The organism is Nonomuraea recticatena (genome assembly GCF_039533245.1).
GTDB lineage: Bacteria > Actinomycetota > Actinomycetes > Streptosporangiales > Streptosporangiaceae > Nonomuraea > Nonomuraea roseola.
On the sequence record NZ_BAAATE010000017.1, the window covers coordinates 1 to 55,832 of the forward strand.

At 71.2% G+C, this 55,832-nt stretch carries 54 protein-coding genes and 1 riboswitch (1 of these 55 running past the window's edge); of the genes, 26 read left to right on the top strand and 28 right to left on the bottom strand.

Translation table 11 applies throughout. The features are described 5' to 3' along the window. Together ABFX50_RS28525 and ABFX50_RS28530 are read left to right on the top strand one after the other, a co-directional pair. Positions 1–1,570 (top strand): multicopper oxidase family protein (locus ABFX50_RS28525; protein WP_346150468.1); only part of this gene is annotated, 1,570 nt, incomplete at its 5' end. Positions 1,571–1,739: 169 nt separating this feature from the next. Further along, positions 1,740–2,405, top strand: a complete 666-nt coding sequence (locus ABFX50_RS28530) for a B3/B4 domain-containing protein (RefSeq protein ID WP_346150470.1) — start codon at positions 1,740–1,742, stop codon at positions 2,403–2,405. Positions 2,406–2,435: 30 nt separating this feature from the next. Here the strand turns inward: ABFX50_RS28530 and ABFX50_RS28535 are convergent, their stop codons facing one another. Beyond that, positions 2,436–3,137, bottom strand: coding sequence for an SRPBCC family protein (locus ABFX50_RS28535; protein WP_346150472.1), 702 nt, complete (start codon positions 3,135–3,137; stop codon positions 2,436–2,438). A gap of 85 nt (positions 3,138–3,222) precedes the next feature. On the opposite strand from ABFX50_RS28535, the gene ABFX50_RS28540 reads away from it, so the two are divergent. From ABFX50_RS28540 to cydB, 3 genes are all read left to right on the top strand, one after another. Beyond that, positions 3,223–4,092 carry a polysaccharide deacetylase family protein gene (locus ABFX50_RS28540; protein WP_346150474.1) on the top strand — a complete coding sequence of 290 codons (870 nt, stop codon included), beginning with the start codon at positions 3,223–3,225 and terminating at the stop codon, positions 4,090–4,092. Between the two features lie 252 nt (positions 4,093–4,344). After that, entirely contained in the window at positions 4,345–5,685 is a 1,341-nt protein-coding gene (locus ABFX50_RS28545) for a cytochrome ubiquinol oxidase subunit I (protein WP_346150476.1), read from the top strand. Between the two features lie 10 nt (positions 5,686–5,695). After that, positions 5,696–6,646, top strand: coding sequence for a cytochrome d ubiquinol oxidase subunit II (gene cydB, locus ABFX50_RS28550; protein WP_346150478.1), 951 nt, complete (start codon positions 5,696–5,698; stop codon positions 6,644–6,646). Here cydB and ABFX50_RS28555 read toward each other — a convergent pair. Genes ABFX50_RS28555 through ABFX50_RS28575 form a run of 5 tightly spaced genes read right to left on the bottom strand, consistent with a single transcriptional unit; the run spans position 6,590 to position 11,089 of the window. After that, a complete protein-coding gene (locus ABFX50_RS28555) occupies positions 6,590–7,321 on the bottom strand; it encodes an ABC transporter ATP-binding protein (protein ID WP_346150480.1) in 732 nt (243 codons plus the stop codon). The genes cydB and ABFX50_RS28555 overlap by 57 nt on opposite strands. Then, positions 7,314–8,045 carry an ABC transporter ATP-binding protein gene (locus ABFX50_RS28560; RefSeq protein ID WP_346150482.1) on the bottom strand — a complete coding sequence of 244 codons (732 nt, stop codon included), beginning with the start codon at positions 8,043–8,045 and terminating at the stop codon, positions 7,314–7,316. The genes ABFX50_RS28555 and ABFX50_RS28560 overlap by 8 nt, the downstream gene beginning before the upstream one ends. Further along, positions 8,042–9,019, bottom strand: a complete 978-nt coding sequence (locus tag ABFX50_RS28565) for a branched-chain amino acid ABC transporter permease (protein ID WP_346150484.1) — start codon at positions 9,017–9,019, stop codon at positions 8,042–8,044. The genes ABFX50_RS28560 and ABFX50_RS28565 overlap by 4 nt, the downstream gene beginning before the upstream one ends. After that, complete coding sequence (locus ABFX50_RS28570; RefSeq protein ID WP_346150486.1) at positions 9,003–9,884, bottom strand: branched-chain amino acid ABC transporter permease; 882 nt, start codon at positions 9,882–9,884, stop codon at positions 9,003–9,005. Before ABFX50_RS28570 ends, ABFX50_RS28565 begins: the two co-directional genes overlap by 17 nt. Then, positions 9,878–11,089 carry an amino acid ABC transporter substrate-binding protein gene (locus ABFX50_RS28575; protein WP_346150488.1) on the bottom strand — a complete coding sequence of 404 codons (1,212 nt, stop codon included), beginning with the start codon at positions 11,087–11,089 and terminating at the stop codon, positions 9,878–9,880. The genes ABFX50_RS28570 and ABFX50_RS28575 overlap by 7 nt, the downstream gene beginning before the upstream one ends. A gap of 247 nt (positions 11,090–11,336) precedes the next feature. On the opposite strand from ABFX50_RS28575, the gene ABFX50_RS28580 reads away from it, so the two are divergent. Beyond that, positions 11,337–12,389, top strand: coding sequence for a LacI family DNA-binding transcriptional regulator (locus ABFX50_RS28580; protein ID WP_346150490.1), 1,053 nt, complete (start codon positions 11,337–11,339; stop codon positions 12,387–12,389). A gap of 144 nt (positions 12,390–12,533) precedes the next feature. On the opposite strand, the gene ABFX50_RS28585 is transcribed toward ABFX50_RS28580, so the two are convergent. After that, positions 12,534–14,246 (bottom strand): M4 family metallopeptidase, encoded by a 1,713-nt coding sequence (locus tag ABFX50_RS28585; protein WP_346150492.1) that lies wholly within the window; start codon positions 14,244–14,246, stop codon positions 12,534–12,536. 121 nt (positions 14,247–14,367) lie between these two features. Here ABFX50_RS28585 and ABFX50_RS28590 point away from each other — a divergent pair, with 121 nt between their 5' ends. Then, the gene (locus ABFX50_RS28590) at positions 14,368–15,597 is read left to right on the top strand and encodes an MFS transporter (RefSeq protein ID WP_346150494.1); all 1,230 of its coding nucleotides are present in this window, start codon (positions 14,368–14,370) and stop codon (positions 15,595–15,597) included. Here ABFX50_RS28590 and ABFX50_RS28595 read toward each other — a convergent pair. The 9 genes from ABFX50_RS28595 to ABFX50_RS28635 form a co-directional block, all read right to left on the bottom strand. After that, a complete protein-coding gene (locus tag ABFX50_RS28595) occupies positions 15,587–15,967 on the bottom strand; it encodes a hypothetical protein (RefSeq protein ID WP_346150497.1) in 381 nt (126 codons plus the stop codon). The genes ABFX50_RS28590 and ABFX50_RS28595 overlap by 11 nt on opposite strands. 99 nt (positions 15,968–16,066) lie before the next feature. Continuing rightward, positions 16,067–17,080, bottom strand: coding sequence for a leucine-rich repeat domain-containing protein (locus tag ABFX50_RS28600; RefSeq protein ID WP_346150499.1), 1,014 nt, complete (start codon positions 17,078–17,080; stop codon positions 16,067–16,069). After that, positions 17,077–19,431: an aerobic carbon-monoxide dehydrogenase large subunit gene (gene cutA / locus ABFX50_RS28605; RefSeq protein WP_346150501.1), complete on the bottom strand. Its 2,355-nt coding sequence runs from the start codon at positions 19,429–19,431 to the stop codon at positions 17,077–17,079. Before cutA ends, ABFX50_RS28600 begins: the two co-directional genes overlap by 4 nt. Further along, positions 19,428–19,910, bottom strand: coding sequence for a (2Fe-2S)-binding protein (locus tag ABFX50_RS28610; protein WP_346150503.1), 483 nt, complete (start codon positions 19,908–19,910; stop codon positions 19,428–19,430). Before ABFX50_RS28610 ends, cutA begins: the two co-directional genes overlap by 4 nt. Continuing rightward, positions 19,900–20,763: an FAD binding domain-containing protein gene (locus ABFX50_RS28615; protein WP_346150505.1), complete on the bottom strand. Its 864-nt coding sequence runs from the start codon at positions 20,761–20,763 to the stop codon at positions 19,900–19,902. Before ABFX50_RS28615 ends, ABFX50_RS28610 begins: the two co-directional genes overlap by 11 nt. Continuing rightward, positions 20,760–22,112, bottom strand: coding sequence for a uracil-xanthine permease family protein (locus ABFX50_RS28620; protein ID WP_183646154.1), 1,353 nt, complete (start codon positions 22,110–22,112; stop codon positions 20,760–20,762). The genes ABFX50_RS28615 and ABFX50_RS28620 overlap by 4 nt, the downstream gene beginning before the upstream one ends. 359 nt (positions 22,113–22,471) lie before the next feature. After that, a complete protein-coding gene (locus tag ABFX50_RS28625; RefSeq protein WP_346150508.1) occupies positions 22,472–23,782 on the bottom strand; it encodes a uracil-xanthine permease family protein in 1,311 nt (436 codons plus the stop codon). Positions 23,783–23,863: 81 nt separating this feature from the next. Beyond that, positions 23,864–24,073 carry an RNA-binding S4 domain-containing protein gene (locus ABFX50_RS28630; protein WP_183646163.1) on the bottom strand — a complete coding sequence of 70 codons (210 nt, stop codon included), beginning with the start codon at positions 24,071–24,073 and terminating at the stop codon, positions 23,864–23,866. Between the two features lie 10 nt (positions 24,074–24,083). Continuing rightward, positions 24,084–25,664 carry a PucR family transcriptional regulator ligand-binding domain-containing protein gene (locus ABFX50_RS28635; RefSeq protein WP_346150511.1) on the bottom strand — a complete coding sequence of 527 codons (1,581 nt, stop codon included), beginning with the start codon at positions 25,662–25,664 and terminating at the stop codon, positions 24,084–24,086. A 110-nt stretch (positions 25,665–25,774) separates the two neighbouring features. On the opposite strand from ABFX50_RS28635, the gene ABFX50_RS28640 reads away from it, so the two are divergent. The 6 genes from ABFX50_RS28640 (at position 25,775) to ABFX50_RS28665 (ending at position 34,143) form a co-directional block, all read left to right on the top strand. After that, entirely contained in the window at positions 25,775–26,638 is an 864-nt protein-coding gene (locus ABFX50_RS28640; RefSeq protein ID WP_346150513.1) for an oxamate carbamoyltransferase subunit AllH family protein, read from the top strand. Then, the gene (locus ABFX50_RS28645) at positions 26,635–27,984 is read left to right on the top strand and encodes an AllF/FdrA family protein (protein WP_346150515.1); all 1,350 of its coding nucleotides are present in this window, start codon (positions 26,635–26,637) and stop codon (positions 27,982–27,984) included. Before ABFX50_RS28640 ends, ABFX50_RS28645 begins: the two co-directional genes overlap by 4 nt. Next, positions 27,981–29,360, top strand: a complete 1,380-nt coding sequence (locus tag ABFX50_RS28650; protein ID WP_183646168.1) for a YlbE family protein — start codon at positions 27,981–27,983, stop codon at positions 29,358–29,360. Before ABFX50_RS28645 ends, ABFX50_RS28650 begins: the two co-directional genes overlap by 4 nt. Before the next feature lie 148 nt (positions 29,361–29,508). Beyond that, positions 29,509–31,785 carry a serine/threonine-protein kinase gene (locus tag ABFX50_RS28655; RefSeq protein ID WP_346150518.1) on the top strand — a complete coding sequence of 759 codons (2,277 nt, stop codon included), beginning with the start codon at positions 29,509–29,511 and terminating at the stop codon, positions 31,783–31,785. 31 nt (positions 31,786–31,816) lie between these two features. Beyond that, complete coding sequence (locus ABFX50_RS28660; RefSeq protein ID WP_346150520.1) at positions 31,817–32,632, top strand: MOSC domain-containing protein; 816 nt, start codon at positions 31,817–31,819, stop codon at positions 32,630–32,632. Between the two features lie 245 nt (positions 32,633–32,877). Further along, entirely contained in the window at positions 32,878–34,143 is a 1,266-nt protein-coding gene (locus tag ABFX50_RS28665) for an MFS transporter (protein ID WP_346150522.1), read from the top strand. A 194-nt stretch (positions 34,144–34,337) separates the two neighbouring features. On the opposite strand, the gene ABFX50_RS28670 is transcribed toward ABFX50_RS28665, so the two are convergent. Together ABFX50_RS28670 and ABFX50_RS28675 are read right to left on the bottom strand one after the other, a co-directional pair. After that, positions 34,338–35,936: a bifunctional 3'-5' exonuclease/DNA polymerase gene (locus ABFX50_RS28670; RefSeq protein WP_346150524.1), complete on the bottom strand. Its 1,599-nt coding sequence runs from the start codon at positions 35,934–35,936 to the stop codon at positions 34,338–34,340. A gap of 167 nt (positions 35,937–36,103) precedes the next feature. After that, the gene (locus ABFX50_RS28675; protein ID WP_346150526.1) at positions 36,104–37,591 is read right to left on the bottom strand and encodes a metallophosphoesterase family protein; all 1,488 of its coding nucleotides are present in this window, start codon (positions 37,589–37,591) and stop codon (positions 36,104–36,106) included. Positions 37,592–37,691: 100 nt separating this feature from the next. Between ABFX50_RS28675 and ABFX50_RS28680 the strand changes: the two genes are divergently transcribed. Then, positions 37,692–38,075: a hypothetical protein gene (locus tag ABFX50_RS28680; RefSeq protein WP_346150528.1), complete on the top strand. Its 384-nt coding sequence runs from the start codon at positions 37,692–37,694 to the stop codon at positions 38,073–38,075. Here ABFX50_RS28680 and ABFX50_RS28685 read toward each other — a convergent pair. After that, positions 38,044–39,582, bottom strand: coding sequence for an FAD-binding oxidoreductase (locus ABFX50_RS28685; protein WP_346150743.1), 1,539 nt, complete (start codon positions 39,580–39,582; stop codon positions 38,044–38,046). The two genes, ABFX50_RS28680 and ABFX50_RS28685, sit on opposite strands and share 32 nt — an antisense overlap. A 59-nt stretch (positions 39,583–39,641) precedes the next feature. Between ABFX50_RS28685 and ABFX50_RS28690 the strand changes: the two genes are divergently transcribed. From ABFX50_RS28690 to ABFX50_RS28705, 4 genes are all read left to right on the top strand, one after another. Continuing rightward, a complete protein-coding gene (locus ABFX50_RS28690) occupies positions 39,642–40,112 on the top strand; it encodes a TetR/AcrR family transcriptional regulator (protein ID WP_346150530.1) in 471 nt (156 codons plus the stop codon). After that, positions 40,109–41,590, top strand: coding sequence for a glycerol-3-phosphate dehydrogenase/oxidase (locus ABFX50_RS28695; RefSeq protein ID WP_346150532.1), 1,482 nt, complete (start codon positions 40,109–40,111; stop codon positions 41,588–41,590). The genes ABFX50_RS28690 and ABFX50_RS28695 overlap by 4 nt, the downstream gene beginning before the upstream one ends. Positions 41,591–41,750: 160 nt before the next feature. After that, positions 41,751–42,584, top strand: a complete 834-nt coding sequence (locus ABFX50_RS28700) for a sucrase ferredoxin (protein ID WP_346150534.1) — start codon at positions 41,751–41,753, stop codon at positions 42,582–42,584. A 100-nt stretch (positions 42,585–42,684) separates the two neighbouring features. Further along, positions 42,685–42,996, top strand: coding sequence for a WhiB family transcriptional regulator (locus ABFX50_RS28705; protein WP_183646185.1), 312 nt, complete (start codon positions 42,685–42,687; stop codon positions 42,994–42,996). A 235-nt stretch (positions 42,997–43,231) separates the two neighbouring features. Here ABFX50_RS28705 and ABFX50_RS28710 read toward each other — a convergent pair whose 3' ends face one another. Both ABFX50_RS28710 and ABFX50_RS28715 read right to left on the bottom strand, forming a co-directional pair. Beyond that, positions 43,232–43,465, bottom strand: a complete 234-nt coding sequence (locus ABFX50_RS28710) for a DUF397 domain-containing protein (RefSeq protein ID WP_183646187.1) — start codon at positions 43,463–43,465, stop codon at positions 43,232–43,234. 64 nt (positions 43,466–43,529) lie between these two features. Further along, positions 43,530–44,420: a helix-turn-helix domain-containing protein gene (locus tag ABFX50_RS28715; protein ID WP_346150537.1), complete on the bottom strand. Its 891-nt coding sequence runs from the start codon at positions 44,418–44,420 to the stop codon at positions 43,530–43,532. 178 nt (positions 44,421–44,598) lie between these two features. Here ABFX50_RS28715 and ABFX50_RS28720 point away from each other — a divergent pair, with 178 nt between their 5' ends. Then, positions 44,599–45,063, top strand: coding sequence for an ATP-binding protein (locus ABFX50_RS28720; RefSeq protein WP_346150539.1), 465 nt, complete (start codon positions 44,599–44,601; stop codon positions 45,061–45,063). Between the two features lie 3 nt (positions 45,064–45,066). Here ABFX50_RS28720 and ABFX50_RS28725 read toward each other — a convergent pair whose 3' ends face one another. From ABFX50_RS28725 to ABFX50_RS28750, 6 genes are all read right to left on the bottom strand, one after another. Continuing rightward, the gene (locus ABFX50_RS28725) at positions 45,067–45,696 is read right to left on the bottom strand and encodes a phosphoribosyltransferase (RefSeq protein ID WP_183646192.1); all 630 of its coding nucleotides are present in this window, start codon (positions 45,694–45,696) and stop codon (positions 45,067–45,069) included. A gap of 100 nt (positions 45,697–45,796) precedes the next feature. Continuing rightward, positions 45,797–46,897 (bottom strand): ribosome small subunit-dependent GTPase A, encoded by a 1,101-nt coding sequence (rsgA, locus tag ABFX50_RS28730; protein ID WP_346150541.1) that lies wholly within the window; start codon positions 46,895–46,897, stop codon positions 45,797–45,799. Between the two features lie 304 nt (positions 46,898–47,201). Next, positions 47,202–48,479: a serine hydroxymethyltransferase gene (gene glyA, locus ABFX50_RS28735; RefSeq protein ID WP_428834710.1), complete on the bottom strand. Its 1,278-nt coding sequence runs from the start codon at positions 48,477–48,479 to the stop codon at positions 47,202–47,204. A 1-nt stretch (position 48,480) separates the two neighbouring features. After that, a riboswitch (ZMP/ZTP riboswitch) is annotated at positions 48,481–48,564 on the bottom strand. Between the two features lie 12 nt (positions 48,565–48,576). Next, positions 48,577–49,539 carry a YihY/virulence factor BrkB family protein gene (locus tag ABFX50_RS28740; protein ID WP_346150545.1) on the bottom strand — a complete coding sequence of 321 codons (963 nt, stop codon included), beginning with the start codon at positions 49,537–49,539 and terminating at the stop codon, positions 48,577–48,579. Between the two features lie 65 nt (positions 49,540–49,604). Continuing rightward, the gene (locus tag ABFX50_RS28745) at positions 49,605–49,976 is read right to left on the bottom strand and encodes a YccF domain-containing protein (RefSeq protein WP_183646197.1); all 372 of its coding nucleotides are present in this window, start codon (positions 49,974–49,976) and stop codon (positions 49,605–49,607) included. Positions 49,977–50,008: 32 nt separating this feature from the next. Then, a complete protein-coding gene (locus ABFX50_RS28750) occupies positions 50,009–50,779 on the bottom strand; it encodes a TIGR03084 family metal-binding protein (RefSeq protein WP_346150547.1) in 771 nt (256 codons plus the stop codon). A 1-nt stretch (position 50,780) separates the two neighbouring features. Here ABFX50_RS28750 and ABFX50_RS28755 point away from each other — a divergent pair, with 1 nt between their 5' ends. The 6 genes from ABFX50_RS28755 (at position 50,781) to ABFX50_RS28775 (ending at position 54,573) form a co-directional block, all read left to right on the top strand. Then, a complete protein-coding gene (locus ABFX50_RS28755) occupies positions 50,781–50,921 on the top strand; it encodes a hypothetical protein (protein ID WP_183646201.1) in 141 nt (46 codons plus the stop codon). A gap of 62 nt (positions 50,922–50,983) precedes the next feature. Beyond that, positions 50,984–51,067 carry a putative leader peptide gene (locus ABFX50_RS51415; protein ID WP_350655632.1) on the top strand — a complete coding sequence of 28 codons (84 nt, stop codon included), beginning with the start codon at positions 50,984–50,986 and terminating at the stop codon, positions 51,065–51,067. 116 nt (positions 51,068–51,183) lie between these two features. After that, positions 51,184–52,857, top strand: coding sequence for a nitrite/sulfite reductase (locus ABFX50_RS28760; protein WP_346150550.1), 1,674 nt, complete (start codon positions 51,184–51,186; stop codon positions 52,855–52,857). Next, positions 52,854–52,997, top strand: coding sequence for an Insertion element protein (locus tag ABFX50_RS28765; RefSeq protein ID WP_183646205.1), 144 nt, complete (start codon positions 52,854–52,856; stop codon positions 52,995–52,997). Before ABFX50_RS28760 ends, ABFX50_RS28765 begins: the two co-directional genes overlap by 4 nt. After that, positions 52,994–53,722 carry a phosphoadenylyl-sulfate reductase gene (locus tag ABFX50_RS28770; RefSeq protein ID WP_183646207.1) on the top strand — a complete coding sequence of 243 codons (729 nt, stop codon included), beginning with the start codon at positions 52,994–52,996 and terminating at the stop codon, positions 53,720–53,722. Before ABFX50_RS28765 ends, ABFX50_RS28770 begins: the two co-directional genes overlap by 4 nt. Then, positions 53,719–54,573 (top strand): sirohydrochlorin chelatase, encoded by an 855-nt coding sequence (locus tag ABFX50_RS28775; protein ID WP_428834708.1) that lies wholly within the window; start codon positions 53,719–53,721, stop codon positions 54,571–54,573. The genes ABFX50_RS28770 and ABFX50_RS28775 overlap by 4 nt, the downstream gene beginning before the upstream one ends. Positions 54,574–54,700: 127 nt before the next feature. Here ABFX50_RS28775 and ABFX50_RS28780 read toward each other — a convergent pair whose 3' ends face one another. Further along, positions 54,701–55,360, bottom strand: a complete 660-nt coding sequence (locus ABFX50_RS28780; RefSeq protein WP_346150552.1) for a DUF1707 SHOCT-like domain-containing protein — start codon at positions 55,358–55,360, stop codon at positions 54,701–54,703. 169 nt (positions 55,361–55,529) lie between these two features. Between ABFX50_RS28780 and ABFX50_RS28785 the strand changes: the two genes are divergently transcribed. After that, a protein-coding gene (locus ABFX50_RS28785; RefSeq protein ID WP_346150554.1) for an ankyrin repeat domain-containing protein crosses the window boundary here: on the top strand, positions 55,530–55,832 show its start. The gene runs 1,065 nt beyond the window's last position; the window shows 303 of its 1,368 coding nt (coding positions 1–303); its start codon is at positions 55,530–55,532; the stop codon falls past the right edge of the window.

The following is a 55,832-nucleotide window of genomic DNA, read 5'->3' on the forward strand; positions in this document are numbered from 1 at the left end:
GCTGGGCATCGGTGGGGCGCTCGGGCTGATGGCGGCCACCGGGCTGTCGGCCTCGGCCGCGCTGGCCCGCCGCCCCTCGGTCACCGGTGCCGAACTGCGCAGCGCCGTGCCGCTGCCGCCGCCCTTCCAGCTGCCGCTGCCGATCCCCGCCGTGCTGAAGCCGGTCAGCACCTCAGGCGGCGTCGACCGTTACGAGATCACCCAGCGCGAGGCGAGCGCGGAGATCCTGCCCGGCGTCAGGACGCCGCTGTGGACGTACGAGGGCGCCTTCCCAGGTCCGACGATCGAGTCGCGCCGCGGCCGGCCCGTCACCGTGACGCACCGCAACGAACTGCCCGTGCCGACCGTCGTGCACCTGCACGGCGGACGCACCCCTGCGGCCTCCGACGGCTACCCGACCGACCTGGTCCTGCCCGAAGGCTGGCCCGACGCCGCCCCGCACACCGGGCACGGCTCCGCGCACGGCGCGCACGGCATGCACGATCCGCGGGCCGTGGTGACCAGGCTGACGCGGGACTACACCTTCCCGCTGGAGCAGCGGCCGACGCTGCTGTGGTACCACGACCACCGGATGGACTTCACCGCCCCCGCGATCTGGCGGGGCCTGGCCGGGCTGCAGATCGTCCGCGACGACGCCGAGGACTCACTCGGCCTGCCCGCGGGGCCGCGCGAACTGCCGCTGATGATCGCCGACCGGGCGTTCGCCGCCGACGGCAGCCTCGACTACCCCTCCCTCGACCCCACCCTGCGCGAGCGGCCGGGCGTTCGCGAGCCCTATCTGGCCGGAGTCCTCGGCGACGTGATCCTGGTCAACGGCGCGCCATGGCCGGTGCACGAGGTCGACGCGGCCCGCTACCGGCTGCGCATCCTGAACGCCTCCAACGCCCGGCACTACGAACTCGAAGCGGTCAGCAACGAAGGACGCCGCCTGGATCTCGTCCAGATCGGCGCCGACCAGGGACTGCTCGCCGCACCGGTCACCCACCGGCTGCTGCCGATCGCGCCCGCCGAACGCTACGACGTGATCATCGACTTCTCGGGCGTCCCGGTCGGCGGGCTGGTCAGGATGGTCAACCGGCTGGGCTCCGGCCGCACCCGCGAGGTGATGGCCTTCCGCATCGCGCGCAAGGCCACCGACGACAGCCGCATCCCCCGCGTCCTGTCCACCGACCTGCCGACCTGGCGCCGGTCGGACGCCGTCAGGGTGCGCGAGTTCTCCTTCGGCGTCGGCCGGATGCACGGCGGCCACGGCTGGCTGATCGGCGGGCAGCCGTTCGACCCCGCCCGCGCCGACGTCACCACACGTTTCGGTGATGTCGAAATATGGCGGCTGGTCGCCGACGTCCACCATCCCATCCACCTGCACCTGGTCGGCTTCCGGGTGCTCTCGCGCGGCGGCCGCCCGCCGCTGCCCCACGACGCGGGCCTGAAGGACACCGTCTCCCTGCGGCCGGGCGAGGGGGTGGAGATCATCACCCGCTTCGACGGCTACCGCGGCCGCTACCTGTTCCACTGCCACAACGCCGAACACGAGGACATGGCCATGATGGCCAACCTCGAGATCATCTAACGGCATCGCCCGACCCGCAGCATTGGACCTCTCAAAAGGCTCCGCTTTGGACCTGTTCATCAGGCCATTGTAGCGAGAGGGTGGTTTCGACGCCGAGAGTGAAGGCCCGCATGGACGCCTGTCGCCCTCGGCGTCCGACTCGCCTTCACCGATCTTCAGGAGCCGCCTCATGGACTTCCACCACTCGCCGCAGATCAGGTCCGCCTTCCCCGAGCTGGCGGCCGGAGTGGTCTTCGCGCAGGGCATCACCCCCGACGCCGCTCCGGACCTGGAGCGTTTCACCGCCGTGGCGAAGGAGCGGCTGGCGGCCGGCACGGAGGCGGACCTGCCCGAGATCCAGGCCTGGCGGCGCGCCTTCTCGAAGATGGGGCTGAAGCCGACCCAGTACAGGTGCGCGTCGGAGTCGCTGCTGCGGCGCTTCAGGAAGGAGGGGTCGCTGCCGCGCATCCACCCGCTGATCGACCTGTGCAACGCGGTCTCGCTGGCCTACGCCGTCCCCGTGGCGGTCTTCGACCTCGCCCATGTCGCCCGCGGCCTGGAGGTGCGCCACGCCGTCGGCGAGGAGACCTACCTGACCTTCGGCGGCGAGGTGGAGCAGCCCGACCCCGGCGAGGTGATCTTCGCCGACGCCGAGGGGCGGGCGCACGCGCGCCGCTGGACCAACAGGCAGAGCGGCTACTCGGCCGTCAGGGACACGACGAGCTCGGTCCTGATCGTGGCCGAGGCGATGCACGCGACGGCCGCCGCCGACGTCGCCGAGCTCACCACGGTGCTGGCCAGGGAGCTCGAGCGCGCCTGGCCCACCGCGCGTGAGGTGACGATCGAGAGCCGCTAACTCGCCGCGTCCCGCCCGGGTCCGAAGGCGCTAGCGGCGGCCCGCCCTGCCGAGCACCCAGCCGATCGCGGCGCTGCCGAGGGCGATGCCCGCGCCCATGCCGAAGGCGGCGAGCATGACCCACGGGCGGGTCTGGGTGTGCTGCCTGTCCTGGGACGGCCGCTCGAAGACCTGCCCGCCCCCCGGCCCTGGCGCCGTCGCCGGCGCGGCGAGAGCGGGCACGGGCGTACCGGACGGCAGCCCGGCGCCCGGCGGGGCGGCCGAGCCGCTCCCTGCCGCGGTCGCCTCCGCGGGCGGGGAGATCAGGTGGCTCTCCACGGCGGAGAAGAAGTCGCCCGCCGTGCGCTTGGCGACCGAGCCGAGCATCCGCTGCCCCACCCCGCCGATCATGCCGCCGACCACCGCCTCCGCGTCGTAGTCGATCCTGGTGCCGCCGTCCACGTCGGCCAGCCGTACCTCCACGGTCGCCTCGACCGTGCCGGGCGCGCCCTGTCCTCGCGCCCTCAGCACGAAGCGCTCGGGCGGCAGCGGCTCGGAGAGGGCTACCTCTCCCTGGTAGACGCCCTTGATGGAGGCGACGCCCGCGCTGACCGTCATCCGGTAGGTGCCGGGCCCGGTCTCCTCCAGGCGCTCGCAGCCCGGGATGGTGCGCACCAGCACCGCCGGGTCCTGGAGCGCGTCCCACACACGATCTCTGTCGATGCCGAGCACCGCACTGCCTGCGACCTTCACATGGCCACTCTAGGCAGCGACCCTCCCCTTCCTCATGTCAACTCACGCCGAGAATGCGACCTTGGTCATGGCAGGATGGGCTTTCATGGTCACGGGGCGATTCGGGGGAACGCGCCTGGCGCGCGCGGGCGCGGGCGTCACGGCGGCGGCATTACTGGCCGCCTGCGCGACGGAGCAGGCCAAGGAGCCGGGCTCGGCCTCGTCACCGGCCGCCTCGCAGCGGCCGCAGCCCTCCGCCCAGGAGCTGGGCCCGCCCGGCGCGACGCCGAGAGCCGGCGAGGTGGGCAGGATCCCGCCGAGCGGCTCGCTGCCGCCGGTGATCAGCTCCATTCCCACCCAGCGCAAAGTGGTGTTCCTGACCATCGACGACGGCTGGGAGCAGGACCCCGGCTTCGTCCGCCAGGTGCGCGAGCAGCGCATCCCGATCACCGCCTTCGTCATGCGCGACGCCGTCGAGGCGCTCGGCGCGCCCGACCCCGCGGGCGGTCAGGGCCGCTTCGTCGGCAGGGGCAAGTGGGGCTACGTCCGCCGGCTGCGCGACGCGGGCGTGCCGATCGAGAACCACACGCTGACCCATCCCAACCTGCGCACGCTCGGCTACCAGGCGCAGAAGGCGGAGCTGTGCGGCACCTCCAGGCTGATCGCCAAGCAGGTCGGGGTGCGGCCCACGCTGTTCAGGCCGCCCTTCGGCAACTACAACGCCGACACCCGGCGCGCCGCCAAGGCCTGCGGCCTTGACGCGCTGCTGCTGTGGACGGCGACGGTCCAGCCGGGCGGCAAGATCGCCTACCAGGTGCCCGACAAGAGGCTGCGCCCCGGCGACATCCTGCTGCTGCACTTCAGGCCCAACCTCGCCAGGGACTTCAGGATCCTGGTCGACAAGATCAAGCGCCGCGGCTACGAGCTCGGCAACCTCGACGCCTATCTGAAGGCGGCCCTCCGCCGGGCGAAGTAGCGAGGAATCCGCCGCGCGGGTGACGCGCGCGAAGCCCCCTGCCCGCCATCGTTGTCCCCGGGGGGACGACCGGGCCGGGAGCCCGGGGGGGTGACCGGGGGACCCTCAAGGGGTGCGAGGTGTGCGGCCTCGCACCCCTTGAGCTTGCCTGTGACGAAGATCGCAGCCCCTCCTCGTCGCATTGCTCTACGAGTCGTAGTACTACTTTTAGTAGAACTACAAGCTGTAGAGCTCCAAGCCCGTGAGGGGATCATGGAAGCACTAGACCTTGCACGGTGGCAGTTCGGCGTGACCACCGTGTACCACTTCCTCTTCGTACCGCTGACGATCGGCCTCGGCGTCTTCGTGGCCGGGCTGCAGACCGCCTGGCACCGCACGGGCAAGGAGCACTACCTGCGGCTGACGAAGTTCTTCGGGAAGCTCTTCCTGATCAACTTCGCGATGGGCGTGGTGACGGGCATCGTGCAGGAGTTCCAGTTCGGCATGAACTGGAGTGAGTACTCCGTGTTCGTGGGCGACGTCTTCGGCGCCCCGCTGGCGCTGGAGGCGCTGCTCGCTTTCTTCATGGAGTCGACGTTCCTGGGTCTGTGGATCTTCGGCTGGGACAAGCTGCCGAAGAGGGTCCACCTGGCCACCATCTGGGCGGCGGTGATCGGCTCGAACCTGTCGGCCTACTTCATCCTGGCCGCCAACGCCTGGATGAAGCACCCGGTGGGCTACGAGGTCGTGGACGGCAGGGCCAGGATGACCGACCTCTGGGCGGTGCTGACCAACTCCACCGCGCTGGCCCAGGTGCCGCACGTGATCGCGGCCAGCTTCATCGTGGCGGGCGGGTTCGTGCTGGCGGTCAGCGGCCACCGGCTGCTCAAGGGCGACACCACCTTCAGGAGCCCGCTGCGCGGCGCCCTGGTCATGACGGCGATCGCGGGGGCCGTCGTCGCGGGCAGCGGAGACATGTCGGCCAAGCTGATGTACGAGCAGCAGCCGATGAAGCTGGCCGCCGCCGAGGGCCTCACCCACGACACCAAGGGCGCGCCGTTCCACGTGCTGCCCGGCATCGAGATCCCCAAGCTGCTGAGCTTCCTGTCCACCAACGACTTCGAGGCCACCGTCCAGGGCAGCGAGGACATCCAGCGCAGGCTGGAGGAGAAGTTCGGTCCCGGCGACTACCGGCCGAACCAGGAGGTCGTCTTCTGGTCCTACCGGGTGATGCTCGGCTTCGGCCTGTCGACGGTGGGCCTGTCGGTGCTGGGCCTCTGGCTGACCCGCAGGCGCAGGCAGGTGCCCCCCTGGTACGCCAAGGCGCTCGTGCTGGCCCTTCCGCTGCCGCTGCTCGCGGTGATCGGCGGCTGGCTGCTCAGCGAGATCGGCCGCCAGCCGTGGACGGTGGCGGGCGAGTTGCTGACCGCCTCCAGCGTCTCGCCGGGGGTGTCGCTGGCCGAGGTGGCCACCTCGCTGACCCTGTTCACCCTCCTGTACGGCGTGCTCGCCATGGCCGAGGTCGTCCTGCTGGTCAGGAGCGTCAGGAAGGGCCCCGAGCTGCCCCCTGCGCCGGCCGTCGAGCCGGTGCGCGAACCGTCGCTGATGTACTGAGGAGAACGCAGTGATCGATCTGTGGTTCGTCATCATCGCCTTTCTCTGGACCGGCTACTTCGTCCTTGAGGGCTTCGACTTCGGGGTCGGCATGCTGTCGCCCTTCCTCGGCAGGAACGAGGGCCAGCGCAAGCAGGTCCTGCAGACCATCGGCCCGGTGTGGGACGGCAACGAGGTCTGGCTGATCACCGCGGTGGGCGCGATGTTCGCCGCCTTCCCCGCCTGGTACGCAGGCTTCCTCAGCTCCTTCTACCTGCCGCTCACGCTGGTGCTGGCCGGGCTGATCGTGCGCGGCGTGGCCCTCGAGTGGCGCGGCAAGCTGGAGCACTCCTCCGACAGGGCATGGGCCGACGTCGGCATCGCGGCGGGCAGCGCGCTTCCCGCCTTCCTGTGGGGGGCCGTCTTCGCCGACGTGCTGCTCGACAGCGGGGTGGCGGCCCTGGTGGGCGGCGCGTTCTCGCTGGCGGTCTGCCTCCTGCACGGCGCGGTCTTCCTCGCGCTCAGGACCGAGGGCGTGGTACGGCGGCGCGCCCGCGCGGCCGCCATGGGCACGCTCGTCGCGGTCATCCCCCTGGGGATCGTGGCGCTGTCGTCCATTCCGCGCGAGGGCTCCGGCGCCGTGTGGATCGCGGCGGGCACGGCGATGGCGCTGCTGGCGGCGGGCGGCTCGCTGATCTGGCGGCGCAGGGAGGGCTGGGCCTTCGCCGCCACCGCGGGGGCGATCGCGCTGGCCTCGGCCGCGCTGTTCGGGACGCTGGCGGGCGCGCCGATGCCGGGCCTGACCCTGGAGCAGGCCGCGTCGGGCCCCTACACGCTGAACGTCCTGACCTGGATCGGCCTGGCCATCCTGCCGTTCGTGCTGGGCTACCAGGGCTGGACGTACTGGGTGTTCAGGAAGCGGATCTCAGCCCCTGGCGGCGCCGCCCAGGTACAGCGCGCCCAGACGGGGATCGGCCAGTAGGTCGCGAGCGGGCCCTGAGATGTGGACGGTGCCGAGGTCGAGCACGCAGCCGACGTCGGCCGTCTCCAGGGCCCTGCGCGCGTTCTGCTCCACGAGCAGGACGGCGACGCCGGTGCGGCGCATGAGGTCGATCTGGTCGAAGACGGTCTGGGTGGTCCTGGGGTCGAGCCCCATGGACGGCTCGTCGAGCAGCACCACCCTCGGCTCCAGCATCAGCGCGCGGGCGAACTCGACCTGCTTCTGCTGGCCGCCCGACAGCAGCCCCGCGATGCTCCCCCACCGCTCGCCGACGACGGGGAACAGCTCCTTGACCCGCTCGGCGCGCCTGGCCAGCAGCGCGCCGTCGCGCACGGTGAAGCCGCCGAGCAGGACGTTCTCGGCGACGGTCATCTCGGGGAAGACGCTGTGGCCCTGCAGCACGTGGGCCAGGCCCCTGGTCAGCAGGTCCTGGGGGGCCAGGCCGGTGACGTCCTCGCCCGACAGCACCACGGTGCCCGAGCGTGGGGCCAGCAGGCCGCTGGCGACCCTGAGCACGGTGGACTTGCCCGCGCCGTTGGGCCCGACCAGGCAGACGACCTGCCCCGCCTCGACGGTGACCGACAGTCCCCGCAGGACGAGGGCGGCTCTGCCGTATCCCGCCTCGAGGTCGTTCAGAGCCAGCACGATCTCAGACACCGAGGTAGGCCTCCAGCACGCGAGGGTCGGCGCGCACCGCCGAGGGCGGGCCCTCGGCGATCGGCGCTCCCCTGTCGAAGACGATCACGTGGTCGCACATGCCCATCACCATGTCCATGTTGTGCTCGACGACCAGGAAGGTGCGGCCCTCGGCGTTGAGGTCGCGCACCAGGGTGACGATCCGCTCGATCAGCGCGGGGTTCACGCCGCCCGCGGGCTCGTCCAGCAGGACCAGATCGGGGTCGCCCATGAAGACGGCGGCCAGTTCGAGCAGCTTCTGCTGGCCGTAGGAGAGGTTGCGGGCCTCGGCGCGTTCGAGGTGCTCGATGCCCATGCGGGTCAGCCAGTGGCGGGCCCGCTCGACCTCGCCCGTGGCGTGGGTGCCCGCCAGCAGCTCGCGCAGGCGCGTACGGCGCACCGCCACCAGCATGTTCTCCATCACCGTCATGCGGGGGAAGACCCTGCACAGCTGGAAGGTACGGCCCAGCCCCACGTGCGCGATGCGGTGCGGCGCGTAGCGGGTGATGTCGCGGTCGCGGTAGAGCACCCTGCCCTCGTCCGGCCTGATCAGGCCGGTGACGAGGTTGAAGAAGGTGGTCTTGCCCGAGCCGTTGGGCCCGATCAGGCCGTTGATCCTGCCTTCGGCGATCTCCACGGTGACGTCGTCGACGGCCCTGACGCCGCCGAACGACTTGGTCAGCCCCGCGGTCCTGAGCGAGCTCATCCGGCCGCCTCCTCCCTGATCGAGGCCTGCTGGGGTCTGCGGACGAGCCTGGCGGCGGCGGGGATGATGCCCTCGGGCATGAAGAGCACGACCAGCACCAGCAGCAGCCCCGCCGCCGCCAGGTGGACCTGCGTCTCGCCGAGTGCGACCAGGAAGTACTCCCCCGCAGGCGCGACGATGAGCGCGCCGAGCAGCGGGCCGAACAGGTGGCGCACCCCGCCGAGCAGGCTCATCAGCACCATGTAGGAGCCGATGAGGATCGAGAACACGAAGATCGGGTCGAGGCTGCGGAACCACAGCGCGTAGAGGCCTCCGGCCAGCGCCACGAACAGCGCCGACAGCGCGTAGGCCGTGACCTTGAAGGCGGCGGTGGGCACGCCGAGCGACTCGGCCTTGTCCTCGTCCTCCCTGATCGCGCGCAGGCCCGCGCCGTAGCGGGACCTGGAGATGAACCACCAGGTCAGCATCACCAGCGCGAGCAGGGCCAGGAACAGGTAGAAGAAGGCGAAGTGGCTCTGCCCCCTGTTGAGGTCGGGGAAGGGCGAGGGGACGCGCAGGCCCGTCGAGCCGCCGGTGAGCGAGCGCCAGCCCTGCACCAGCAGGTTCGTCATCGACACCAGCGCGATCGACACGATCACGAACGAGGCGCCGCGCACCCTGACGGCCGCCACGCCGACCAGCGCGGCGAACAGCGCGACGACGAGCGCCGAGCCGATCAGCGAGGGGATCCACGACCAGCCCGCGCGGGTCATGAGCAGGCCGGTGCCGTACGCGCCGAGGCCGAAGAAGGCCGAGTGGCCGAGCGAGACGTAGCCGGTGAAGCCGCCGAGGATGTTCCACGAGGTGGCGGTCGCGGCGTACATCAGCGTCAGCACGCCCGCGTACAGCAGGTAGAGGTTGGGCACGATCCACGGGTAGGCCAGCGCGAGGGCCACCCCTGCCGCCAGAAGCGCGTACCTAGAAGCGTTGTGCAAGCCGTCCTCCGAAGAACCCCTGCGGGCGGGCGATGAGGGTCAGGAAGAGGAAGACGTAGAACATCATCGTCGCCCACGTGGCGTCGACGGTGACCAGCACCAGGCTCTCGATCACGCCCAGCATCACCGCGGCCAGCGCCGCGCCGAGCACGCTGCCCAGGCCGCCGACCACGATGATCGCCATGAGCTTGCCGATCCACGCCCAGTGGGCGGCGGGGAAGAAGGGCGTGATCAGCGCCAGCACCGACCCGCCCACCGCCGCCGTGGCCAGGCCGACGCCGAAGCCGTACCCCGTGACCCGCTCGGTCCTGATGCCGACCAGCCGCGCGGCCTCCCTGTGCTGGATGGTGGCGCGCAGCGCGCGCCCGAACCTGCTCTTCAGCAGGATCGCGAACAGCGCCGCCAGCGTCAGCGCGGCCACCGCGAAGGCCACGATCCTGTCGTACGGCAGCCGCACCGCGCCCAGCGTCAGCGACCTGGTGGCGTAGTCCATGCTCACCGACTTGTAGGAGCCCGTGTAGACCGTCCCGAGCAGCCCCTCGATGACCAGCGCGAGCCCGAAGGTGAGCAGCACCGACATCATCGGCAGGTTCTCCGGCGCCAGCCTGGCCACGAGCAGGCGCTGCACGGCCACCCCGAGCGCGAAGAACAGCGGCACCGTCACCGGCAGCGCCAGCAGCGGGTCGAGGCCGAAGGCGGTGTGCAGGGTGTAGGTCAGGTAGGCGGCCAGGAACAGGAACGCCGGGTGGGCCACCATGACCACCCGCATCACCCCGAAGTACAGCGACAGTCCCGAGGCGAGCAGCGCGTACAGGCCGCCCGTCAGCACGCCCAGGGCCAGCCCCTGCAGGAGGAGGGTCACCATTCCTTCTTCGGGTAGACGAGCTTGGCGGTCTGCGCCTTCGACCCCTCGGGCAGGACGATCTCGACCTTGCCGTCGACGTACTGCTGGATCATGTGCGCCTGCTCGGGCCTGCCCTTGTCGTCGAAGGAGAGCGGGCCGACGATGGTCTCGAAGCTGCCCTGGCGGATGTGGTCGGCCAGCTTGGTCTGGCACTCCTTCGTCTGCTCGACGCACTTGACCGCGTTGACCGCCGCCTCCACGATCTGGCCGACGGTGAAGCCGTTGGCCGCGTCCTCGTTGGCGTCGGTCTTGAACATCTCCTTGTAGCGCTTGACGAAGGCGTCGTTGCCGGGGAAGCCGGAGGAGACCGCCCAGCCCACGGGAGAGACGATGTGCTCGGCCGCGCCCTTCACCGCCGCGGGGAACTCCGCCAGCGTCGGCCCCGTGGAGAAGGCCGCCATCCTGGGCTGCGAGCCGAGCTCCTGCAGGGCGCGCACCAGGCCGACGGAGTCCTCGAACTGGGTGCCGCCGACGACGAGGTCGGGTTTCGCCGCCGCGATCTTGGCGGCGATGGGGGCGAAGTCGGTCGTCTCCGGCGGGTAGACCTCGTCGACCACGGTCTTGATCCCGCCCGCGGCGAGCTTGTCGCGCAGCCCGTAGGCGGTGCCCATGGCGAACGGGTCGTCCAGGCTGGCGTAGGCGGCGGTCCTCGGCCTCTTGTCGGCGGGCAGCGCGAGCAGGTACTCGGCCAGGTAGTTGTAGTGGTCGCTCGCGATGGCGGGGGCGGCGTAGAACAGTCGCTCGAAGCCCTGCTCGAAGACCTCCTTGGCGGCGCCCGCCGGTTCGACGAAGAGCATGTCGTACGACTCGGCCACCTGCGCGGCGGGGATGACCAGGCGCGAGGAGAACGGACCGAAGACCAGGTTCACCTTGTCCTGGGAGATGAGCGACTCGTAGTCGGAGCTGACCTTGTTCGGGTCGGAGGCGTCGTCGCGGAAGATCAGCTCGACCTTCCTGCCGAGCAGCCCGCCCTTGGCGTTGACCATGTCGGCCCAGACCTGGTAGCCCTCCTGGATGCCCTTGCCCGGCTCGGAGAAGTCACCTGTCAGGGGCAGGGAGATGCCTATCTTCACGGGGCCCGCGGCGGTGGCGGAGGGCGCGGCCGCCTCCTGGGCGGCGCCGCCGCAGGCCGAGATCGCCAAGCTGGTGAGTGCCAGCGCTGCCACACCGTTCCGGAAACTGACCATTGTTCGCGACCTCCAGGGACCTCGAGGGACCTCCGGGGACTTCCTGTCACCTTGCTGGTGGAGCGCGTCCCGGCCCTTCGCCGGCAGTGGCGCTCTCCGAGACTTCGGCTGCGGACTTCTTGCGTTCGGCGGTCTTCGGGTGCTTGGTGGAGAGGGAGCGCTTTCGGAAGCGCTTTCGCGTCACGATTGCACCGTTTCAGCGGTGCGACAAGGGGGTTGCGCTCGCATGTCCGACCGTCCTTCCCCACCGCGCCTCATCGACGTCGCCGAGGCCGCCGGTGTCTCCCTCGCCACCGCCTCCAGGGCGCTGAACGACAGCACGGGGGTCAGCGCCACCCTCGCCGCCCATGTCAAGGCGGTCGCCGCCCAGGTCGGCTACGTGCCCAACAGCCACGCCCGCGCTCTGGCGGGCGGGCAGGCGGCCATCGTCGGCCTGATCGTCCACGACGTCGGCGACCCGTACTTCGGCGAGATCGCCAGGGGCGTGCTGCGCGAGACGGAGAAGCGCGGCTACATGGCGCTGATCAGCCAGACCCAGCGCGACCCGCACGCCGAGCTGTCGCGCATCCGCAGCCTGCGCGCCCACCGCGTCAACGCCATCGTGCTGGCGGGCTCGGGCTACATCGGCACGGCGGCCGAGGCCGACATCGCCGCGGAGGTGCGCTCCTTCACCGCCGCGGGAGGGCGGGTGGCGGTCATCGGCCGCCACCGTCTGCCCGTCGACGCCGTGCTGCCCGACAACGTCAACGGCGGTGTGACGATCATGAAGCACCTGCTCGGCCTGGGGCACCGGCGCATCGGCGTCGTCGCGGGCCCCGCCAACCTCACCACGGTCGAGGACCGCCTGTCGGGGCTGAGGGCCGCCGCCTCCTCCGTCCTGGACTGGTCGGCCGTTCCCGTCATCCACGGCGACTTCACCCGCGAGGGCGGCGCCTCCTCGGCCGCCCGCCTGCTGCGGCGCGACCCGGGGCTCACCGCCGTGGTGGCGCTGAACGACCCCATGGCCGTCGGGGCGCTGTCCTGGCTGCTGAACTCGGGCCGCAGGGTCCCCTCGGACGTCTCGGTCGCGGGCTTCGACGACATCCCCGTCGCCGCCGACGTCCATCCGGGGCTGACCACCGTGCGCCTGCCGATGGTGGCGATGGGCGCCCAGGCCCTCGAGCTGGTGCTCAGACCGCCCGCCTCACGGCCTCGGCGCCGCCGTACCGGCCATGAGCTCGTCCCTCGCGCCTCGACCGCCCCTCCCCGCAGGCCGGCTGCCGGCGCCCGTACGCCCTGACGATCTCGACCGCCGGACGGACAGCCCGATGTTCCCCGGCAGGGCCGTCTGACCGCCGAAGATCCGGGGCCCGAACCACGTTCAGGATCCGCCGGGCGCGGGGACTCGTCCAGGGAGGGCGCGCTCTCCCTGGACGAGGCGGGGCTACTCGATGCCGACGGCCGAGTAGGCCGACTCGATCGCCGCCAGCACCGGGTCGAGCTGCTTCGGGCTGCCCGCGAGGTAGACCTTGGCCACGTCCCTCAACGCGACGGGCACGTCGGTGAAGAGCGCGAGCCTGCTCAGGCGCACCATCGCCAGGTAGAGCAGGACGACCCAGTCCCTGGCGTCCAGGACCGGTGTCCCCTGCGCGGTGGTGGCGGTGAACAGCAGGTGCGCCGCCTTGTTGGGGATGCCGCTGTTGATGTGGACGCCGCCGTTGTCGGCGGTGGTGTGCACGAAGTCGCGCATGTGCGCGGGCTGGCCGAAGGCCACGGGGTCGCTGAGCGAGCGCAGCCCCGCGCCGGTGGGCCGCCAGCCCCTGCCCAGCTCCCAGTTCCAGCCCGCGACGTTCTCCGGCGTCTCGGCCTCGTACCAGTTGCTGATCGTGATGCCGAGGATGTCGGCGAAGGACTCGTTCAGCGCCCCCGGCTGGTTCCTGTAGACCAGGCCGCTGGAGGTGTCGATGACGCCGTGCGTGAGCTCGTGCCCGATGACGTCGAGGAAGCGGGCGGTGCTGACCAGCACGCCCGCGGGGTTGCGCATCTGGCCGTACCACATGCGGTTGTCGAACCAGGCGGCGTTCTTCCACTCGGGCCCTGGCCCGTGCGGGCTGAAGATGCAGTTGATGACGGAGGTCAGCGCCATGCCCTGGTCGTCGACGCTGTCGCGGCTGAGCACGCCGCGGTAGAAGTCGAAGACCTTCGTGGCGTTGGCGTGGGCCGAGACGGCGGCTTTGAACTTCTCGCCCAGGTCGGGGTCGTTGACCTGGACCGGGTCGGTCAGCTGAGGGTTCTCCGCCAGGTCGCCGAGGGCCAGGTCGAAGGTGACGATGTTCCTGAGCCTGTCGCGCAGCGCGAAGCCCGAGCCCAGCTTGTCGCCCCAGATCCGGTCGACGTGCACGCCGTTCTCGTCGACGCCGCGCAGCTTCGTGGGCACGTCCACGGTCGGCGTGACCCCGAAGTAGAACAGGATCGCTCCGTCCTGCGCGTCCACCAGGTAGTCGACGCGGGGGTACAGCTCGCGGGGCGAGGGGTCCTCCATGCCGTGGCCCGTGTGACCTGGCCCCGGCCTGGCCTCGGGCAGGACGGCCGGCAGCCCGTGCAGGTGCCAGGCCAGGTGCCACGTCCCGGCGTCGTCGAGGTAGTAGGTGAGAGCGGGCGGCATCGAACCGGCGCCCTCGATCGCGGTGCCGGTGGCCGCGGCGACGGCGGCCACGGCGGCGGGCGCGTCGAGCGTGGGAACGTCGGGCGCGCCGCTGACCTCGGCCAGCCTGGCGTCCATGGCCACCAGCTCGCGCGACTGGTCGAGCTCGACGAGCACGTCGCTGCCGAAGATCGGGATCTGCGCGTGCGTCTGGTCGAAGCGGACCAGCGTGGTGCCGGAGGCGGGGGTCTGGCGGGAGGATCGGAGCGTGAGGTCGGGCACCCTGGCGGGTGACTCGGTGGCCAGCGCGGCCCTGAAGCCCGCGGTCTCGGGCTCCTCCGCGAGCTTGTGGTCGAGGTAGAACCTCGCGGCGGCCTCGTTGGAGGTGAAGCGCGGCGCGACGGACTCCAGTCCAGGTGCGATGCCGGTGAACGCACCAGGCGGCCGGGGCCTGCCTCCCGCCTCAGGGTCGTCGGCGATGTGGTAGCGCATGCGGTCGAAGTGTCGACTCATGGCGCGCCCCCTCCTGTTGGTCGGCTTGTGGCGTCATCGTGAACCCACACCCCGGCTTTGTCATGAGTAGGGCATGACTATTCGAGTTGATCGCGCTCCGGTCGTTGGGCACCATGCGCAGGTGACTCTCTTCCGGCACCGCGCCTTCATGCTCCTTTTCGGCGCCGACACGATCAGCCAGGTGGGCACGCAGGTGAGCATGGTGGCCCTGCCCCTGGTCGCGGTGGTGGCCCTGCGCGCGACGCCGTTCGAGATGGGCCTGCTGGTGGCCGCGGAGACGGCGGCCTTCCTGCTCATCGGGTTGCCGGCGGGCGTGTGGGTGGACCGGATGGCCCGCCGCCGGATCCTGATCACCGCCGACCTGGCGCGGGCCGTCCTGCTGTTCTCCGTGCCGGTGACCTGGTGGCTCGGCGTGCTGTCGATGCCGCAGCTCTACGCGGTGGGCCTGGGCGCCGGCGTGGCCACCGTCTTCTTCGACGTGGCCTACCAGAGCTACCTGCCTTCGCTGGTCGAGCGGCACCAGATCCTCGAAGGCAACGCCAAGCTGGAGATCGTCCGCTCGGGCGCCCAGGTGGCGGGCCCCGGCGTCGCCGGATGGCTGGTCCAGCTCGTCACCGCGCCCGTGGCGATCCTGGTCGACGCGATCAGCTTCACGCTGTCGGGGGCGCTGCTGGCCGGCATCAGGTCCGATCGCGACGTGCCGAGCGCCCAGGAGCGGCGCGGGCTGGTCAAGGAGATCGGCGAGGGCCTGCGCTTCGTGCTGGGCCACCCGATCCTGCGCATGATCGCCGCCTGTACGGCCAGCGCCAACTTCGCCAACTCCATGAACAACGCGCTCGCCGTGCTCTTCCTCGTCAACGTCGTCGGGGTGACGCCAGGCGTGATGGGCCTGCTGTTCGCGGCGGCGGGCGTGGGAGGGCTGGTCGGCGCGGCGCTGGTCGGGCCGTTCTCCCGGTGGGTGGGCTCGGCCAGGGCGATCTGGCTGTCGAACCTGCTGACCACGCCGTTCGTGCTGCTGGTGCCGTTGACCGAGCGTGACTGGAGGCTGGGTCTCTACGCGTTCGCCTGGTTCGTGGTGAGCGTGGGCATCGTGGTCTACAACGTCGGGCAGCTCAGCTTCCGCCAGGCGATCACCCCCGACCATCTGCTGGGCAGGATGAACGCGACGATGCGTTTCGTGGTGTGGGGCGTGCTGCCGCTGGGCGCGCTGGCCGGCGGACTGCTCGGCCAGCACCTCGGGATCGTGCCGGCGATGTGGATCGCCTGCGCGCTGGTGCCGCTGTCGGTGATCCCGCTGCTGCTGTCGCCGCTGCGCACCATGCGCGACCTGCCCGAGCCTGTCAGCCCTTGACCCTGTGGTCCTTCAGGTGGAGGTCGCCGCCGAGCCTGCGCTGCACCCGCTCCAGCACCGGCCTGCTCGACAGGGCCGTCCACAGCGGTCCGACGAGGTGCGGGTTGTACTCGGGCGCGGTGTCCATCCAGGCGTCCTTGCCCTGCTGGGTGGTGAACGTCGTGAGGAAGAACTCCCCGTCGGCCGTCTCGCAGTGGCCCTGCCTGAGCTCGCTGGCGTCGATCTGGATGTGCGGGGTGCAGCCGGCCTTGGCGGCCAGTTGCTCGACCGTCGCCGGTTGGACGGCCGCGCCGTAGGAGCCACTGCCGCCGTCGCCTGGCGAACAGGCCGCGACCATGAGCGCGAATGCCGCTATGCGGAGATATGTCATCACGCCCGGAGGTACGCGCGCCCACCCGGCGGAGTTCAATCAGCACGATTCGATCAGCAGGGCTCGATCGGCGGCGTTCGATCGTTCGATCGGCAGGGTTCAGCGCAGGACGACGCAGCCCCTGGCCTCGAGGGCGCGCAGCTCGGCCGGGTCGCCGTCGAGCTTGTTCCAGCGCAGGTCCAGCTTCTCCAGCGCGGTCATCCCCAGCAGCCCTGCCGGGAGCTCCCTGAGCCGGTTGTTGCGCAGGTCGAGGTGGACCAGCCTGGTCAGCCCTCCGATCGTCTCCGGCAGCCGCGACAGGTGGTTGTCGCGCAGGTCGAGCACGCGCAGCGAGGGGGGAAGCGCGGGCAGCGAGGTGAGATGGTTGCCCTGCAGGTGCAGCTCGCGCAGCTCGGCCAGGCGCCCGATGGAGGGCGGCAGACCGGTGAGCGCGTTGTTGTACAGGCGCAGCTCCTTCAGCGCGGCCATGTCGCCGATGGACGGGGGCAGCGCGGTGAGCCTGTTGTCGGTCAGGTTGAGATAGGTGAGCCTGCGCAGGCCGCCGATGGAGGCCGGCACGCGGGTGAATCCGTTGTCGCTGAGGTAGAGGTAGCCGGTGAGGTCGAGCTTCCCGATCTCCGAGGGGATCTCCTTGATCGCGTTGTGCCCGAGGTCGAGCATCCGCAGCCCGCTCAGCCCGCCGATGGCGCCGGGCACGTGGGTGAGCCGGTTCTCCGCCAGGTTGAGCGACCGGAGGCCGGTCAGCCGCCACACCTGGTCGGGGACCTCCTCCAGGCCGTTGCCTCCGGCAGCCAGGTGCCGCAGCGGGCCCAGGCGCGCGGGCAGGCGCTCCAGCGCGTTGCCGTACACGAACAGGCTCTCCAGGGACGGCGGGAGCGGGGGCAGCGAGGTGAGCCTGTTGCCGTCGGCGTGCAGCTCCCGCAGCGAAGGAGGCAGCATCGGTAGTGAGGTGAGCAGGTTGCCGTCGAGCCGCAGCTCTTCCAGCGCGGACAGCTCACCCACCCGGGCGGGCAGCTCGGTGAGCCGGTTCCACGCCAGGTCGATCAGGCGGACGTCGTCGGGCACGGCGGGCATGGCGGTCAGGCCCGCTCCCTGGGCGCGCAGCTCGGTCATCCACCGGATCTTAGGTGGAACAGCTCCGAGGGTGAGATCGGCATCCTGTCGATCGGCAGCCCCTCGGCGTCCTCGACGGCGCCGGCGATCACCGCGGCCACCGGGATCACCCCCGCCTCCCCCGCCCCCTTGATGCCGAGGGGGTTCAGCGGGGAAGGCGTCTCCAGGTGGTCGGTCTCGATGTGCGGGATCTCCGTGGCGTAGGGCATGAGGAAGTCCATGAACGAGGCGTTCAGCAGCTGCCCGTGGGAGTCGTAGGCCATCCGCTCGTACAGCGCGCCGCCCACGCCCTGCGCCACGCCGCCGTGGATCTGCCCCTCGACGATCATGGGGTTGATCAGCCTGCCGCAGTCGTGCACGACCGCGTAACGCAGGACGCGGATCTCGGCGGTGTCGGGATCGGTCTCGACGATCGCCGCGTGCATGCCCGCCGCGAAGGTGGAGCGCAGGGGCGAGTAGTAGTCGCGCCCCTCCAGACCGGGCTCCTCCCCCTCCGCGACGGGCGGCCTGTCGAAGGAGGCGCCGCCGGCGAACTGCCCCGCGCGCGCGGTCTCGGCGTCGAAGGAGTAGCGCAGCGGGTTCGACAGCACCGCGACCGTGGACAGCGGGATCGAGGCGCCGGGCGCGCCGGCGACGTGCACGAGACCGTCGCTGATCTCCAGGTCGGCGGGGTCGGCCTCCAGCGCCTCCGCGGCGATCCTCAGCGCCTTGTCCCGCACCTTCCTGCAGGCCAGGGCGATGGCGTTGCCGCTGACGACGGCCGCCCTCGAGGCGAACGTGCCCACGGCGTAGCCGAACCTGCGGGTGTCGCCCGTCACGACGGAGATCCGCTCGATCGGCACGCCCAGCTCGGTGGCCGCGATCTGCGCGAACACCGTCTCGTGGCCCTGGCCCTGCGAGGTGAGGCCCGTGGACACGTGCACCCGCCCGTCTGAGGTGACCTGCACGTGTCCGCCCTCGTACGGCCCCACCCCTGTGCCCTCGACGTAGCAGCCGATGCCGATGCCGAGACCCTTTCTCGGCACGAAGGAGTCCCAGCCGATCAGCTCCTTCAGCTTGGCCAGCATCGCCGGGTAGTCGCCGCTGTCGTAGATGAGAGGACGGCCGTCCTGGAAGATCATGCCCTGGTCGTAGGGGAACTCCGACGGCTGGATGAAGTTGGCCGCTCTCACCTCGGTGCGGTCCTTGCCGAGATGGGCCGCGATCTTGTCCATCGTCCTTTCCATGCAGAAGACGCCCTGCGGGCGCCCCGCCCCCCTGTACGGCGTGACCTGCACGGTGTTGGTGTAGATCGAGGAGAACTCGACCCGGTAGGAGCCGATCTTGTAGGGGCCGAGCAGCTGCGTCGAGGTGATGATCGGCACGATGATCCCGTACGGCGTGTACGCGCCGTGATCGTGCAGGATCGTCACCTCGAGGCCGAGCACGTGACCGTCGTCGTCGAAGCCGACCCGCACGAACTGCACCTGGCCCCGCTCGTGGGCCGAGGAGATGAAGTGCTCGCGCCTGTCCTCCGTCCACTTCAGCTCGCGGTCGAGCAGCATGGCCGCCCACGGCACCAGGATCTCCTCCGGCCACGGGTGCACGATCTTGACCCCGAACCCGCCGCCGACGTCGGGCGCGATCACCTCGACGTGCGGCAGGGGCAGGCCGAGCTTGGCGGCGATCGCCATCCTGACGCTGGTGGAGGTCTGGGTGGAGGAGTGGACGCGCAGGTCGGTGCCGTCCCAGCGGGCGTGCACGCCGCGCCCCTCCAGCGGCGAGCTCGCGCTGCGCTCGATGTCGAGCCTGAAGGCGAGCGTGTGCGGCGCGCTCTCGATGACCTCGCGGGCGCTCTGCCCCGACCTGGAGGGGACCTCCTGCACCAGGCGCGCGCCCACGTTGCCCGGCACGTCCTCGTGCACCAGCGCCGCGCTGTGGACCGCCGCCTCGATGCCGACGACCGGCTTGAGCAGCTCGTAGTCGACGCGGATCAGCGCGCAGGCGTCCTCGGCGAGGTAGCGGTCCTCGGCGACCACCATGACGACGGGCTCGCCGACGTGCCTGACGACCTCCCTGGCCAGCGGGTAGGCGGTGCGGCCGTGGGTGAGCGCGGGGTGCGGGATGAGCAGCGGCAGCGGCTCGGCCACGAGGCCCGGCAGGTCCTCCCAGGTGTAGACGGCGACCAGGCCCTCCACGTCGAGGGCGGCCGAGACGTCGATGTCGAGGATGCGGGCGTGCGCGTGAGGGGAGCGGACGAAGGCGACGGCCAGCGCGTCGGGGCCCAGGTCGTCGAGGAAGCGGCCCTGCCCGGTGAGCAGACGAGGGTCCTCCTTGCGCTGGACGCGCTCGCCGAACAGCCGCGTCGTCATCGCCCCTCCTCCTCGGCCATCAGCTCGGCGGCCCTGTGGACCGACTTGACGATGTTCTGGTAGCCGGTGCACCTGCACAGGTTGCCGGAGATCCCCTCGAGGACCTCCTCGTCGGTCGGCGTCGGGTTCTGTCTCAGCAGCGCCGTCACCGTGCACAGGAAGCCCGGCGTGCAGAAGCCGCACTGCAGCCCGTGGCACTCGGCGAAGGCCCGCTGCACGGGCGACATGCCCTCGGGCCCGGCCAGGCCCTCCACCGTGGTGATCTGCCGGCCGTCCACGGTCACCGCGAACGTCAGGCAGGAGCGCACCGGCTCGCCGTCGAGCAGCACGGTGCAGCACCCGCAGACGCCGTGCTCGCAGCCGACGTGCGTGCCGGTCAGGCCGAGGTCGTGGCGCAGGCAGTCCGACAGCAGCCGCCTGGCCGGCACGCCGACCCTGCGCACGATGCCGTTGACCACCAGCGTGATGTCATAGCGCATGTCTCGCCGCCTCCGTCAGTGCCCGCACGGCCAGCACCCCGACCAGGTGCCTGCGGTACTCGGCCGTCGCGTGGATGTCGGCCTCAGGTTCCGTCCGATCCTGTACGGCCCGCGCCACCGCCGCCCAGTCGACGGTCGAGGCGGGGCGCCGCTCGCACCACTCGCTCACGTCGGCCGTCAGAGGGACGGGCCCGACCCCGACGCACACCACCCTCGCCTCGCTCACCCGCAGGTCGTCGTCCACCGTGACCACGGCGGCCACTCCTGCCAGCGCGTAGTCGCCGTGTCTCCTGGCCACCTCGACGAACGAGCTGCCCGTCCGCTCGGGCAGCCGGGGGAAGTGGGCGGAGACGGCGAGCTCCCCCGGTTCGAGCGCCGACTCCAGCGGCCCGGTGAAGAACTCGCCCGCGGGCACGTCGCGGACGCCTCCCGCGCGGGCCAGCCGTACCGACCCTCGCAGCAGCGCCAGCACGGCCGGGAGTTCGGCGGCGGGGTCGGCGTGCACCAGGCTGCCGACGACGGTGCCGCGGTTGCGGATCACCGGGTGCGCCACGAGCCTGAGCGCCTGGCGCAGCAGCGGCTGGACCGCGGCGATCCCCTCCGAGCGCTCCACCTGGGAGTGCCTGGCCAGCGCGCCGATCCGCACGCCGTCGGGGGTGACCTCGAAGGGTTCGAGCGAGGCGATCCTGTTGATGTCGACCAGCCGCTCGGGGGCGGCCAGGCGCATGTTGAGCAGCGGGATCAGGCTCTGACCTCCGGCCAGCACCTTGCCGTGCTCCCCCGCCTCGGCGAGCACGTCGAGGGCCTCGCCGAGGTCGCGGGGGGCGTAGTAGTCGAACGGAGCGGGTTTCAACCGGTGCGCTCCCTCACATGCGTTCGTCCCGCGATGGCGCGCAGCAGGTGGTAGCCGGCCACCACCACGACGGTGCCGAGCGCGATGCCGTCCAGGATGAAGTCACTGCTGATCACGTGCTTGACCGGTCCGATCGCCAGGATGATGCCCGCGCCGATCGGGACCATGTTGACGGGGTCGGAGAAGTCCACCCTGTTCTCGATCCAGATCTTCGCGCCGAGTAGACCGATCATCCCGTAGAGGATGACCGTGACGCCGCCCAACACACCGCCGGGCGTGGCGGCCACCAGCGCGCCAAACTTCGGGCACAGGCCGAACAGGATGGCGATGATCCCCGCGATGTAGTACGCCGCCGTCGAGTAGACGCGGGTGGCGGCCATGACGCCGATGTTCTCGGCGTAGGTGGTGGTGGGCGAGCCGCCGACCGCACTGGTGATCATGGTGCCGACGCCGTCGGCGGCGACCGCGCGGCCCATGTACGGGTCGACGTCGGTGCGCGTCATCTCGCCGACCGCCTTGACGTGGCCGATGTTCTCGGCGATCAGCGCGATCACCGCGGGCAGCACCAGCAGCACGGCCGAGGTCCTGAAGTCGGGCAGGTGCATGGGTGGCAGCCCGATCCACGGCGCGTCGGCCACCGCGCCGAGGTTGACCCTCGGATGGGTGTCGATCTTGCTGGTGGCGGCGTTGAAGGCGGTGATGTTCCCGAAGATCCTGTCCGCCACCCAGGAGAGCGCGAACCCCGCCACCAGCCCGATGAGGATGCCGATCCGGCCGGTGAAGCCCTTGAACGCCACGACCACCACGAAGGTGATCACCATCGTGACCAGCGCCATCCACTGGTCCTGCGGCCAGTAGACGTCGGCGACCACGAAGGCGAGGCCGAACCCGATCAGCATGACCACCGCACCGGTCACCACCGGCGGGAAGATCTTGTGGATGATCTGCACACCCAGCACGTGGATCGCCAGGCCCGCCAGCGCGAGCACGAGTCCCGCGACCAGGATCGCCCCTGTGACGATCGCGTCCACGCCCGCCGTGTCACCCCCGAACATCGCCCTGACCGCCAGCACCCCGCCGACGAAGGAGGCGCTGGTGCCGAGGTAGCTGGGCACCTTCCCCTTGACGATCAGCAGGAAGAGGATGGTCGCGATGCCGGACATCATGATCGCGGTGTTCGGGTCGAGACCCATGACCAGCGGGAACACGAACGTCGCGCCGAACATCGCGATCACGTGCTGCGCGCCGAACCCCACCATGCGGGGCCAGGTCAGCCGCTCGTCGGGCCTGACGACCTCTCCGGGGGCCAGATGCTTGCCGTCTCCGTGTTTCGTCCAACCCAAAACCATGAGACCGCCTCCGCTCTGTCGCTTCGGTGGCTTCCCCGCAGGCCATTGCGGGCACAGTATGTTGGCTCGCGCGGCCGTTCACCGGCATGATCTGCCAGATTTCGCCACCTGGTACGGCGCTTCTTTCTCCCATCCTGACCACCGCCCCTCGCGGGGGAGACACCCGCCCCCGTCCCATCACGCGCGGGCGCGTCATTCGCCGCCGTACGCCGGCCTTCCTTCTCCGCTCCGAACGGGCAGTTCGTGCGGAACACCCGCCGCCGCCCCGCCCCTCCCCTTCAGCAGAACGCCCGCCGTCCTCCCGGCCGTACGCGAAGGTGACGGAGCGGGGAGACGGCGGGCGTTCCGCGGAAGGACCGTCAGTCCCGGTGAAGGGCGCGCAGCCCGTGGTAGCCGGCCAGCAGCACGATGGTCCCCAGCGCGATCCCGCTCAGCGCGAACGTCCCCGTCATGGGAAAGGCCACGGGCCCGATCGCGCAGATGATCCCCGCGCCCACCGGCACCAGGTTGACCGGGTCGTTCAGGTCGACCCTGTTCTCGATCCAGATCTTCGCCCCCAGCAGGCCGATCATGCCGTAGAGGATCGTGGTCACCCCGCCCAGCACCCCGCCCGGCGTCGCCGCCACCAGCGCGCCGAACTTCGGGCACAGCCCGAACAGGATCGCGATCACCGCCGCCACGTAGTACGCCGCCGTGGAGTAGACGCGCGTCGCCGCCATGACGCCGATGTTCTCCGCGTAGGTGGTCGTCGCGGGCCCGCCCACCGCCGTCGACACCACGGTGCCCACGCCGTCGGCCATGACCGCCCGCCCCATGTAGGCGTCGACGTCCGCGCCCGTCATCTCACCGACCGCCTTGACGTGCCCCACGTTCTCGGCGATCAGCGCGATCACCACGGGCAGCACCAGCACGATCGCCGACACCTCGAAGACGGGCCCGTGCAGGGTCGGCAGGCCGATCCAGTCGGCCTGGGCCACCGCGTCGAAGTTCACCCTGAAGTGCTCGGTGACCTTTCCGTCACCGCCGGGCGCGGTGATCATCCCGCCCGTCCTGTCCCACAGCCACGACAGCGCGAACCCGAAGACCAGACCGAGCAGCACGCCGATCCTGCCGAGGAAGCCGCGGAAGACGCCGATGAAGACGAAGGTCGCCACCATCGTGATGAGCGCCACCCACGGGTCCTGCGGCCAGTAGACGTCGGCCGCCACGTAGGCCATGCCGAAGCCGATCAGCATGACGACCCCGCCGGTGACGATCGGCGGGAAGACCCTGTGGATGATCTGCACGCCCAGCAGGTGGATCGCCAGTCCCGCGAGGCCGAGCACCACCCCGACCGCCAGCAGGGCGCCCGTGACGGTGCCGTCGCCGCCGCCCGCCGCCCTGATCGCGACCACAGCGCCCACGAACGAGGCGCTCGAGCCGACGTAGCTGGGGATCCTCCCCTTGACGATCAGCAGGAAGATGATCGTCGCCACGCCCGACATCATCACCGCCAGGTTGGCGTCCAGCCCCATCACCAGAGGGAAGACGAACGTCGCGCCGAACATCGCGATCACGTGCTGGGCGCCGAAGCCCACCATGCGCGGCCACGACAGCCGCTCGTCGGGCTTGACCACCTCGCCCGGCGAGAGCTTCCTCCCGTCGCCGTGCACCTTCCAGCCCAGCGCCATCACACCACTTCCCAACCTGCGGTTACGTCTCCTGATTGATGTCGGAGAGAACCTTAGAGGTCAGGAGGACACGCCCGGTCGTCAGGTCACGTGAATGGTGAAGCCGTCGCCGCTGACCACGGCGCCAGACCTGATCTTGCAGGTCTTGCGGAGCTCGACCTCGCCGTCCACCAGCACCATGCCCTCGGCGATGAGGTGTTTGGCCATCCCGCCCGTCTCGGTGACGCCGCAGTACTTCAGCAGGTCGCACAGCGGGATGAAGTCAGAGTTGAGTTCGAAGTCCAGGTCCACGCACCACAGCCTAGATGCCGCGCATGCGCAGCACGTGCAGGGCCAGGGTCAGGTTGAGCCGCAGGTGGGGGTCGTCGGTGAAGTTGCCGAGCAGCCGCTCCAGCTTGCCGATCCTGTAGCGCAGGGTGTTGTAGTGGAAGTGCAGCCTGCGCGCCGTCTCGGCGACGTTCAGGTTGGTCTCCAGCAGCACCTGCAGCGTCCTGCGCAGGTCGGCGTTCTCGGTGTCGTCGTCCGCGGCGAGCGGTCCCAGCGTCTCGCGGACGAAGGCGTGTAACTCGGCGGTGTCGTTGACCAGCGACAGCAGCCGGTAGACGCCGAGCTGGTCGAAGTGGGCGACGGCGCCGGGCCCGTGCAGCTGGCGGCCCACGCGCGCCGCCTTCAGCGCCTGGCCGTAGGCCTCGGGCAGGGAATCGGCGCCGGGGCAGGTACGGCTGGTCCCGGTGGAGAAGGTGCCGGAGGTGATCGCGTCGGCGAAGGCGGAGGCGGCGTCACGGGCCACCTTGGCGCTGTCGGCCGAGGCGTCGACGACGGCGACGACCTCGTGGGAGAAGCCGGCGACCGCGCCGCGCTGGTCGTGGCGGCGCACGGCCGCCGTCCACGAGGTGACGAGCCTGTCCTGGGCGGTCCGCTCGTCGCCCTCGGGGTCGAGCTCGGCCACCAGGACGGTGACCGGGCGCTCCAGGTCCCAGCCGAAGGCCCTCGACCTGTTGGCGACGCGCTCGCCCGTGCCCGCCCTGCCGGTCAGGACGTCGCGCAGGAAGTCGGCGCGGTACTTGCTCTCGACCGCGTTGACCGCGTCCTGCCTGGTGATGACGAGGGCGGCGACGGTCGCCGCGCGCTCCAGGATGCCGACGTCGCTGTCGTGGATGACCCCCGAGGGGCTGTGCGCGACGATCCTGCCGTGATGGTGTCCCCCCGCCACGATGGGGACCGAGGCGAAGTCGCCGGTGCGGCCTGCCGTACCGGCCAGCTGGCGCAGGGCGGCGACGTGCTCGGGCGGGCCCGCGGCGGCCAGTGTCCTGCCCGACCCGTCAATGGCGGCCACGGCCACGTCGAGCAGGCCCGCGACCTCGGCGGTGACCTCGCCGAGCCCCCCGCCGGCCAGCACCACCTGCACCAGCGCGCGGTGCGCCTCCTCGGCGCGGACCAGCACGGCGGCCTGCCTGTTGAGGATGTCGGTCAGCACCTGGTTGAGGATGTCGTCGAAGCCGACGTTGTTGGGCAGCAGGATCAGCGGGAAGCCGAGCCTGTCGGCCTGGGCGACCATCTCGTCGGGCAGCTCGTCGACGTAGCGGCCGAGCTTGATGGCGAGCGCGGCCAGGCCGCGTTCGTCGAGGTCGGCGACCAGGCGGTCGAGCGACTGGGGGGTGTTGCGCAGCGGATAACCGGTGGTCAGCAGCAGCTCGTGCGGCTTGACCCAGGCGAGGATGTCGGGAACCTCCATCACGTTGAGCCGCTGGACGATCCGGTCGAGACCGGACCTCCCGGCGATCAGCCGCGCCTCTGCGAGCGTGGAGACACCGAGCACCTCGCCCACGGAGACGCCATGGATGATCGTTCCAGTGCTCGCCAGGCGGACGGGGGGCTCCATGAGGCGATTGTGGCTGATGAAGGCGTGTGTCAGGAAGAGCCAACCTTTTGACCGACTGTTGGCACATTTCTCCGTACGGAGGGGTGAGGGCCCGCTCTACCGTCGGGACCATGACGCTCGGCACGCAGAGAAGGGTTCACCCGCTGACCCACCTCACCGGGGCCGCGAGCTCGGCCGTGCGCCCGGTGCTCGAGTCGGCCAGGGCGCCCGCCAGGGTGCTGGCCGCCGTGTCCATGGGCGTGTACCTCGAGGTGCGGACCGAGCTGGAGCCCTCGGTGATCGCCTTGATCACCGGGGAGGCGACGAGGCTGCCCAACTCCGTGCTGCTGGCCGGCGAGCTGCCGCACGTCAGCGTGGGCGACGAGGCCGCCGTCGGCAACGGGGTGATCGAGCTCGGACGCTACAGGGTGAAGGCGCGCCGCTGGTGGGATCCCGCGCCCGCGCTGCCCTCCGTCGATCTCGTACGGCTGGCGCAGGCCACCTCGGCCCTGTCGCCCCAGACCACCAGACGCCCGGGTCTCGAGGGCAACGCCGCGATCACCCTGCTGGCCTCGGGCTGCGCGGCGGGCTCGCTGCTGAGGGCCGTGACCGCCGCCGAGCAGCTGGTGGGGCTGGGCCCCGGCCTCACGCCCAGCGGCGACGACGTCCTCGCGGGCCTGCTGGTGGCGCTGCGTCGCCTGGGCACGGCAGCGAAGGTCGAGCGCGCCGTGTGGCTGGCCGACTGGCTGGCCGCCGCCGTCACCTTCGACGCCGGCACCCGTACCACCCCGATCTCGGCGACGCTGCTGCACTGCGCGGCCAGGGGTGAGGCCAGCCCCGAGGTGAGCGCGGTTCTTCGCGGCATCACGGGGCAGCAGGCGCTCGAGCCCGCGCTGAGACGGCTGCTCCAGCTCGGCCACACCTCAGGCGCGGATCTCGCCCAAGGGGTCAGGATCGGCCTGGACTCCGTGCTCGCACTGGGAGCCCGTCCATGAACTCGCTGGTACAGGTGGTGCAGGGCGTCTACCACGACTCCGTGAGCCTGATGCGGGTCAGCCAGGCGTTGTCGGCGCTGCAGGGCGTGGAGGTGGCGGTCGTCGCGATGGCCACGCCGCTCAACCTCGATCTGGCCAGGGACCTGGGCTTCGAGATCCCGCCCGCCGAGCCCTCGGAGCTGCTGGTGGCGCTGAGGGCCGAGGACGTGACGGCCGCGACGGGCGAGCTCGAGCGCCTGCTGGGAGAGCTGTCGAGCCGTTCGGTCGCCACGGAGAGCGCGGGCGTTCCTCCTCGCACGACGCGCTCGGCCGCCAGGCTCGGTGAGGGGAACCTGGTGCTGGTGTCGGTGCCCGGCGAGCACGCCTTCGGGGAGGCGCTCGACGCCGTCGAGGCGGGCCTGCCCGTGATGATCTTCAGTGACAACGTTCCCGTGGAGCAGGAGGTGCTCCTCAAACGGCTGGCCGAGGAGCGCGGCGGACTGGTCATGGGCCCCGACTGCGGCACTTCGGTGATCGGCGGGGCGGGGCTCGGCTTCGCCAACGTGCTGCGTCCCGGGCCCGTCGGCGTGGTGGCCGCCTCGGGCACGGGGGCCCAGCAGGTGACCTCGCTGCTCGATCTGGCGGGGGTAGGCGTCAGCCAGGTGCTCGGGGTCGGGAGCAGGGACCTGTCGGAGCAGGTGGGCGGGGTGTCGGCGATGCGGGCGCTGCGCCTCCTCGACGAGGACCCCGCGACCGAGCTGATCGTGCTGATCTCCAAGCCGCCCGCGCCCGAGGTGGCAGGCGCCGTGCGCGAGGTGGTGGACAAGCTGCGCACGCCGGTGGTCACCGCGCTGCTCGGCACCTCCGACGGCGACCTGACCTCGGCCACGGCGCAGGTCCTCGACCGGCTCGGCCGTCCCGTGCCCGACTGGCCCTCGTGGAGCAGGCCGGTCGCGAAGGGATCGGTCAGGGGCCTGTACTCCGGCGGCACGCTGTGCACCGAGGCCTCTCTCATCACGCCTGGCGGGTTCGTCGACTACGGCGACGACGTCTTCACCCGGGGCAGGGCGCATCCGATGATCGACGCGACGCTCAGGCTCGAGGCGCTGGCGAAGCTGGAGCCAGGAGAGGTGGCGCTGATGGACGTGGTGCTCGGGCACGGCGCCGACCCCGACCCCGCGCTGCGCCTGGCCCCTGCGATCGAGGCGGCCACGCGCGGAGACGTCCAGGTCGTCATCGCGCTGGTCGGCACCGAGGGCGACCCGCAGGGCCTGCGCCGGCAGGCCGAGGCGCTTCACCAGGCGGGCGCGTCGGTCTTCACCTCCAACGCCCAGGCAGCCCGTCACGCCGCAGGGAGCGCACGGTGACCCTTCTGCCCGCCGATCCGCACGTCATCACCGTCGGCGCCGACCTGCTCGGTGAGGCGCTGGACGCGCAGGCCGTACCGAGGACCCCTGTCGAGTGGCGGCCGCCGCTGCGGGGCACCGCCGCCGCGCTGGCGCGCGTGCTGGCCGACCCGCGCAGGAGCGCGGCCAACGAGCTGGCCGTGGGCCGCCTGCTGTCGGCCAGGCCCCAGCTGGTCGGCGTACGGCCGGCCGCCGACGCGCTCGGTCTGGAAAGGGGCACCTTCCTGCACGCCGGGCCGCCGATCACCTGGGAGCGGGCCTCCGGCCCGATGCGCGGCGCGCTCATCGGCGCGGTGCTGCTGGAGGACATGGCCGCCACGGAGGAGGAGGCGCGGCGCCTGCTCGCAGGGGGCCGGGTGCGGCTCGACCCCTGCCATCACCACGGCGCGGTCGGTCCGATGGCCGGGGTGGTGAGCCCGTCCATGTGGATGTTCGAGGTGCGCGACGCCGAGCACGGCGGCACCGCCTACTGCTCGCTCAACGAGGGCCTGGGCAAGGTGCTGCGCTACGGCGCCTACGGCCCCGAGGTGCTCGAGCGGCTGCGCTGGATGGGCTCGGTGCTCGGCCCCTCGCTGCGCGACGCGCTGCGGGTCACCGGACCGATCGACCTGCGCGGGCTGATCGCCCAGGCCCTCCAGATGGGCGACGAGCTGCACAACCGCAACAGGGCGGCCACCTCGCTGTTCCTGCGCGAGCTCGCCCCCGCCCTGGTGGAGGCCGCTCCCGCGCACGCGGCCCAGGTGCTGCGCTTCGCGGGAGGCAACGACCACTTCTTCCTCAACCCGGCCATGGCGGCGGCCAAGGTCAGCACCGACGCCGCCCGCGGCGTGCCCGGATCGTCGCTGGTCGTGGCCATGGCCCGCAACGGCACCGACTTCGGCGTGCAGCTGTCCGGTCTGGGCGACCGCTGGTTCACCGGGCCCGCGGGCGTCCCCGACGGGCTCTACCTCGGCGCGTACGGACCCGCCGACGCCAACCCCGACATCGGCGACTCCACCATCACCGAGACCTCCGGCCTGGGCGGCTTCGCCATGGCCGCCGCTCCCGCGATCGTGAAGTTCGTCGGCGGCGAGGTCGGCGACGCGATCACCGCCACCCGCTCGATGTACGAGATCACGCTCGCCGAGCACCCCGCCTACCAGATCCCCGGGCTCGGCTTCCGCGGCACACCCGTCGGAATCGACGTCGCGCTCGTCGCACGGACCGGTCTGCTTCCCGTGGTCAACACCGGCATCGCGGGCAGGGTCGCGGGCACGGGCCAGGTGGGCGCGGGACTGGTGAGCCCGCCCGCCGAGGCGTTCATTGCCGCGTTGAACGCGCTCGCATTCGATAAGTGATCTCTTTGGCATTTTCCGCGTTGCCGCAGCTCACCCTGAAGATTACCTTCCGTTGACTTAGGTTGATCATTCTTCGACTTCCGTTTACTAATGGCATGCCTATATCGTGTCGAACCTCGCAATTTGCGTTGGGAATGGGGGGCGGGAGATGTCGGACCGCTTGCTCGGAAAGGTTCCCACCGAGGGAACCGGTGCGCCGGGGGGCGTGGAGAGTCAGGGTCGTCTGATCGGCCGCAGGTACAAGCTGCTGTCCCCTGTGGGCAGGGGCGGCATGGGCATGGTCTGGCATGCCCACGACGTGTTGCTCGACAGGCCCGTGGCGGTGAAGGAGCTGATCCTTCCCTACGGGCTCGACCACGCGGGCCTGCAGGTGGCCCACCGGCGCATGATGCGCGAGGCCCGTTCGGCCGCGCGGCTCGGCCACCCTGGGATCGTCACCGTCCACGACGTGGTCGAGGAGGACGGGCGGCCGTGGATCGTGATGGAGCTGGTCAGGGCCTGGTCGCTGGAGCAGGCCATACGGCAGAGCGGTCCGCTGCCCGTCATCCAGGCCGCCGAGATCGGCGTCAGGGTGCTCGACGCGCTCAGGCACGCCCACGCGGCCGGAATCCTGCACCGTGACGTGAAGCCCGGCAACGTCCTGCTGACCGCCGACAGGGTGGTCCTCACCGACTTCGGCATCGCCGCGATCGAGGGCGATGTCACGATCACGCAGACCGGGCTGCTCATGGGCTCGCCCGCCTACGTCCCGCCCGAGCGGCTGTCGGGGCAGCCCCTCACGCAGGCCGCCGACCTGTGGTCGTTCGGCGCGACGCTCTACGCCGCCGTCGAGGGCAGGCCGCCCTACGAGGGGCCCGACGCGATCGCGGTACTCGGCGCGGTGCTGACGCAGGAGCCGATCAAGCCGCAGCGGGCGGGGGCCCTGCTGCCGGTCATCGAGGGGCTGCTGCGCAAGAACCCCGCCGAGCGGATGAACGCCGCCCAGGTGGCCGAGCTGATGGAGCGGGTGCTGCGCAGCCACGGCTCCACCTCCGCGCGGTCGGCGGGGCCCATCCCGACGCCCGCGGACTCCACGCCGATGCATCTGCTGCCGCCGCTCGATCCGCCGTCGGGGCCGCTGCCCTCGCGGATCGTGGAGACGCCTTCGGGGCCGGTGCGGGTGCCGTACGACCCGCTGAACAGCCCTTCCGGTGCGCACGCCGAGCCGTACGCGGGGGTGGAGAGCCCTTCGGGCGCGCACCGCACCGACATGCTCTCCGCGCCTTCTGCCGGTTTCGACGCCTTCGGCAGCTCTTCGGGCGGATACCCCACGGTCAGCCCCGCGGCCCACCCCACGGGCGGGCCTACCGGCAACCCCACGGGCGCCCCGGCGGGCAGCCCGGTGGTAGGCCCGGCGGGCGGTCCAGTGGGAGGCCAGGCGGGCGGTCCATTCGGCGGCTCGATGGGCGGTCCTGCGGGCGGCCCCTCAGGAGCGCATGGCTACGACGCCCTGCGCAGCGCCTCCGACCCTCACGGCCACCGGCTGCCCAGCGGGTACGACGCCCTCCGCTCGCCCTCGGGCCCGCACGGCGCTCCCCCGCAGCCGGGCTCCCTCGAGAGCCCGCAGGGACGCGTGGGACCCCCCGCCGCGCCCGTGCCGCAGCCGCAGCCGATCCTGCCGCTGACCGACAGCGTGCGCACGGGCCCCTCCGCGCAGTCTCCGTGGTCGCCGACCTCGGGAGAGACGACCCGCGCGACCACCCGCGACAGGGAGGACCGCTCGGCCAGGGGCCGCAGGCGGAGCTCGGGCGGCGGCGACGGCTGGCTGCACGAGGGCCGCCCGACCCCGCGCCTGGTGGTGACCGCCGTCGCGGCCGTCGGCGTGCTGACGGCCGCGATTCTGATCATCTCCTCGGGCGGCCCCTCGTCCGAGCCCGGCGTGGCGGCCTCGCCCAGCGCCTCATCGGCCGCCTCCTCTGCCCCCGTCCCCGTGCCGCTGGCGGCCGTGACAGTGCCCGAGGGGTTCAAGGAGCACACCCCTGACGGCTTCTCCGCCGCGGTTCCCTCGGCGTGGAAGCTGAGCTCCTCCGCCGACAAGGCCGTCTTCGACGGGCCCAAGGACTCCGGCATGAAGATCACGGTGGAGCCCGCGACCCCGCAGAACGACGGCGGGCTCGCCGAGCTCACCGGAAGGGAGGCCAACGGCGGCGCCGAGGGCTACCTCCGGGTGCAGCTGCAGGAGGCGAAGTACCGCGGGTGGAAGGCAGCCGACTGGGAGTACCAGTACACCCAGTCGAACGGCGTGCCCATGCAGGCCCTGACCAGGCACGTCACGCTGACGGGACAGAGCGCCTTCACGATCACGTTCGTCGCGCCGCAGCTCCAGTGGGACGACCAGGCCAAGACCCGCGAGGTGTTCCTGACCACCTTCAGCCCCGCTTCCTAGCCTCAGGGGGGCATGGGGTACCGTCGCCGCCATGAAACTGGCGAGCGTCCATTTCTATCCGGTCAAGTCCACGATGGGTCACGACGTCCCCGAGGCCGAGGTCGAGCCCTGGGGGCTGAAGGACGACCGCCGATACCTGGTGGCCACCCCCGAAGGCCAGATGCTGACCGCCAGGGAGGTGTCTCGGCTGCTGACCTGCAGGGCCGAGGTGTCCGGCGGCACGCTCACCCTCACGGGCCCGCATCGCGAGCCGCTCAGGGTGACGCCGACGACCCTGTTGACCGAGGTGCGCGTGTGGCGCACGGAGGTGAAGCTCACCGACTGCGGCGACGAAGCGGCGGACTGGCTTTCGGCCCTGCTCGGCCGCTCGGTGCGCCTGGTGTGGCTCGACGACCCGACTCGCCGTCCCGTCAGCCCCAAGCACGGCACGCCGCAGGACCGGGTGTCGCTCGCCGACGGCTATCCCGTGCTGCTCGCCTCGACCACCTCCCTGGACCGGCTCAACGACTGGATCGCCGAGACGGCGGTCGAGCGGGGCGAGGAGGTGCCCGCGCCGCTGCCGATGCGCAGGTTCCGCCCGAACGTGGTGGTCTCGGGCGTGGAGGAGCCGTTCGCCGAGGACGGGTGGAAGCGCGTGCGCATCGGCGAGGTGGACTTCCGCGTGACCAAGCCGTGCGACAGATGCGTGCTCACCACGATCGACCCCGACACCCTGGAGAAGGGCAAGGAGCCGCTGCGCACGCTCGCCAAGTACCGCAGGATCGACAAGCAGCTGCTGTTCGCCGTCAACCTCATCCCCGACGGGACCGGCGTGATCAGGATCGGCGACCCCGTCGTCCCCTCCTGACCACCCCTGGGCTCACAGTCCCCTTTCAGGCGGTCACCCCCCTCCGGACCCACCCCGAGGTTCGCAGTCACCTACGGGCGGTCGGCCTCCTCCGCCACCCCCCAGGCTCACAGTCACCTTCAGGCGATCGCCCTCCTCATCCACCCCCAGACGCCCGGTCACCTTTGGCGTTCACACCCTCGCGACCCACTCCAGGCCCGCAGTTCCCTTTGGGCGGATGTCAGGGGCTATGCGACACTTCACCGGTGACCACCGCCCCTGCCAAACCAGGATCGCCGTCCGTCGAACGGGTGCAGCGCCGCACCCTCGCCGTCCTGTCCGCCGCGCAGATCACCGGCGGCGTCGGGGTGGCGGTGGGCCTGGCACTCAGCTCGCTGGTCGTCTTCGACCTGTCCGGGTCGGAGGCCATCAGCGGCCTCGCCGGAACGGCCACCGTGCTCGGCGCGGCACTGCTCGCCCTGCCCGCGGCCAAGGCGGCGGGCAAGGGCGGCAGGAGGGCCGGGCTCGGCCTGGCCTACGTCGCCGCGCTGACCGGATGCGTGATCTCGGTACTGGCCATCAGCATCGCCTCGTGGCCGCTGCTGCTGGCCGGTTTGGTGCTGGTGGGTGGCGGCAGCGCGGGCAACCTGGCCGCGCGCTACTCCGCCACCGACCTCTCGCCTCCCGGCCACGCCGGCAGGCACCTGTCGCTGGTGGTGTGGGCGGCGACGATCGGCTCGGTCGCGGGTCCCAACCTGGCCGACCCCGCCGACCGGCTCGGCATGAGCATGGGCCTGGCGCCGACGGCGGGCCCCTTCGCCTTCGCCGCGCTGGCCTTCGCGGTGGCGCTGCTCATCGTCGTGGCGGGGCTGCGCCCCGACCCGCTCAAACTCGCCAGGCAGCTCACCGGGACGGCCGGCGCCACCGGGGGCAGGTCGAAGACGATCAAGGACGCGTGGGGCACCCTGCGCGCCACCCCCGCCGCCCGCGCCGCGCTGCTGGCCATCGCGGTCAGTCACACCGCGATGGTGTCGGTGATGTCGATGACCCCTGTCCACCTGCGTCACGAGGGGGCGGAACTCAAGGTCATCGGCCTGGTGCTGAGCCTGCACATCGCCGGCATGTACGTGCTGTCGCCGGTGGTCGGGTGGCTGGCCGACAAGGTCGGCAAGGTGCCCGTACTGGTGCTCGGCATGGCGCTGCTGGTGGCGTCGGCGGCGCTGGCGGGTACGGCGGGCGAGCGTGTCTGGCAGATCACGGCCGGCCTGACGCTGCTGGGCATCGGCTGGTCGTGCGGCCTGGTGGCGGGCTCGGCGATGCTGTCGGAGGCGGTGGCGATCGAGCGCCGCCCCGCCGTGCAGGGCCTGTCGGACCTGCTCATGAACATCTGCGGCGCCACCGGCACCATCATCGCGGGCGCGATCGTGGGAGCGCTGTCGTACGGCGTGCTCGGCCTCGTGGTCGGCGTCATGGTCACGGCCACCGGCCTGTGGCTCGCCCTGGCCCGCCCCTCGACCAGCACCCCCGCGTAGCACCCCATCGACCTACGCTCCCCGGGTGAAGCTGAACCCCCGCCGCCGTCCTGCGCAGACCCTCCCCGGTGGCCGGACCTCTTCACCGGCGCCCTGCGTTCCCCGGGGGTCGCCGTCCCGGAGCACGGCACTCTCTGGTCAGAGCGCCGGAAACTCGGTTTGGAACCGTCCGGCGAGAACCGCGGGCGCGGCGGTCACTTGGCGTCGGCGTAGCACGAGACCGTGACGGCCTCCATCGGGAAGCGCACGGGCGTCGCGCCGAACAGCAGCCTGCTCGCCTCGGCCGCGGCGGTGGCGATCGCCGCGGTCACCTGCTCGGCCTGCTCCAGTGGGCAGTGCACCATCACCTCGTCGTGCTGGAAGAACACCAGCCGCGCCGGTTCGGGCAGCAGCCCCCTCAGCACGGCCAGCAGGGCGAGCGCCCACTCGGCGGCCGTGGCCTGGACGACGAAGTTGCGGGTGAAGCGCCCCCTGTCGCGCGCCGCCCTGGCGCCGTCGGGCCCCGCGACGAGCTCCTTCCACCGCGGGGAGGGCGGCGGGCTGGTGCGGCCCAGCCACGACCGGACGAGCTTGCCCTCCTCCCCCGCCTTGGCCGCGTCCTCCACGAAGCGGTAGGCCAGCGGGAAGCGCTCGCGCATCACGGCCAGCAGCTTGGGTGCGTCGCCGCTGGTGCCGCCGTACATCGCCGACAGCATCGCGATCTTGGCGTGGTCGCGCTCGCCCCCGAACGCCTTGGCCAGCGCGGAGTAGAGGTCGATCTCACCCGCCGCCCTGGCCAGGCCGCGGTCCCCCGCCATGGCGGCGAGCACCCTGGGCTCCAGCTGCGCCGCGTCGGCGACGATCAGCGCCCAGCCCTCGTCGGCCACCACCACCCTGCGCATCATCTTGTGGATCTGCAGCGCGCCTCCTCCGCTGGTGGCCCACCGCCCCGACACGACACCGCCCACGACGTACTCGGCCCTGAACCTGCCCTCGCGCACCCACTGGTCGGCCCACGCCCAGCCGTGGAAGCTGTAGAGCCTGGCCAGCTCCTTGTAGGCCAGCAGCGGCCCGACGGCGGGGTGCTCGATCTGCTTGAGCTCACCGGACCTGGTCGTCTTCAGCGCCACCCCCGCCCCCTTGAACGCCTTGACCAGCTGCTGCACGGAGTCGGGGTTGACGGGGTGGCCGAAGGCGGCCGTCACCTGGTCGGCGAGCGCCTGGAGCTTGGCCGGCCGCATGCCGTGCACGGGCCTCGGGCCGAGCAGCTCGGTGAGCAGCTCGTCGTGGATGTCTCTGCGCCACGGCATGCCGTCGTGGCCCATCTCGGCCGCCACCAGCGCCCCTGCCGACTCGGCGGCCACCAGCAGCCTGAACCTGCCGGGGTCGGGCAGCGCCTCGATCCTGGCGAGCTGGTCGCGCAGCACCTCGGCCAGCGCGTCGGCGCCGAGCTCGGCCCGCTCGGGCTCGAACAGCGTGTCCTGCCGCGCGGCGGGGCCGGCGCCCTCGTCGTCGGGCACCGGCAGCCCGTGCAGCCTGGCATGGGCGGCCTCGGCCGATCGCGCCTCGCCGTAGCGGCCCTCGTGGGCCAGCAGCAGCCCCTCGGTGAGGGCCAGGTCGTGGCAGCGCGACACCCGGACGCCCGCGGCCAGCAGGCCGGGGTAGAGGTGGCGCGCGTCGGCGAAGACCCAGCGCGGCCTGTGCTCCTCCATCTCGCGGACGGCGCGCACGAGGTCGTCGACCCTGCGGAGCTCGCCCCCGACGGGGAGAAGTGAGCCGCCCCCTGAGGGGTCGGAGGTCAGCGCGACGTACACGCCTTCCAGCCTGCCAGGCCGTACCGACATTTCCCCGGCGGGCCCGCGCTGGAGAAGCCTGTCGGCCCGCGCTGGAGAAGCCGACAGCGCCCGCGCCAGAGAACCCGGCGACGCCCGCGGCAGAGAACCCGGCGGCGCCTGCGCCGGAAAACCCGGAGGCGCCCGCGTTAGAGAAGGGAGATCGACACCTCGTCCTCCAGCGGCGGGTCGAGCTCCTGCGGGAGGCAGCCGGTCGCCGCGAAGCAGCGGATGGTCAGCTGCGAGGGTGTCACCTCCAGGTGCAGGAAGCTCTTGAAGAACGGCGGGGTGTCCCAGTCCGACAGCTCCGACAGGTAGCGGTGGAAGACGCTGCCGACCGGCAGCCTGAACGGCATCGGCCACGCGCCGAGCACGCGCGCGGCCCACCTCATCCTTCGGGTGATCGTGACGGCCGGGTCGATCTGCCTGACCGGCGTGTTCTTGATCCGGTCGGCCATGATGCAGGCCGCCTCGGCGGGGGTGAGGAAGAGCCACCGCATGCGCAGGCGCTTGGCGTAGAGCTGGCTGTAGAACGACAGCGAGTCGCCGCGCAGCGGGTAGCACTTGAAGTCGTCCTCGTGCACCCCGGCGACGCCGACCCTGCCGATCGTGTGCGTGGCGTGCATGAAGGCCCCCGCCCCGCCCGAGACGATGTACTGGATCACCCTGTCGCCCACCCTGACCGGGTAGCGCTGGTAGTTGTGCACGTCACCGCCGATCGCCGCGACGTAGCGGTGCGCGGGGTCGCGGACGATGTCGTCGATGGTGCCCCCGCCCTCCAGGGCCGAAGGCTTGTGGGCGTCGCGCGTGTAGATCGGCTTGCCGGTGATGAGGATCTTCGGCCGGGGGTCGAGCGAGGTACGGCGCAGCCACGCGGTCTGCTCGGCGTCGATGGCCCCCTTGATGCCGGTGTCGACCCCCACGATCAGCAGGCTCTCGCTCTCGATGGCCCAGTAGGGGGCGGGCTGCACCGCCTGCTGGGAGGGGGCGCCGCGCAGCTTGCGCGCCTCGGCGAGCGCCTGCTCGTCGATCCGCTCCGACTTGCGCCACAGCAGCGCGCGCAGCCCCCTGTCAGGGCGGGGCTTGAGCGGCGGCGCGTCGCAGAAGACGCGCATGAACCCGCCGAGCCCGTCGTACCAGTCGTGGTTGCCGGGAATGGCGTAGACGGGGGCCTGGTAGTCCTTGTAGGGCCTGAAGAACTTGTCGCAGTACTCGTTGCCCGCCCCCGTCGGGTAGACCACGTCGCTGGCGATCACCGCGAACGAGGTGTCCGCGCCCACGTGCAGCATGCCAGGCACGACCGCGTACTGGGAGTCGTCGCCCTCTCCCGGATCGCCTAAGAGCAGGAAGCTGAAGCTCTTGCCCACGCCTGGCCTGATCCTGAAGTCGCCGTCGACGCCGCGCGCCCGCTGCGCCTCGACCCAGCGCCGCCGTACCTGGCCCGAGGGATCGCCGAACAGGCCGGCGAGGATCTCGTTGCGTGAGCGCCAGAGCGTGCGCGGATGAAACCAGGAGAAGGTGTCGGTGTTGGGCCGAAGGCCCTTGTACGACCCGATCTGCTGGCAGCGCCAGCCCGCGCCCTCCTCGGAGGTGCGGGAGGATGACCGCTTTCCACGTTCTGCGGCGACTTCGACCATGACCATATCTTTACCCGATCACTGGGCCTGTCATCGAGTGACCACGTGCGGTAGCCTTCATCCCCCAAGCAAGCGGTTGTCGATCGTGCGGGGGGCTGGGATGGCCCGCAACGGTTCAGGGGATGGGCTGAGTGCCGACGCCGTCGAGGGGCTGCTCGCCTATGCCGCGACGCAGCGGCGGTTCGGCGGGCGAGCGGTGAGGAACGTCGAAAGAGCGATAGCGGGCGCCAGGGGGCTGGCGGCCCGCGATCCGGTCGCGCACACGGGCCTGCTGGTCAGGGCGCTACGCGAGGGCGCGAGGCTGCGGCTGGCGCGCGGCGATCCCGCGCGGGCGCTGCCGATGGCCGAGGAGTCGCTGGGTCTGGCCAGAGGGCTCGGCGGGGCGCCGCTGGCCATGACGTTGCACTGCGTGGCCGACGTGCTGACCGCCCTCGACCGCAAGGACGAGGCCCTCAACCTGTTGCGGGAGGCGGACAAGCAATGAGCACGCCGGGGTTCATGATCCCCTGGGGGTCGAGCCGCTGCTTGACCGCGCGCAGGATCTCCACGCCGAGCGGCCCGATCTCCTCGGCGTAGGCCTGGCTGTGGTCCCTGCCGACACCGTGGTGGTGCGAGATCGTGCCGCCCGCGGTCACGATGGCCTCGTTGACGGCCCGCTTGGCCCGCTCCCACTCGGGCAGGCCCTGGTTGGTCACCACGGTGAAGTACAGCGAGGCCCCGGTCTCGTAGACGTGCGAGATGTGGCACATGACCAGGGGTGAGCCGAGTTCGGCGTGCAGGGTGAGGCGCACCGCGTCGTACAGCCTGGGCAGGTTCGACCAGAAACCCGCCGTCTCCAGCGTCTCGACGGTGGCGCCCGCCGCGAGCAGGGAGTCGCGCAGGTACGGCGCGGCGAACCTGCCGTGCTCCCAGGCCTGGCCGGGTTCGGCGCCGAGGTGGGCGCCGCCCTGCTCGGCGAGGACGGCGGCGGCCGCCCCACGGTCCTTCTCGTGCCCGGCGATCAGCAGGCAGCCGGAGTCGCCCGAGCCGATGGCCTCGGGCCTGGCCAGTCCGATCATCGTCTCGGTCTCGTCCGACAGGCGCAGGACGGCAGGCAGCACCCCTTCTTGGGCGAGTCTGCGCATCGCCGCCGATCCCGCCTGGAACGTCTCGAACCGCCAGCCCTCGTAGACCGTCGCGGACGGCCGTCTGCGCACCCGCAGGCGCAGGGAGGTGATGACGCCGAAGGCGCCCTCGGAGCCGAGGACCAGCTGGCGCAGGTCGGGCCCCGCCGCGGACTTGGGCGCCCTGCCGAGGTCGAGCGCGCCGCTCGGGGTGGCGACGGTCAGCCCGACCACCATGTCGTCGAAGCGTCCGTAACCGGCCGAGGCCTGGCCGCTGGAGCGGGCGGCGGCGAACCCGCCGAGCGTGGCGTACTCGTAGGACTGGGGGAAGTGGCCCAGCGTCAGCCCGTGCTCGGCCAGCAGCCGCTCGGCGTCGGGGGCGCGCAGGCCCGGCTCGAGCTCGGCGACCATCGACTCGGTGTCGACGGAGACCAGGCGGTCGAGCCTGCCCAGGTCGAGCGCGACGACGCCCTGGCCGGCGACGAGCCCGCCGACGACCGAGGTGCCACCGCCGAACGGCACGACGGCCACCCGGTGCGCGGAGCACACCTCCAGCACGCGCAGCACCTCCTCGTGGCCGGCGGGGAGCACGACCGCGTCTGGCGCGTCGGAGGCGTCGCCCTCGCGCATGCGCAGGAGGTCGGGCGTGGACTTGCCCCTCGTGTGCCTGACCCTGCTCTCGTGGTCGGTGCGCACGTGCGCCGCGCCGACCACCGCGGCCAGCTCGGCCAGCGCCGCAGGGGAGAGCGTCGGCCGAGGGAGCCGTACCTCCTCGAGCGCCACCGCCTCGACCGGCTCGCCCACGCCCATGAGGTCGCGCAGGAGCGTGCGGATCTGGTCGGGCAGCTCGCGGGCCTTGGCGGGGTCGCCCCAGCCGCTCCACAGCATCGGTTCGTTCTCCACGCCTTACACTGTGACATATGACGGCAATTCGTCACAATGACGCTGTGCTGGACGCCGCGTACGACTGCGTACTGGCCTACGGGGTGCGGCGTACGACGCTGACCGACGTCGCGAGGCGGGCGGGGGTGTCGCGCATGACGATCTACCGGGGCTGGCCCGACGTCGGCAGCCTGGTGGGCGACCTGATGACGCGCGAATGGCTGCGGGTGGTGTCGGGGCTCGACCTGTCGGACCCCGTCGCCGCCGTGGTGGAGGGGGTGCGCGCGCTGCGCGAGCACCCGCTGTGGCGCAGGATCGTGGAGGTCGACCCCGAGCTGCTGCTGCCGTACCTGACGCGGCGCAGGGGCGCCAGCCACGACGCCATCCTCGCCGTGCTCGAAGGCGCGATGAGCCCCGCGCGGGCGCGGGCCGTGCTGCTGACCGCCCAGTCGTTCCTGCTGTCTGCCCACACCATGGGCGACCCCGGGACACTCGACGCCGAACTGGCGACCCTCCTGGAGAGGTATCTCACATGAACACCTCGCTGAACGCCGCGCGCAGGCTGGCCGAGCTGGACCGGGTTCGCGTCGAGACCGTGGACGTGCTGGTCGTGGGGCTCGGCGCGACGGGGGCGGGAGTGGCGCTCGACGCCGCCTCCCGTGGCCTCACAGTAGCCGCGATCGACGCCCACGACCTGGCTTTCGGGACTTCCAGATGGAGCTCCAAGATGATCCACGGCGGCCTCCGTTACCTGGCCAAGGGGCAGGTCGGCGTGGCGCGGGAGAGCGCGGTCGAGCGCGGCATCCTGCTCACCCGCACCGCTCCACACCTGGTGAGGGCGGCCCCGTACCTGCTGCCGCTCACCCCCGAGGTGTCGAGGGCGCAGGCGGCGCTGGTCATGGCCGGCTACCGCATGGGCGACGTGCTGCGCGCCGCCGCCCGCACCCCGCGCCGCCTGCTGCCGGGGCCCTCCAGGCTCTCCCCGCCCAGGGCGAGGGCGCTGGCGCCCGTGCTGCGCGAGCGCGGCCTGCGCGGCGCCCTGCTGTCGTGGGACGGCAGGCTGCTGGACGACGCCCGCCTGGTGGTGGCGCTCGCGAGGACCGCGGCGGGCCACGGAGCTCGGATCCTGACCAGGTGCAGGGCGCTGGAGCTGCACCGCGAGGGGGCGCAGGTGCGCGACGAGCTGACCGGCGAGTCGTTCACGATCAGGGCGCGCGTGGTGATCAACGCGGCGGGCGTGTGGGCGGGCGGGCTCACCCCCGGCCTCAGGCTGCGGCCCTCGCGAGGCACCCACCTGGTGCTGCGCGGCGAGACCCTTTCCGGGCTGCGCGCTGGGCTGCACGTGCCGATTCCCGGCGAGAGCAACCGCTTCGCCCTGGTGCTCCCCCAGGCCGACGGGCGGGTCCACGTGGGGCTCACCGACGAGCCGCTGGAGGGGCCGGTGCCTGACGTGCCCGAGGTTCCCGAGACGGACGTCAGCGCCCTGCTGACCGTGCTCAACACCGTTCTGGAGGTCCCGGTGGCCAGGAGCCAGGTGGCGGGCGCCTACGCGGGCCTCAGGCCGCTTCTGGAGGCCGAGGGCCGCACGGCCGACCTGTCGCGCAGGCACGCCGTCCTGACGTCGGCGGACGAGGTGATCACCGTCACCGGCGGCAAGCTGACCACGTACCGGCGCATGGCCCAGGACGCGGTCGACCGTGCGGTCCGGCTCAGGCACCTGCCCGCTGGGCCCTGCGTGACGCATCGCCTCCCACTGGTCGGCGCGCGGCCCTACGACGGCTCCTCACGCCTGGCCGCGCGGTACGGAGGCGAGGCGGAGGCCGTACGGGCGCTGACGCGGGAGCACCCCGAGCCTGTCGGCGCCGGCGTCACGCTCGGCGAGCTGGTCTGGGCCGTCAGGCACGAGGGCGCGCTCGACGAGGCGGACCTGCTCGATCGCCGCACCAGGATCGGGCTCGTCGCCGAGGACAGGGAGGCGGCCACCGGCGCCGCCCGTCACGCATTGACCCTCTGAACGCGTGTTGACCCCTCCCGCACACCCCCTAAAGCGTTAGGTTAGTCTTACCTAAGACGGGGATCGGGGGAAGTGACACATGCGCAGGGGCTGCGACCATCCGGCCGGCGCTCACACCGGTGACGTGCCGACCCTTGCGAGCGCCACGGTGGGCGCCCGCATGTGGCTGCTGATCGAGCACGACGGTCCGTGGGCGTCACATCTGGAGAACTGCGACCTTCCCGCCGACATCGCGGAACTCGTGCGCAGAGCGTCGGAACGCGGTATCAGGCCCCAGTTGATCCGCCGTCCGGGGCGCAGGACCCGCCAGCGGGGGCAGGGCCTGCGTGTGCTAGTCGGCTACGCGGCGGGAGAGAACCCCTGGCTCGCGGGGGGTGTCATCGCAGGTCCGGACGATCTTGACCTGGACGCCGTGATGGCCGGAGTGGTCCCAGAGTCCTGCATACTTGAAGACGAGCCGGTATTTCTGGTCTGCACGCACGCCAAGCGCAATGCGTGTTGCGCCCGCATTGGACTACCCCTCGCTCGTCGCCTGGCAGAAGTTTTGCCGGACAGAGTGTGGGAAACCTCACATGTTGGCGGCGATCGCTACGCCGCCAACCTCGTGTGCTTGCCACACGGAATTTTCTACGGCAGCATGTCTCAGGCTGCTGCGATCGCAGCGGCCAACGCGTACCGGTCCGGCGAGGTGATTCTCGACCGTTACCGGGGACGCGCAGGCATCCCTGAGCCATCGCAAGCCGCCGAGCATTTCGCCCGTGTCCACACGGGTGAGCTCTCGGTCGGCGGAGTGGCCGTGGAATCCTCAAGGTCGGAAGGCGACGTCACCGAAGCCATCGTGCGCTGCGGTGAGGTCCGGTTCCAGGTTGTGGTTGAGCCATCGGTGTTCCAAGCACCGTGTGGTACGGCTTGCGCCGAGACGATCACCACCTACCGGCTGGTCTCGCTGGACAGGCTCGCGCCTGTGCGGTACGCCACGCCCGCCCTCACCTGATCACGGGAACATCACGGTCCACCCCTGCGTTGGAACAGTGACGCCGAAAGCGTCCAATGCGGCTCAACTACGAAATACCTCTCACGAAGGTGGTTTTCTCATGTCTCAGGTACGTCGGCAGATCGCCCGCCCGCGCCCCAGCTGGGGTTGGCAGGATGATGCCGCGTGCCGAGGTGAGGACCTCGTGCTCTTCTTCGGTCCCGACGGCGAGCGGCAGCCCGAGCGTGACGTTCGCGAGCGGAAGGCCAAGGCGATCTGCGGCCAGTGCCCCGTGCGCGCCGAGTGCCTTGACTACGCGCTGTCCCGGCCCGAGAAGTACGGCACGTGGGGCGGTCTGAACGAGGACGAGCGCGCTTCCGAGCGTCGTCGTCGTATGCGCCGCGCGGCCAGCGCCGGCATCTCCGCCGCCTGAGTTCCACCCCGGCAGCGCCCAGAAAGCTGCGTGATCACGCAGTTGTCCCGATGACCAACTCGAACCCGGTCGGGACAACTGCCTGATCAGGCGAGCGTCCCTCGCTCCTGCGAAGGACCCAAGACGTTTCAAGCGAAGAAGGCTCCGGTTCAGGCGAACCGGAGCCTTCTCGTCATGCCGGTGACCACGCGCGTCGCCCTTTCGGAACCCGGCCTCCACGCCGTCTGGCGAGCATTCAGGCGATCAGGTCGTCGAACTCCCCGTCCTTCGCGCCCAGGACGAAGGCGGTGATCTCCGCCTTGGTGTAGATCAGTGCGGGGTCGTCGGGAAAGCGGGAGTTGCGGACCGCGTACTGACCCGTCGGCAGCACGGCCACCTCCACGCAGTTGCCGTCGGGATTGCTGCGCCTGCCCTTGCGCCAGGCCACCGCGAGACTGCTCGCGGTGATGCCGTTGGGAATCTCCCCCATGGTTCCTCCTCGTGCGCGCGAATGCACGTGCATCAGTGCTTGCAGGGCACGAGAATACGGGCTACTAGACGATCTTGCGCAGCCGCTCCAGAAAACGTCGGCTATCGGCGGGGGTGTCCGCTTGGACGCTCAGCCTGTCCATGACCTTCGTGTAGTGCTCGGACTCGGCGAGCTTGTCCAGGTAGAGCGCGCTCGACAGCTGCTCCATGTAGACCACGTCCGGCAGCTCGGGCTCGGGGAAGCGCAGGATGGAGAACGGCCCGCCGGCCGCCGCGTGCCCGCCCCTGTCGAACGGCATGACCTGGACGGTCACGTTCGGCAGCTCCGAGGCCTCGATGAGGTGCTCGACCTGGGCGCGCATCACCTGTGCGCCGCCGATGGTGCGGCGCAGCACCGCCTCGTCCAGCACCGCCCACAGCGACAAGGGCCTCTCCCCCGTCAGCCGCTGCTGCCTGGTCGTCCTGAGCGCCACCCTGCGCTCCATCTCGCCGGCCGGCGCCCTGTCGTGGGCCAGCGAGATCACCGCGCGGGCGTAGTCGGGCGACTGCAGCAGCCCCGGGACGAACTGGTTCTCGTAGGTGCGGATGATCGAGGCCGCGCCCTCCAGCCCGATGTAGACCTCGAACCAGCCGGGCAGCAGGTCGCTGTACTTGTGCCACCAGCCAGGCTGGTTGGCCTGCCTGGCCAGCTCGATCAGGCGCGCCCTGTCGTCAGGGTCGATCACGCCGTACATGGTGAGCAGGTCGGCGACGTCGCGCTCCTTGAAGCTGACCTGGCCCAGCTCAAGGCGGCTGATCTTCGCGTGCGAGGCCCGGATGGCGTAGCCCGCGTCCTCCCTGGAGATGCCCTTGGCCGTGCGGAGCCTGCGCAGCTGGGCGCCGAGCAGGATGCGCAGCACCGTGGGGCCGCCGCCCTGGGCGGGGCTCAGGGGCCGCACATTCTCCGCCGCTTCCATCGCGCCGTCTCCTTCATAGGGGAAGATCCAGTCTTACACGGATCGGCAGTGGGACGTTCCAAGCGCACGTGCAAATGCGACTTGCATCTGTAAAACATGAAAAGTCTTGCATCGGTAAGCCCTCGCCGTAAATATGGACACTTGGACCGCGTGAAGTATCCGAGCCCCGGGGACCTCCATGACCACTTCCGCAGCACCATGGCACGCCACGAAGGGCACCGCACCGCCCGAGTGGCTCGAGGCCCTGCTGTCAGGCGAACCTGGCGAGCAGGTCGCCTTGCTGGAGTTCACGATGCCCGCCGATCCCGCGCTGGTGGGCAGCGCCAGGCGGTTCGTGCGCGCCACCTTCACCGGCTGGGACTCCGGCGAGACAGCCGTCTTCGACGCGCAGCTCGTGGTCTCCGAGCTGATCACCAATGCCATCAGGCACGGGGGCGGCGCCAGATCGCTCAGGCTGATGTGCTCGGAAAGGCGGCTCGGCTGCGCCGTACAGGACTTCAGCGGAGCCGTGCCCGTGGCCTCCACCTCGGGCTTCCTCGCCGAGTTCGGCAGGGGGCTGCCGCTCATCGAGGCGCTGGCGACGGCCTGGGGGTGGCTTCATCCCCCCGGCGGCGGCAAGCTCGTCTGGGCGGCGCTCGTCTGAGGCTCAGCGCGCCCGCAGCAGCGAGAGCACCTCGGCGTCGCCGAGCTGGTCGAAGTACTCGTACCACTGGCCGACCGCGCGGAAGTCCGGCGGCGTGGCCAGCACCACCACCTCGTCCGCCTCACCGCGCAGCATCCTGACCGTCCGCGCCGCTCCGACCGGCGCGGCCAGCGTGAGCCTGTCGGGCTCAGCGGCGGCCAGCGCGCGCAGCGCTGCCCTGGCGGTGACGCCGGTGGCCAGCCCGTCGTCGACCACCACGACGTCGCGTCCCGCCACGTCCGGCAGCGCCCTGCTCCCCCTGTAGACCCGCACCCTGCGCGCCAGCTCCCTTCGCTCGCGCTCCACCACCTCCTCCAGGTCGGCGGTGGTGAGGCCGAGGCGGGCCATCAGCTGCTCGTCGAAGACCGGCTCGCCGCCCTCGGCGATCGCCCCCACACCCAGCTCCGGCGAGTCGGGGTAGCCGATCTTCCTGGTGACCAGGACGTCGAGCACCCCGCCGAGCCTGCGCGCCACGGGCAGCGCCACCGCCACCCCGCCGCGGGGCAGCGCCAGCACGACCGGGTCGTGCAGGCCGAGCAGGCGCTCGGCCAGCAGAGCGCCCGCCTCCGCCCTGTCGATGAAGAGATGGGCCATAGCGCAGTGATACCCGCTGCCGGAGGCAAGCCCCTCCCCCTGAGCCGGTCACCGGTGACCTTCACGCGAGGTCACCGGTGACGGCACGGGGACGGCCCCGCTACGGCCTGTTGCGGCCCGAGCGGCGCATCTCCTTGTGGATGATCTTCCACCGGTTCTGCTGCTCCTTGCGCAGTCTGGCGTCGGTTCTGCCGGCCATCCAGGCCGCCTCCCTCTGCAGCTTGAACCAGCTCTCCAGCCGCCGCTCGGCCAGCTCGCCGCTCTCCACCGCCGCCTGTACGGCGCAGCCGGGCTCGCCGTCGTGCCCGCAGTCGCCGAACCTGCAAGCACCCGCCAGCGCCTCGATGTCGGCGAAGACCAGGTCCACGCCGTCGGTCATCTCGTAGAGCCCGACCCGCCTGATGCCGGGTGTGTCGATGATCAGCCCACCGCCCGGCAGCGGGATGAGCTCCCTGTGCACGGTGGTGTGCCGCCCCCTGCCGTCGCCCGCGCGGACCAGCTGGGTCTCCATGACCCCGTCCCCGGCCAGCGCGTTGACCAGGGTGGACTTGCCCGCGCCCGAAGGCCCGAGCACGACGGCGGTGCGTGAGCCCGCCAGGTAGTCGCGCACCAGCGCGACCCCCTCGCCCAGCACGGAGGAGACGGCGTGCACCGCCACGCCGGGCGCGGCGGCGGCGACGTCGGCCAGCAGGTCGTCGAGACCCCGCTCGAACAGGTCGGACTTGGTGATGAGGACGACGGGCGTGCCGCCGCTCTCCCACGCCAGCGCCACCAGCCGCTCGATGCGGCCGAGGTCGGCGAAGTCGGTGGCGTGCATGGACGGCTCTGCCACGAAGACGAGGTCGACGTTGGCCGCCAGCACCTGCCCCTGACCGTCGCCGGAGAGCCCGCCGCGCGAGGTGCGGCTGACGCCGCCCCTGACGAAGGCGGTACGGCGGGGCAGCACCGCTTCGAGCTCGTGCCGCCCCTCGGGCAGCTCCTTGAGCGCCACCCAGTCGCCGACGCAGGGCAGGGCCACGGGGTCGTCGGAGGAGGCCCGCCGTACGCGGGAGCCGTACTTGACGTGGTGGTGCCCGTCGGCGGAGATGACCTCGGCGGCGCCGCGGTCCACCCTGGCCACTCGTGCGGGGACGGTGCCCGCGGGAAGCTCGGCGGCCAGCGAGTCGGTCCAGCCGAGCAGAGAAAGATCGTGCGTGTTCAACGCTTGGGTACCCTTCTGGAAACCGGGCCCCGCGCGGAATCGGTCAGGCGGGCACCCGGAGGAATTCGGACAGCGTGCAGCTCAGAAAGACCCGCATAGTCCTCACCTCCTGTGTCTCGTGGCCGTCTGCCTGCGGGCACCTTACCACGCGAGCCCCGTGGCCCGCCTGGCCCAGCCGCCCAGGTGACCGGCGCCCCGACGCGCGCTCGCGCGTCGGTGTTCTGTCCGGCCGTGGGCGGCTCATGACAGCGCCCGCCGCCCCCCGAGGAGGGGGACGGCGGGCGCGTCGGCGGTGCTGCGGGGGTCAGCCCAGCCCGGGAGCGGGGAACTGCGCGGTGAGCTCGCTGACCTCGTGGTGGACTCGGGTGATGACGTCCTCGGCGTCGCCCTTGGCCAGCGCGGTGACGACCTCGTCCATCCACGCGCCGATCTGCCGCATCTCGGCCTCCTTCATGCCGCGGGAGGTCACCGAGGGGGTGCCGATGCGGATGCCGGAGGGGTCGAACGGCTTGCGGGTGTCGAACGGCACCGTGTTGTAGTTGGTCTCCAGGCCCGCCCTGTCGAGCGCCTGCGCGGCGGGCTTGCCGCCGATGCCCTTGGGCGTGAGGTCGAGCAGGATCAGGTGGTTGTCCGTGCCGCCCGAGACCAGGTCGAACCCGCGCGAGGACAGCTCCTCCGCCAGGGCCTTGGCGTTGGCGACGACCTGCGCGGCGTACTCGCGGAAGGACGGCTGGGCCGCCTCGTGCAGGGCGACGGCGATCGCCGCGGTGGTGTGGTTGTGCGGGCCGCCCTGCAGGCCGGGGAAGACCGCCTTGTTCAGCGCGGTGGCGTGCTCGTCGGAGGTGGCCATCAGCATGGCGCCGCGCGGGCCGCGCAGCGTCTTGTGCGTGGTGGTGGAGATGACGTCGGCGTGACCGACGGGCGAGGGGTGCGCGCCACCGGCCACCAGACCGGCGATGTGGGCGATGTCGGCGGCGAGGACGGCGCCGACCTCGCGGGCGATCGCGGCGAAGCCCTCGAAGTCGATGGTGCGCGGGATCGCGGTGCCGCCACAGAAGATCAGCTTGGGCCGCTCGCGCAGCGCGATCTCCCTGACCTCGTCCATGTCGATGCGGCCGGTGTCCTGGCGCACGCCGTAGCGGACGGGGTTGAACCACTTGCCGGTGGCGCTGACCGACCAGCCGTGGGTCAGGTGGCCGCCGAAGGGCAGGCCCATGCCCATGACGGTCTCGCCCGGCTGCAGGAAGGCCATGTAGATGGCCAGGTTGGCGGGCGAGCCCGAGTAGGGCTGCACGTTGGCGTGGTTGACGCCGAAGACGGCCTTGGCACGCTCGATCGCCACGGTCTCGATCTGGTCGATGACCTGCTGGCCCTCGTAGTAGCGCTTGCCCGCGTAGCCCTCGGAGTACTTGTTGGTCAGGACCGTGCCGGTGGCCTCGAGCACCGCCTTGGAGACGTAGTTCTCGGAGGCGATCAGCTTGACGGTGTCGGCCTGGCGGCGCTCCTCGGCCTTGATGAGGTCGGCGATCTGCGGGTCCACGTTGGCGAGAGAACTCATGACTCCCCTGTCGTCATTGACAATGTGCGAAGACCCAGGCGCTCGGCCTTCGCCCCCTTCCGCTCCCCGGTGGTAGCCCCACCCAAATGCGCCAGTCGCGACGCCTAGACGATATCGGATGTCAGCCGGCCGTACGGCTGGCCCTCGTCGCTCCCTCTCCCGGCCACAGCCTGTCCACCTCGGCGTTCAGTATCGCCCCGATGAGGACGGCGAGCGCGGTGATGTACAGCCACAACAGCACGGCGATGGGCGTGGCCAGCGAGCCGTAGATGGAGACGGGCGAGACCCAGGCGGCCAGGACCGCGCGCAGCACGGCCGCGCAGATGATCCACAGGAACAGCGCCAGGATCGCCCCCGGCAGCTCCCTGTACCACTTGGTGCGCACCGGGACGCTCACGTGGTACAGGACGGTCAGGAACATGACCGAGCCGAGGATCACGGTCGGCCAGTAGAGGACGTCGACGAGCGCGCCGTAGTCGGGCGGCAGCCCGTCCTTCAGCAGGGTCGGCCCGATGACCAGCACCGGCATGACGATGATGCCGATCACCAGGCCGATCAGGTAGAGCCCGAAGGACATCAGCCTGGTGCGGATGATGCCGCGCTCCTCGCCCAGGCCGTAGGCGACGGAGATGAGGTCCACGTAGACGTAGAGCGCCCTCGAGCCCGACCACAGCGACAGCAGGAAGCCGAGCGAGATCAGTGAGACCTTGCCCGCGTCGTCGCGCAGCACGTCCTCGATCAGCGGGGTCACCACGCCCGCGACGGCCTCGGGGGTGAACAGCAGGGCGGCCTGCTGCTCGACCCAGGTCCTCACCTCCTCGACGATGGTCGGCCCGAGCCAGACCCCGAGCTTGGCCAGCACGCCGATGAGGGCGAGGACGAACGGCGGCAGCGACAGCAGCGCGAAGAAGGCGGCCTCACCGGCCAGGCCCGTGACCCGGTAGGTGACGCCGGCGTCCACGGACGCGCGAACGATGGCCCACGACCGGGTGTCGAGCACCCAGTTGAGCCGCTCCCTCGCGCGGCTCATGCTGAGCCGCGGGCCGCGCCGTTTGGAGCGCGGCGGTACGTCGGTGGACGTCATGGCACCCAAGGTATTCGCTGTCACCGGTCACTTCCCGCGACGACCTGTGACAATCCCATCTCGTGTCAGGTTTCGACGATACGCGCGCCGAGGGGCAGGAGGGAGACGGGGATCATCTTGATGTTGGCCACGCCGAGCGGAATGCCGATGATCGAGACGAACAGCGGGATCGCCGTGATGACGTGCCCGAGCGCCAGCCACCAGCCCGCGAAGACCAGCCAGACGACGTTGCCGATGGTCGACATCGCGCCCGCGTCGGAGTCGCGCACGACGGTCCTGCCGAACGGCCACAGCGCGTAGGCGGCGATCCTGAACGAGGCGATGCCGAAGGGGATCGTGACGATCAGGACGCAGCAGATGATGCCGGCGATCACATAGCCGATCGCCAGCCAGATCCCGGCCAGGACCAGCCAGATGACGTTCAGGATTGTCCGCATAGTTCGAGCATGTCAGGACCTATCCAAAAAGATCATCCGGTATCGCCCTGAATCGTCCCTGAGGGAGCCCTGCCCTTGCCGGGCGGGCCGGCGAACGCCTGCGCCACCGCCATCCACCGGCCCGCCGCCGCGCCCTCGGCGACCAGCCCGGTGTCGGTGAGGTGACGACGCTGGGTGACGAGCAGGCAGAAGCCGAGCATCGGGCCGCGCACCACGTCCGCCGCCCCTTCCTGGCCCGCCGTCCACGGCGTGCCGTCCGGCATGGTCAGCTCCACCCGCACGGGGTCGCGCGGCGCGGGCAGGCCCCGCACCGCGAACCCGTACGGCATCGCCCGCACACCCAGCGTCGCCACGTGCCTGAGCCTGGCGGTGGGCGTCCTGGTCACGCCCAGCGCGTCGGCGATGTCCTGTCCGTGGGCCCAGGTCTCCATCAGGCGCGCGGTGGCGAAGGAGGCGGCCGACATCGGCGGGCCGTACCACGGCAGCCTGGTCCTGGGGTCGAGCGTGGCGAAGGTCTCCAGCATGCGGGCGCGGGCCGTACGGAACCAGGCGTGCACCGCCTCCGCCCGCAGCGCGCGGGCCTCGATCACCAGGTCGTCGACGGACACGTCCGTGCGGAGGGAGCCAGGCTCGGTGACCACCTTGGTGGCCGCCTCGTCGAACCAGGCCAGGTGGCCGACCTGGTCGCGGACGGTCCACCCCTCGGCCGGGGTGGGCAGCTCCCAGTCGGCGCCCTCCAGCAGGGCCTCCAGGTCGGCGGTCTCGGCGCGCAGGTCGGCGAGTAGTTCTGCGAAGAAGTCCACGGTGAATAATCAAGAGGTGATCTGCGAGAAGTGCAAGGAGCGGCTGCACGAGGAGTGCAGGGGCGGATCCTGGTGCGACTGCCAGCACCAGGGCGAGGAGAGGCCTCAGGAGTCGGAGCTCGACTGGCCCAGACAGGGCTGAAGATCGTCCAGACTGTGGACCCGGCCTTGGACATACCCGACCACCGAGGTATGGTTCGAGGTATGCCAGCGGACCCGATGCTCGTCGTGCGACGTCACGTCGACCTTCAGCGTGTCCGCAGTGCCATCTGTAGCGACGCCCGCTAACTCCTTCCCGTTTTCTGTAACGGCGCGCGCGTCGCACCAGCCCAAAGATCAGCCCCTGCACTCGACGAAGAGGCAGGAGGAGGGTAACGCGCGCCCACGAACCCAAAGGACGCGCTATGACCACCCCTGCCAGCCGGCATCACAAGCGCCCGCGTGGCGAAGGTCAGTGGGCTCTCGGCTATCGCGAGCCGCTCAACAAGAACGAGGAGAACAAGAAGAACGATGATGGGCTGAACGTCCGCCAGCGCATCATCGACGTCTACTCCAAGCGCGGCTTCGACTCCATCGACCCTGCCGACCTGCGCGGACGCATGCGGTGGTACGGCCTCTACACCCAGCGCAAGCCCGGCATCGACGGCGGAAAGACGGCCATCCTCGAGCCCGAGGAGCTCGACGACCGCTACTTCATGCTCCGCGTCCGCATCGACGGCGGCCAGCTGTCGCTGGAGCAGCTGCGGGTGCTCGCCGACATCTCCAACCTGTACGGCAGGGGCACCGCCGACCTCACCGACCGGCAGAACATCCAGTACCACTGGATCGAGATCGAGGCGGTGCCCGACATCTGGGCGCGCCTCGAGGCCGTGGGCCTGTCGACCACCGAGGCCTGCGGTGACACGCCGCGCGTGATCCTCGGCTGCCCGCTGGCCGGCATCGACACCGAGGAGGTGCTCGACGCCACCGAGCAGATCCGCGAGGTGCACGACCGCTTCATCGGCGACCCGGCCTACTCCAACCTGCCGCGCAAGTTCAAGACGGCGATCTCCGGCTGCCCCGCGCACTGCACGGTGCACGAGATCAACGACGTGGCCTTCGTCGCGGTCGTCAACGAGCACGGTGAGAAGGGCTACGACCTGTGGGTGGGCGGCGGCCTGTCCACCAACCCGATGTTCGGCAAGCGCATCGGCGTGTTCGTCCGCCCCGACCAGGTGGGCGACGTCTACGGCGGCGTGATCGGCATCTTCCGCGACTACGGCTACCGCCGCCTGCGCCACCGCGCCCGCATCAAGTTCCTCGTCAACGACTGGGGCGTGGAGAAGTTCCGCGACGTGCTCCAGACCGAGTACCTCAAGGAGGACCTGCCCGACGGCCCCGCGCCCGAGCAGCCCCGCGACAGCCGCCGCGACCACGTCGGCGTGCACCCGCAGAAGGACGGCAACTTCTACGTCGGCTTCGCGCCCAGGGTCGGCCGCGTCGACGGCGACAAGCTGCACCTGATCGCCGACCTGGCCGAGCGCCACGGCTCGGCGAGGGTGCGCACCACCGTCGAGCAGAAGATGGTCATCCTCGACGTCGCGCCCGACCGGGTCGACTCGCTGGTGGCCGAGCTGGAGGCCATCGACCTGCAGGTCAACCCCTCCACCTTCCGCCGTCAGACGATGGCCTGCACCGGCATCGAGTACTGCAAGCTCGCCATCGTCGAGACCAAGGCGACGGCCTCCCACCTCATCGACGAGCTGGAGAAGCGGCTGCCGGCCTTCGCCGAGCCGCTCACCATCAACGTCAACGGCTGCCCCAACTCCTGCGCCCGCATCCAGGTCGCCGACATCGGCCTGAAGGGCCAGCTCGTCGTCAACGACCAGGGCGAGCAGGTCGAGGGCTTCCAGATCCACCTGGGCGGCTCCCTCGGCGTCAACCCGGGCTTCGGCCGCAAGGTCCGAGGGCTGAAGACGACCGCCGACGAGCTGCCCGACTACGTGGAGCGGGTCGTGACCCACTTCGAGGAGCAGAAGAAGGACGGCGAGTCGTTCTCCGACTGGGTCCAGCGAGCAGACGAGGCGGACCTGAAATGAGCGAGCGAGCGGTCCCCTTCCACTGCCCCTACTGCGGCGACGAGGACCTGGAGCCCTACGAGGGCGACGGGGGCTGGTACTGCAGGTCCTGCGTGCGCGCCTTCAAGCTGAAGTTTCTCGGAATCGGAGTGAAGATATGACGCTCGTCGACCTCGAAGTCACGTTAAGAGAGCAACGCGGCACGCTCGACCTGCAGGCCATCGTCGAGTCCGCTGCCGTGTTCCTGGAGGACGCCCCCGCCCGCGAGATCATCCGGTGGGCGGCCGCGACGTTCGGCGACCGGTTGTGCCTGACCTCCTCGATGAGCGACGCCCTGCTGATCGACCTGGTGAGCAGGGTGAAGCCGGGGGTGGACGTGTTGTTCATCGACACGGGCTACCACTTCGCCGAGACGATCGGCACCCGTGACGCGGTCCAGCAGGTCTATGACGTCAACGTGATCAACGTGCAGCCGTCGCGCACGGTCGGTGAACAGGAGCGCGACCTCGGTCCCCGCCTGTTCGGCCGCAACCCCGACCTGTGCTGCTACCTGCGCAAGGTGGAGCCGCTGAACAGGGCGCTTGAGCCGTACCTCGCCTGGATCTCCGGCATCCGCCGCGACGAGTCGCCCACCCGCACGGGCACCAGGGTCGTGGAGTGGGACGCCAAGCGCCAGATGGTCAAGGTCAACCCGATCGCCAGGTGGACCCAGGACGACGTCGACAACTACATGTCCGACAACGGCGTGCTGATCAACCCGTTGCACTATGACAACTATCCCTCGATCGGCTGCGCGCCCTGCACCCGCCAGGTCGCCGACGGCGAGGACCCGCGCAGCGGCCGCTGGGCGGGCATGGGGAAGACCGAATGCGGCATTCACCTGTGATCTCCGCACCTGTGATCTCCACACCTCCGACCACCGCCGGGCGGCATCCGGCGGGTGAGGGGGCGCGCCTTGGCAGGGGCGCGGTCCCGTTGGTCGCGGTGGCGCACGGGTCGCGCGACCCGCGCGCCGCCGCGACCGTGGAGGCGCTGCTCGAGCGGGTCAGGCAGGCGCGGCCCGGCCTGACGGTCCGCTCGGCCTACCTCGACCACGGCCCGCCCACGCTGGCCCAGGCGCTGCACGGCCTGCGCGAGGCGGTCGTGCTGCCGCTGCTGCTGACCGAGGCCTACCACAGCCGCGTCGACCTGCCCGCCGCGCTCGCCGAGGCGCGCGCCCGTGACCCGCTGCTGCGGGTGCGTTACGGCACGACGCTCGGCCCGCACCCGCTGCTGGCGCCGGCGCTGGAGCGCCGCCTGGCCGAGGCCGGGGTACGGCCTGGCGCGCCCGACACCGCGCTGGTGCTGGTCTCGGCGGGTTCGAGCGACGCCAGGGCCAACGCCGTCATCGCCGATCTGGCGAGCGCCTGGGCGGCCCGTCCCTCCTGGGCGGCTCCCGGGTTCCAGCAAGGCGGTGCAGGCCGATGGTGGGAGGTGGTCCCGGCCTACGCCTCGGCCGCTGGGCCGACGCCCGCCGAGGCCGTGGCGGCGCTGCGGGCCGCGGGAGCGCCGAGGGTGGCGGTCGCGCCGTACCTGCTCGCACCCGGGTTCTTCGCCGACAAGGTGCGCAGGGACACGCTGGCGGCCGGCGCCGACGTGGTGGCCGACGTGCTCGGCCCCTCCCCCGAGCTCGTGGAGGTCGTGCTGGAGCGTTACACGAGCGCGCTGAGGCACGAGCCGGTCAGGGTGCCCGCCTGAGGGCCTGAGGGGACCTTCACGGCCCCCGTCCGCCGTCTCGGCCGCCTGGCCGCACGCAAGGGCCCATGGGGGCGCTCGGACGCGCTCAGCCGGGCTCGGTCAGTCGGGCTCGGTCAGTCGGGCTCGGTCAGTCGCGGCCGAGCTGCCTGGGCTCACCCCACAGGTGCTCGCCGCCCAGCCCGAGGTGCTCGCGCCACGCCGACCAGCCGCGCTTGATCGGCTTGGCCCTGGAGTCGCCGATCACCTTGACGTCGCCCATGACGGCGTAGGCGTGCACGCGCACCACCGGCACGTTCATGCCGGGCGCCGCCTCCATCACGTCGACCTTCTTGTCGCCCATGATCGCCATGCCGTCGAGGTCCACGTCCACGCCGTCGGGCACGATGATCTTCACATCGCCCATCACCGACACCGCGGTGACGTCGATGACGTTGGTGCGCACCTCGGCCTCGCGCAGGTCGAGCACCACGTCGCCCATGACCGCCACCGCGCCGAGCTCCTGCTCGACCTTCCACTTGCCGCGCCGCTTGGTGTCACCCATGATCGCCACGAACCAGCGCCGTTTGCGGGAGGGCGTAGGAACGGGCGAGGGCGCGTACGTGCCCTCGGCGGGCAGGTCCTGGGTGAGCAGCGCCAGCTGGGCGTGCGTGGTGGCCAGGTAGGCCGCCTCGGTCCTGTCCGTCAGCTCGACCAGCGTGAGCCTGCCGTCGACGGAGGCGACCCGCAGCCGCTCGACGACGGCCTCCCTTTCCATGTCAGAGGCGCGCAGTTCCCCCGGTTCACTCATAGACGCAACATATCGCGTTTTGTCGTTCCTGCGGAGGGGCAAACCCCGAACCGCTCGCTCTCCACGGCGGCGGGCACCACTCGACCGGGCCGGGATCCAGGTGGCGATCCAGGTGGGGATCCAGGTCGAGATCCAGGTCCGGGGCCTGGGCTGCGCTAGGGTCCGTGACATGCATGAGGAACAGCTCTACCGGGCGGCGCTGGCCGGAAACCTGGAGACCGTGAGCGACCTACTGGCCGGTGGCGCCGACCCCAACGTGGTCAGCGAGGGCGAGGACGAGGGGCTCCCGCTGTGCGGGGCCGCGGCGTGGAACCACGTGCCGGTCGTGGGCGCGCTGCTGGCCGCGGGCGCCGACGTCAACGGCAGGGAGCCCGGCGGCTGGCAGGCGCTGGCGTGGGCGGCGGCCAACGGGCACGCGGAGAGCGCCCAGGTGCTCATCGAGGCGGGCGCCGAGGTCGACGCCGCCAACGAC

Bases quoted from the DNA above. Each gene is read 5' to 3' on its own strand.
- ABFX50_RS28530 (WP_346150470.1), top strand. From the start codon at position 1,740: ATGGACTTCCACCACTCGCCGCAGATCAGGTCCGCCTTCCCCGAGCTG.
- ABFX50_RS28540 (WP_346150474.1), top strand. From the start codon at position 3,223: ATGGTCACGGGGCGATTCGGGGGAACGCGCCTGGCGCGCGCGGGCGCG.
- ABFX50_RS28545 (WP_346150476.1), top strand. From the start codon at position 4,345: ATGGAAGCACTAGACCTTGCACGGTGGCAGTTCGGCGTGACCACCGTG.
- ABFX50_RS28560 (WP_346150482.1), bottom strand. From the start codon at position 8,045: ATGAGCTCGCTCAGGACCGCGGGGCTGACCAAGTCGTTCGGCGGCGTC.
- ABFX50_RS28570 (WP_346150486.1), bottom strand. From the start codon at position 9,884: ATGGTGACCCTCCTCCTGCAGGGGCTGGCCCTGGGCGTGCTGACGGGC.
- ABFX50_RS28580 (WP_346150490.1), top strand. From the start codon at position 11,337: ATGTCCGACCGTCCTTCCCCACCGCGCCTCATCGACGTCGCCGAGGCC.
- ABFX50_RS28585 (WP_346150492.1), bottom strand. From the start codon at position 14,246: ATGAGTCGACACTTCGACCGCATGCGCTACCACATCGCCGACGACCCT.
- ABFX50_RS28595 (WP_346150497.1), bottom strand. From the start codon at position 15,967: ATGACATATCTCCGCATAGCGGCATTCGCGCTCATGGTCGCGGCCTGT.
- ABFX50_RS28600 (WP_346150499.1), bottom strand. From the start codon at position 17,080: ATGACCGAGCTGCGCGCCCAGGGAGCGGGCCTGACCGCCATGCCCGCC.
- cutA (WP_346150501.1), bottom strand. From the start codon at position 19,431: ATGACGACGCGGCTGTTCGGCGAGCGCGTCCAGCGCAAGGAGGACCCT.
- ABFX50_RS28610 (WP_346150503.1), bottom strand. From the start codon at position 19,910: ATGCGCTATGACATCACGCTGGTGGTCAACGGCATCGTGCGCAGGGTC.
- ABFX50_RS28620 (WP_183646154.1), bottom strand. From the start codon at position 22,112: ATGGTTTTGGGTTGGACGAAACACGGAGACGGCAAGCATCTGGCCCCC.
- ABFX50_RS28625 (WP_346150508.1), bottom strand. From the start codon at position 23,782: ATGGCGCTGGGCTGGAAGGTGCACGGCGACGGGAGGAAGCTCTCGCCG.
- ABFX50_RS28635 (WP_346150511.1), bottom strand. From the start codon at position 25,664: ATGGAGCCCCCCGTCCGCCTGGCGAGCACTGGAACGATCATCCATGGC.
- ABFX50_RS28640 (WP_346150513.1), top strand. From the start codon at position 25,775: ATGACGCTCGGCACGCAGAGAAGGGTTCACCCGCTGACCCACCTCACC.
- ABFX50_RS28645 (WP_346150515.1), top strand. From the start codon at position 26,635: ATGAACTCGCTGGTACAGGTGGTGCAGGGCGTCTACCACGACTCCGTG.
- ABFX50_RS28655 (WP_346150518.1), top strand. From the start codon at position 29,509: ATGTCGGACCGCTTGCTCGGAAAGGTTCCCACCGAGGGAACCGGTGCG.
- ABFX50_RS28660 (WP_346150520.1), top strand. From the start codon at position 31,817: ATGAAACTGGCGAGCGTCCATTTCTATCCGGTCAAGTCCACGATGGGT.
- ABFX50_RS28675 (WP_346150526.1), bottom strand. From the start codon at position 37,591: ATGGTCGAAGTCGCCGCAGAACGTGGAAAGCGGTCATCCTCCCGCACC.
- ABFX50_RS28680 (WP_346150528.1), top strand. From the start codon at position 37,692: ATGGCCCGCAACGGTTCAGGGGATGGGCTGAGTGCCGACGCCGTCGAG.
- ABFX50_RS28685 (WP_346150743.1), bottom strand. From the start codon at position 39,582: ATGCTGTGGAGCGGCTGGGGCGACCCCGCCAAGGCCCGCGAGCTGCCC.
- ABFX50_RS28695 (WP_346150532.1), top strand. From the start codon at position 40,109: ATGAACACCTCGCTGAACGCCGCGCGCAGGCTGGCCGAGCTGGACCGG.
- ABFX50_RS28700 (WP_346150534.1), top strand. From the start codon at position 41,751: ATGTGGCTGCTGATCGAGCACGACGGTCCGTGGGCGTCACATCTGGAG.
- ABFX50_RS28705 (WP_183646185.1), top strand. From the start codon at position 42,685: ATGTCTCAGGTACGTCGGCAGATCGCCCGCCCGCGCCCCAGCTGGGGT.
- ABFX50_RS28710 (WP_183646187.1), bottom strand. From the start codon at position 43,465: ATGGGGGAGATTCCCAACGGCATCACCGCGAGCAGTCTCGCGGTGGCC.
- ABFX50_RS28715 (WP_346150537.1), bottom strand. From the start codon at position 44,420: ATGGAAGCGGCGGAGAATGTGCGGCCCCTGAGCCCCGCCCAGGGCGGC.
- ABFX50_RS28720 (WP_346150539.1), top strand. From the start codon at position 44,599: ATGACCACTTCCGCAGCACCATGGCACGCCACGAAGGGCACCGCACCG.
- ABFX50_RS28725 (WP_183646192.1), bottom strand. From the start codon at position 45,696: ATGGCCCATCTCTTCATCGACAGGGCGGAGGCGGGCGCTCTGCTGGCC.
- ABFX50_RS28740 (WP_346150545.1), bottom strand. From the start codon at position 49,539: ATGACGTCCACCGACGTACCGCCGCGCTCCAAACGGCGCGGCCCGCGG.
- ABFX50_RS28745 (WP_183646197.1), bottom strand. From the start codon at position 49,976: ATGCGGACAATCCTGAACGTCATCTGGCTGGTCCTGGCCGGGATCTGG.
- ABFX50_RS51415 (WP_350655632.1), top strand. From the start codon at position 50,984: ATGCCAGCGGACCCGATGCTCGTCGTGCGACGTCACGTCGACCTTCAG.
- ABFX50_RS28760 (WP_346150550.1), top strand. From the start codon at position 51,184: ATGACCACCCCTGCCAGCCGGCATCACAAGCGCCCGCGTGGCGAAGGT.
- ABFX50_RS28765 (WP_183646205.1), top strand. From the start codon at position 52,854: ATGAGCGAGCGAGCGGTCCCCTTCCACTGCCCCTACTGCGGCGACGAG.
- ABFX50_RS28770 (WP_183646207.1), top strand. From the start codon at position 52,994: ATGACGCTCGTCGACCTCGAAGTCACGTTAAGAGAGCAACGCGGCACG.
- ABFX50_RS28780 (WP_346150552.1), bottom strand. From the start codon at position 55,360: ATGAGTGAACCGGGGGAACTGCGCGCCTCTGACATGGAAAGGGAGGCC.